At 43.6% G+C, this 57,671-nt stretch carries 49 protein-coding genes and 1 tRNA gene (2 of these 50 only partly in view); 30 read left to right on the forward strand and 20 right to left on the reverse strand.

Features of this window, described 5'->3' with window-relative positions:
* Positions 1–152, forward strand: the 3' portion of a protein-coding gene (gene polA, locus PO830_RS06350) for a DNA polymerase I (protein ID WP_272852698.1). Its footprint begins 2,686 nt before the window's first position; 152 of the gene's 2,838 nt are visible here — the last part of the coding sequence; the start codon falls outside the window, past its left edge; its stop codon occupies positions 150–152.
* A gap of 2 nt (positions 153–154) precedes the next feature.
* Here the strand turns inward: polA and PO830_RS06355 are convergent, their stop codons facing one another.
* Positions 155–2,782, reverse strand: a complete 2,628-nt coding sequence (locus tag PO830_RS06355; protein ID WP_272852699.1) for a DUF5916 domain-containing protein — start codon at positions 2,780–2,782, stop codon at positions 155–157.
* A 253-nt stretch (positions 2,783–3,035) separates the two neighbouring features.
* Here PO830_RS06355 and rplM point away from each other — a divergent pair, with 253 nt between their 5' ends.
* From rplM to tsf, 4 genes are all read left to right on the forward strand, one after another.
* On the forward strand, positions 3,036–3,491 hold the full coding sequence (gene rplM / locus PO830_RS06360) for a 50S ribosomal protein L13 (RefSeq protein ID WP_272852700.1): 456 nt from the start codon (positions 3,036–3,038) through the stop codon (positions 3,489–3,491).
* Positions 3,491–3,877, forward strand: coding sequence for a 30S ribosomal protein S9 (gene rpsI / locus PO830_RS06365; protein ID WP_272852701.1), 387 nt, complete (start codon positions 3,491–3,493; stop codon positions 3,875–3,877). Before rplM ends, rpsI begins: the two co-directional genes overlap by 1 nt.
* A 173-nt stretch (positions 3,878–4,050) precedes the next feature.
* Complete coding sequence (gene rpsB, locus PO830_RS06370) at positions 4,051–4,929, forward strand: 30S ribosomal protein S2 (RefSeq protein ID WP_272852702.1); 879 nt, start codon at positions 4,051–4,053, stop codon at positions 4,927–4,929.
* Between the two features lie 96 nt (positions 4,930–5,025).
* Entirely contained in the window at positions 5,026–5,850 is an 825-nt protein-coding gene (gene tsf, locus PO830_RS06375) for a translation elongation factor Ts (RefSeq protein WP_272852703.1), read from the forward strand.
* Positions 5,851–5,916: 66 nt separating this feature from the next.
* Here the strand turns inward: tsf and PO830_RS06380 are convergent, their stop codons facing one another.
* Entirely contained in the window at positions 5,917–6,621 is a 705-nt protein-coding gene (locus PO830_RS06380; protein ID WP_272852704.1) for a spondin domain-containing protein, read from the reverse strand.
* A gap of 97 nt (positions 6,622–6,718) precedes the next feature.
* On the opposite strand from PO830_RS06380, the gene pyrH reads away from it, so the two are divergent.
* The 7 genes from pyrH to PO830_RS06415 all read left to right on the forward strand — a co-directional run bounded on the left by pyrH (position 6,719) and on the right by PO830_RS06415 (position 15,548).
* On the forward strand, positions 6,719–7,426 hold the full coding sequence (gene pyrH, locus PO830_RS06385; RefSeq protein ID WP_272852705.1) for a UMP kinase: 708 nt from the start codon (positions 6,719–6,721) through the stop codon (positions 7,424–7,426).
* 103 nt (positions 7,427–7,529) lie between these two features.
* Entirely contained in the window at positions 7,530–8,084 is a 555-nt protein-coding gene (gene frr / locus PO830_RS06390; RefSeq protein WP_272852706.1) for a ribosome recycling factor, read from the forward strand.
* A 76-nt stretch (positions 8,085–8,160) separates the two neighbouring features.
* A complete protein-coding gene (locus tag PO830_RS06395) occupies positions 8,161–9,426 on the forward strand; it encodes a DUF5686 family protein (RefSeq protein ID WP_272852707.1) in 1,266 nt (421 codons plus the stop codon).
* Positions 9,427–9,489: 63 nt separating this feature from the next.
* Entirely contained in the window at positions 9,490–11,889 is a 2,400-nt protein-coding gene (locus PO830_RS06400; protein WP_272852708.1) for an efflux RND transporter permease subunit, read from the forward strand.
* A 62-nt stretch (positions 11,890–11,951) separates the two neighbouring features.
* Complete coding sequence (gene asnS, locus PO830_RS06405) at positions 11,952–13,394, forward strand: asparagine--tRNA ligase (RefSeq protein WP_272852709.1); 1,443 nt, start codon at positions 11,952–11,954, stop codon at positions 13,392–13,394.
* A 94-nt stretch (positions 13,395–13,488) separates the two neighbouring features.
* Positions 13,489–14,943 carry an RNA polymerase factor sigma-54 gene (gene rpoN / locus PO830_RS06410; protein ID WP_272852710.1) on the forward strand — a complete coding sequence of 485 codons (1,455 nt, stop codon included), beginning with the start codon at positions 13,489–13,491 and terminating at the stop codon, positions 14,941–14,943.
* Complete coding sequence (locus tag PO830_RS06415) at positions 14,943–15,548, forward strand: hypothetical protein (RefSeq protein WP_272852711.1); 606 nt, start codon at positions 14,943–14,945, stop codon at positions 15,546–15,548. The genes rpoN and PO830_RS06415 overlap by 1 nt, the downstream gene beginning before the upstream one ends.
* Here PO830_RS06415 and PO830_RS06420 read toward each other — a convergent pair.
* The 8 genes from PO830_RS06420 to PO830_RS06455 all read right to left on the reverse strand — a co-directional run bounded on the left by PO830_RS06420 (position 15,543) and on the right by PO830_RS06455 (position 21,407).
* Entirely contained in the window at positions 15,543–16,268 is a 726-nt protein-coding gene (locus tag PO830_RS06420; RefSeq protein WP_272852712.1) for a porin family protein, read from the reverse strand. The genes PO830_RS06415 and PO830_RS06420 overlap by 6 nt on opposite strands.
* 85 nt (positions 16,269–16,353) lie before the next feature.
* Positions 16,354–16,827, reverse strand: coding sequence for an ExbD/TolR family protein (locus PO830_RS06425; protein ID WP_272852713.1), 474 nt, complete (start codon positions 16,825–16,827; stop codon positions 16,354–16,356).
* 19 nt (positions 16,828–16,846) lie between these two features.
* Positions 16,847–17,473 (reverse strand): ExbD/TolR family protein, encoded by a 627-nt coding sequence (locus PO830_RS06430; RefSeq protein ID WP_272852714.1) that lies wholly within the window; start codon positions 17,471–17,473, stop codon positions 16,847–16,849.
* Positions 17,474–17,475: 2 nt separating this feature from the next.
* The gene (locus tag PO830_RS06435) at positions 17,476–17,904 is read right to left on the reverse strand and encodes a hypothetical protein (RefSeq protein ID WP_272852715.1); all 429 of its coding nucleotides are present in this window, start codon (positions 17,902–17,904) and stop codon (positions 17,476–17,478) included.
* A 27-nt stretch (positions 17,905–17,931) separates the two neighbouring features.
* Positions 17,932–18,735 carry a MotA/TolQ/ExbB proton channel family protein gene (locus PO830_RS06440; protein WP_272852716.1) on the reverse strand — a complete coding sequence of 268 codons (804 nt, stop codon included), beginning with the start codon at positions 18,733–18,735 and terminating at the stop codon, positions 17,932–17,934.
* A gap of 741 nt (positions 18,736–19,476) precedes the next feature.
* Positions 19,477–19,564: transfer RNA gene (locus tag PO830_RS06445), tRNA-Ser, on the reverse strand.
* A 49-nt stretch (positions 19,565–19,613) separates the two neighbouring features.
* Positions 19,614–20,642 carry an asparaginase gene (locus tag PO830_RS06450; RefSeq protein ID WP_272852717.1) on the reverse strand — a complete coding sequence of 343 codons (1,029 nt, stop codon included), beginning with the start codon at positions 20,640–20,642 and terminating at the stop codon, positions 19,614–19,616.
* Positions 20,643–21,407, reverse strand: a complete 765-nt coding sequence (locus tag PO830_RS06455) for a TatD family hydrolase (protein WP_272852718.1) — start codon at positions 21,405–21,407, stop codon at positions 20,643–20,645. It abuts the gene before it with no gap.
* A 43-nt stretch (positions 21,408–21,450) separates the two neighbouring features.
* Here PO830_RS06455 and PO830_RS06460 point away from each other — a divergent pair, with 43 nt between their 5' ends.
* The 3 genes from PO830_RS06460 to PO830_RS06470 are packed head-to-tail and all read left to right on the forward strand — an operon-like array spanning position 21,451 to position 24,595.
* Positions 21,451–21,891: a retropepsin-like aspartic protease family protein gene (locus PO830_RS06460; RefSeq protein WP_272852719.1), complete on the forward strand. Its 441-nt coding sequence runs from the start codon at positions 21,451–21,453 to the stop codon at positions 21,889–21,891.
* A 53-nt stretch (positions 21,892–21,944) separates the two neighbouring features.
* Positions 21,945–23,966: a tetratricopeptide repeat-containing sensor histidine kinase gene (locus tag PO830_RS06465; protein WP_272852720.1), complete on the forward strand. Its 2,022-nt coding sequence runs from the start codon at positions 21,945–21,947 to the stop codon at positions 23,964–23,966.
* Positions 23,963–24,595: a response regulator gene (locus PO830_RS06470; RefSeq protein ID WP_272852721.1), complete on the forward strand. Its 633-nt coding sequence runs from the start codon at positions 23,963–23,965 to the stop codon at positions 24,593–24,595. Before PO830_RS06465 ends, PO830_RS06470 begins: the two co-directional genes overlap by 4 nt.
* Before the next feature lie 286 nt (positions 24,596–24,881).
* On the opposite strand, the gene odhB is transcribed toward PO830_RS06470, so the two are convergent.
* The 3 genes from odhB to PO830_RS06485 form a co-directional block, all read right to left on the reverse strand.
* The gene (gene odhB, locus PO830_RS06475; protein WP_272852722.1) at positions 24,882–26,186 is read right to left on the reverse strand and encodes a 2-oxoglutarate dehydrogenase complex dihydrolipoyllysine-residue succinyltransferase; all 1,305 of its coding nucleotides are present in this window, start codon (positions 26,184–26,186) and stop codon (positions 24,882–24,884) included.
* A gap of 29 nt (positions 26,187–26,215) precedes the next feature.
* The gene (locus PO830_RS06480) at positions 26,216–28,966 is read right to left on the reverse strand and encodes a 2-oxoglutarate dehydrogenase E1 component (protein ID WP_272852723.1); all 2,751 of its coding nucleotides are present in this window, start codon (positions 28,964–28,966) and stop codon (positions 26,216–26,218) included.
* 128 nt (positions 28,967–29,094) lie between these two features.
* Positions 29,095–30,069 carry a polyprenyl synthetase family protein gene (locus tag PO830_RS06485; protein WP_272852724.1) on the reverse strand — a complete coding sequence of 325 codons (975 nt, stop codon included), beginning with the start codon at positions 30,067–30,069 and terminating at the stop codon, positions 29,095–29,097.
* A gap of 148 nt (positions 30,070–30,217) precedes the next feature.
* Here PO830_RS06485 and PO830_RS06490 point away from each other — a divergent pair, with 148 nt between their 5' ends.
* From PO830_RS06490 to PO830_RS06525, 8 genes are all read left to right on the forward strand, one after another.
* On the forward strand, positions 30,218–30,826 hold the full coding sequence (locus PO830_RS06490; protein ID WP_272852725.1) for a TetR/AcrR family transcriptional regulator: 609 nt from the start codon (positions 30,218–30,220) through the stop codon (positions 30,824–30,826).
* On the forward strand, positions 30,819–32,198 hold the full coding sequence (locus PO830_RS06495) for a TolC family protein (protein ID WP_272852726.1): 1,380 nt from the start codon (positions 30,819–30,821) through the stop codon (positions 32,196–32,198). The genes PO830_RS06490 and PO830_RS06495 overlap by 8 nt, the downstream gene beginning before the upstream one ends.
* 57 nt (positions 32,199–32,255) lie before the next feature.
* Entirely contained in the window at positions 32,256–33,422 is a 1,167-nt protein-coding gene (locus PO830_RS06500; protein WP_272852727.1) for an efflux RND transporter periplasmic adaptor subunit, read from the forward strand.
* 30 nt (positions 33,423–33,452) lie between these two features.
* On the forward strand, positions 33,453–36,968 hold the full coding sequence (locus PO830_RS06505) for an efflux RND transporter permease subunit (protein ID WP_272852728.1): 3,516 nt from the start codon (positions 33,453–33,455) through the stop codon (positions 36,966–36,968).
* 116 nt (positions 36,969–37,084) lie between these two features.
* Positions 37,085–38,839, forward strand: coding sequence for an aspartate--tRNA ligase (gene aspS / locus PO830_RS06510; protein ID WP_272852729.1), 1,755 nt, complete (start codon positions 37,085–37,087; stop codon positions 38,837–38,839).
* 40 nt (positions 38,840–38,879) lie between these two features.
* Complete coding sequence (locus PO830_RS06515; protein ID WP_272852730.1) at positions 38,880–40,673, forward strand: chloride channel protein; 1,794 nt, start codon at positions 38,880–38,882, stop codon at positions 40,671–40,673.
* Positions 40,670–40,915 carry a hypothetical protein gene (locus tag PO830_RS06520; RefSeq protein WP_272852731.1) on the forward strand — a complete coding sequence of 82 codons (246 nt, stop codon included), beginning with the start codon at positions 40,670–40,672 and terminating at the stop codon, positions 40,913–40,915. Before PO830_RS06515 ends, PO830_RS06520 begins: the two co-directional genes overlap by 4 nt.
* Positions 40,916–41,011: 96 nt before the next feature.
* On the forward strand, positions 41,012–41,209 hold the full coding sequence (locus PO830_RS06525) for a cold-shock protein (RefSeq protein WP_272852732.1): 198 nt from the start codon (positions 41,012–41,014) through the stop codon (positions 41,207–41,209).
* A 56-nt stretch (positions 41,210–41,265) separates the two neighbouring features.
* On the opposite strand, the gene PO830_RS06530 is transcribed toward PO830_RS06525, so the two are convergent.
* Complete coding sequence (locus PO830_RS06530; protein ID WP_272852733.1) at positions 41,266–41,715, reverse strand: nucleoside deaminase; 450 nt, start codon at positions 41,713–41,715, stop codon at positions 41,266–41,268.
* Positions 41,716–41,788: 73 nt separating this feature from the next.
* Between PO830_RS06530 and PO830_RS06535 the strand changes: the two genes are divergently transcribed.
* Entirely contained in the window at positions 41,789–43,570 is a 1,782-nt protein-coding gene (locus PO830_RS06535) for a 1-deoxy-D-xylulose-5-phosphate synthase (RefSeq protein ID WP_272852734.1), read from the forward strand.
* Here the strand turns inward: PO830_RS06535 and PO830_RS06540 are convergent.
* The gene (locus PO830_RS06540) at positions 43,554–44,891 is read right to left on the reverse strand and encodes a deoxyguanosinetriphosphate triphosphohydrolase (protein ID WP_272852885.1); all 1,338 of its coding nucleotides are present in this window, start codon (positions 44,889–44,891) and stop codon (positions 43,554–43,556) included. The two genes, PO830_RS06535 and PO830_RS06540, sit on opposite strands and share 17 nt — an antisense overlap.
* 178 nt (positions 44,892–45,069) lie before the next feature.
* Between PO830_RS06540 and PO830_RS06545 the strand changes: the two genes are divergently transcribed.
* Both PO830_RS06545 and PO830_RS06550 read left to right on the forward strand, forming a co-directional pair.
* Complete coding sequence (locus tag PO830_RS06545; protein ID WP_272852735.1) at positions 45,070–47,946, forward strand: TonB-dependent receptor; 2,877 nt, start codon at positions 45,070–45,072, stop codon at positions 47,944–47,946.
* A gap of 30 nt (positions 47,947–47,976) precedes the next feature.
* The gene (locus tag PO830_RS06550; protein ID WP_272852736.1) at positions 47,977–49,173 is read left to right on the forward strand and encodes a multidrug transporter; all 1,197 of its coding nucleotides are present in this window, start codon (positions 47,977–47,979) and stop codon (positions 49,171–49,173) included.
* A gap of 70 nt (positions 49,174–49,243) precedes the next feature.
* Here the strand turns inward: PO830_RS06550 and PO830_RS06555 are convergent, their stop codons facing one another.
* The gene (locus PO830_RS06555) at positions 49,244–49,606 is read right to left on the reverse strand and encodes a toxin-antitoxin system YwqK family antitoxin (protein WP_272852737.1); all 363 of its coding nucleotides are present in this window, start codon (positions 49,604–49,606) and stop codon (positions 49,244–49,246) included.
* Between the two features lie 383 nt (positions 49,607–49,989).
* Between PO830_RS06555 and PO830_RS06560 the strand changes: the two genes are divergently transcribed.
* Positions 49,990–51,192, forward strand: a complete 1,203-nt coding sequence (locus PO830_RS06560) for a porin (protein ID WP_272852738.1) — start codon at positions 49,990–49,992, stop codon at positions 51,190–51,192.
* An 80-nt stretch (positions 51,193–51,272) separates the two neighbouring features.
* Positions 51,273–53,516, forward strand: coding sequence for an inorganic phosphate transporter (locus tag PO830_RS06565; RefSeq protein ID WP_272852739.1), 2,244 nt, complete (start codon positions 51,273–51,275; stop codon positions 53,514–53,516).
* Positions 53,517–53,803: 287 nt separating this feature from the next.
* Here the strand turns inward: PO830_RS06565 and PO830_RS06570 are convergent, their stop codons facing one another.
* Positions 53,804–54,406 carry a hypothetical protein gene (locus PO830_RS06570; RefSeq protein ID WP_272852740.1) on the reverse strand — a complete coding sequence of 201 codons (603 nt, stop codon included), beginning with the start codon at positions 54,404–54,406 and terminating at the stop codon, positions 53,804–53,806.
* Between the two features lie 79 nt (positions 54,407–54,485).
* Positions 54,486–55,052, reverse strand: a complete 567-nt coding sequence (locus PO830_RS06575) for a DUF3109 family protein (protein WP_272852741.1) — start codon at positions 55,050–55,052, stop codon at positions 54,486–54,488.
* A gap of 120 nt (positions 55,053–55,172) precedes the next feature.
* Between PO830_RS06575 and PO830_RS06580 the strand changes: the two genes are divergently transcribed.
* Positions 55,173–55,754: a MarC family protein gene (locus PO830_RS06580; RefSeq protein WP_272852742.1), complete on the forward strand. Its 582-nt coding sequence runs from the start codon at positions 55,173–55,175 to the stop codon at positions 55,752–55,754.
* Positions 55,755–55,760: 6 nt separating this feature from the next.
* The gene (locus tag PO830_RS06585; protein ID WP_272852743.1) at positions 55,761–55,958 is read left to right on the forward strand and encodes a hypothetical protein; all 198 of its coding nucleotides are present in this window, start codon (positions 55,761–55,763) and stop codon (positions 55,956–55,958) included.
* Between the two features lie 10 nt (positions 55,959–55,968).
* On the opposite strand, the gene PO830_RS06590 is transcribed toward PO830_RS06585, so the two are convergent.
* Both PO830_RS06590 and PO830_RS06595 read right to left on the reverse strand, forming a co-directional pair.
* Entirely contained in the window at positions 55,969–57,561 is a 1,593-nt protein-coding gene (locus PO830_RS06590) for a S41 family peptidase (protein WP_272852744.1), read from the reverse strand.
* A gap of 6 nt (positions 57,562–57,567) precedes the next feature.
* A protein-coding gene (locus tag PO830_RS06595; protein WP_272852745.1) for a deoxycytidylate deaminase crosses the window boundary here: on the reverse strand, positions 57,568–57,671 show its end. It continues 328 nt past the right edge of the window; 104 of the gene's 432 nt are visible here — the last part of the coding sequence; the start codon falls outside the window, past its right edge; it ends in the stop codon at positions 57,568–57,570.

A 57,671-nucleotide genomic window follows, 5' to 3' on the forward strand; every position in this document is an offset into this window, starting at 1 on the left:
AGGTACACGATGAATTAGTTTTTGATGTTCACAAAGAGGAATTAGAAGCCATTAAAAAACTTGTAAAAAGTGAAATGGAACAAGCCTATAAGTTGTCAGTACCTTTAGATGTGGAAATTGGCGTGGGTCAAAACTGGCTCGAAGCCCATTAAATTTACAGTACAAAGCGATAAGTGGCTTTCAGTAAGAAGGTATTTCTTGGTTGTTGTCGCAACAGCTGATTGTCGATAATGGTTCCGAAATCATTCGTAGGGTCTCCAATTCCGTTAATTCCTTGAGACCAGACCAAGAAAATCTCAGATCCGGGAATATACTCCCACCGAAGTACCAAATTCGATCGAAACTGAACAAAAGCAAAATCGGGATCACCAAAACTATAATCTTTGGTGCCATCGCTATCTTCATCTACATTGTATTGCCCGTTTTCAAATGAAATTTGATTAGAGTCGTACCAAGTCACGCGTTCATTTAAATCTTTTGCCGTGGCATTGTTCACGTAATTAAAATTGGTGTACTTGGCGTTAAAGATGAAAGGCTGTCCATAATACTGAATCGTAAGATTAGGGTTAATATTAAAATTCACCCGTAGTGTCGTACTCAAGCTTTCATTATCAATTTCCCCCAGAATGTAACGGGGCGTTCCATTAAAGCTGCTTTCGGTGACGTACTGTGTTTTGTTGGGGTTTTGTTCGAACTCATTAATAAGGGATAAGCTTAAGGAATTAAGCGGTTGATAGAAAAAGCGTAAGACATATCTTCGGAAGGAGAAGTTGTTCTGTTTTGCATCAGAATGGACATAGCCAGCATGCATGCTGAATTTCTTCCGACTATCCGTTCCGGAGAATAGGAAAAAGAAATTCTCTTCATTCCAACGCCAGCGGGGCCCGCCTCGAAGCACGGTATTGGAATAAATTCTGGGTTTATGAGAAGCACCCGCTTCTGTCCACCAGTTATTCTTCCAGTTAATATACCCATTAATCTCATACTGCATGCGGTTGTAATTCCCTTGAAAATCATAGGATGAAAATTGATTGAACCCCACGTTGGCTTGCCGATACCAGGAGGTTGATTGATTCCAAAAGTGGCGAATGTTGGCATACTGCCGTATGTCGTCTGCCTGGCGTAGAAAGCCAATATCGTTCAATTCCAGTTCTGGTGAACGCCAGTTTCCTCCCAGGTTGTAGCGCCAGTTCCCAACCGCTCCTTTTCCAATTTCAAAGCGACCTCCGGTTCCGGTAAGTTGCGTTCGGTTAGGGTCTACTTCCACATGATCGGCATCCGTTCGTTGAAACAAATGAGTTATGGAAGTTTGCGTACGTGCAATGGCTTCGGCACTGCCGCGAACATTACTGAGAACAGCGCTTCCTTCGACATAATATTTACGCTCTTTCCAATTGTGTTTAAAGTCGATTCCGCCGGAATACGCATGAGAATGTAAAAACGATAAATTAGGATCCATTCTGCGAACTGTTCCGGTGAAAATTCCGCCTACATAACTATTTCTGTCGTTAAAATCCTTCTGAACTCTGGCAACGGCGTAATTGGTAAGTGGCTCTACCAGTTCCTGCCGTTCTGTGCCAACGGTATCAATAACATCAGCAAATTCGCGATCTGTGACACTTTCTAAGACACCTACCGTCCAGCCATCCTGAGTCTTTCCGCTAAACTTGGCTGCTCCAAGAATTGTAGTATTATTCGGTTGATCCACAAAGGCAATATTTGGTCCAATAGCCTGTCCTTGGGGACTGCGACCAATTCTTCGTGAAAAAAACAAATTGTCTTGATTTCCAGCAAAGGAAAAGTCGAATACACTTTTATTCTCTACAAAAAAAGGTCTCCGCTCCTGAAAGAAGATCTCAAAGCCATCTAGGGCGACCGCTCCCGGGTCGGCATCTACCTGTCCAAAATCAGGGTTAATAGTAAGATCCACCGTTAGATCATTGGTAATCCCAATTTTGGCGTCCAGTCCTCCTGTGAGTCGCGAATCGTTTCCATCTTCAAAAGGGTTGCCCGGTTGCTCCTTATAGGTGTCGAGTTGCCCTACAACATATGGTTGAATTTCCAATTGCTTTTGTGGTTTCAAGCCCTTCAACCCCCTTAATTCTCCGAATTCACTTACCCAACCCGGCGGATTGGCAGGAAGCGGTTGCCACGTAGAGCGTTCTTCATTGTTGAAATATCGGCGTGTCGATTGAATGCCCCACACTTGCTCTTCGTCGTTTCCAAACCGCAGCTGACTCAGTGGAATTCTAATTTCTGCTGTCCATCCTTCAGAATCTACCTGAGTATCGGTATACCATATTGGGTTCCAACTACTGTCGAAGTTGCCATTATTCGAAATAAACTCATCTCCTTTAACACCGGAAGCAGAGATGGTAAAAGAAAAACCGGTACGATCATCCCCATAACTATCTATATTGATTTCTACCCAATCGCCGGGAAAATCATCCCGTCTTCCCATGCGTTGTTCAATGGTTTCCGGATCCTTTTGATAACATTTGAACGCCACGTAAAGATTCTTATCATCGTACACGATTTTCATCTTGGTCTGTTCCGTAGGAGGTGTACCGTTATCGGGTTGAAATTCCACGTAATCGGAGGTCCATGCTACCGCATTCCAAGCTTCATCATCTAAATTCCCATCGATCTTAATGGGCGTTTGATTTTGTACGGAAGTTGTTGTGTAAGAACGTCTTGGTATCGTATTTTCTGTGGTTTGAGCGAAGTTGATGGTGGTGAGAAAGAAAAAACCTATCAACACGGTTTGTGATTGAGATAGCATAGGATTGGTTAGATTGACTGATGAATAGACCTTTAAAACGGTGCAATGTGACAGATTCGTCTAGGTTTTAAGATTTTTTTAACAGTTCTAGGGTTCAGTTCCCGCATCTCACAAAACAGAATTACGCCTTGCTCAAAAGGAATGTAAACTATTTATAGCCCTTAACTTGTAATTCAAATATTTAGTTGTAAATTTGCAGCCCTTTTTGAGGGAAAAATAACAATGAGTATTAACTATTAGGACAAAAAACTAAATGGACACATTAAGTTACAAAACAGTATCCGCTAACAAAGAGACCGTTACTAAAGAATGGTTGTTGGTAGATGCGGACGGGCAAACATTGGGTCGTCTTGCGAGCGAAGTCGCTAAGTTTCTTCGCGGAAAACACAAGCCATATTTCACGCCACACGTAGATTGTGGAGACAATGTGATTGTGATCAATGCAGAAAAAATTCAACTTACCGGTAAGAAATGGCAGGATAAGACCTATATCCGTCACACCGGGTATCCTGGCGGTCAGCGTAGTCTGAGCGCAGAAGAATTGAAGTCGAAACACCCAGAGCGGGTAATCGAGAAAGCCGTAAAGGGCATGCTTCCGAAGAATCGTCTGGGAGCTGATCTTTTTAGAAACTTGAAAGTGTATGCTGGTGCAGAACACGGTCAAGAAGCACAAAAACCTAAAAAAATTAACCTCAACGACATCAAGTAATGGATACCATACACAAAATCGGAAGAAGAAAAACAGCCGTAGCACGCGTGTATGTTTCTGAAGGAAAAGGAAACATCACTATCAACCGTCGTGAATTAGATAACTACTTCACCACGCCAACGCTACGTTATAAAGTACAACAACCTTTAATGCTTACCGAAAATGAAAAGTCGTTTGACATTTCAGTAAACGTATTTGGCGGAGGTATTACAGGACAAGCAGAGGCAATTCGCCTGGCACTTTCTCGTGCGATGTGCGAATTGAACGAGGAAAACCGAGGGATCTTAAAACCCGAAGGATTGCTAACGCGTGACCCACGAATGGTAGAGCGTAAGAAATTCGGACAGAAGAAAGCTCGTAAGAAATTCCAGTTCTCTAAACGTTAATTATTTTTTCGAATTCCTTGGAACTTTGGTTCCAGGGAATTCTATTTCGTTCATATTTTATTTTTAATCAAGCTGTTATTCTGTCGCAAGGCAGAAAGTTAGTTTAGCATCTAAACCTGAATCCAACATTGGAGAGGTTGCGACTACTTTACAGAACGTAAACTATTACAAAAATGGCAAACAAAGAAGTCAAAGAATTACTTGACGCAGGGGTGCATTTTGGACACCTCACTCGCAAATGGAATCCGAACATGGCCCCATATATCTACATGGAGCGCAACGGGATCCACATTATCAACTTGTACAAAACAGCGGCGAAGCTGGAAGAAGCGAACGAAGCGCTTAAAAAAATCGCTTCTAGTGGCCGTAAAGTACTTTTTGTGGCAACTAAAAAGCAAGCAAAAGACATCGTTTCAGAACATGCTAAGAACGCCAATATGCCCTACATCACAGAGCGTTGGCCAGGAGGTATGTTAACCAACTTCGTTACCATCCGTAAGGCGGTAAAGAAAATGGCTTCTATTGACCGCATGAAGCAAGATGGAACCTTCGACACGCTTTCTAAGAAAGAACGCCTTCAAGTAAGTCGTCTTCGCGCAAAATTAGAAAAGAACTTAGGGTCCATTAGCGACATGAGCCGTCTACCAGGCGCTTTGTTTATCGTGGATACTACACGTGAGCATATCGCTGTAAAAGAAGCGCAGAAATTGAACATTCCAATATTCGCTATGGTGGATACGAATAGTGATCCTCGTGAGATCGACTACGCTATTCCATCTAATGATGATGCGTCTAAATCTATCGAAAAGATCATCGGAAGTGTTTCCGGAGCGATCATAGAAGGATTGCAAGAACGCAAGGCTGGAAAATCTGAAGACAGTGGCGATGAGGAGAAAAAAGCACCGAAAAAATCAGCGCGTAAGAAAGTAACGGCTGCTGAAGTTCCTTCTAAAGATGCTGAAGACAAGAAGGCTATGAAAGAAGCTAAGAAGCCTGTGAAGTTGGAGTCTAAAAAAGAGACTTTAGAAAAAGCAACCAACGAAGAAGAGTAAACATAACAATCACTTAATATGACAAAGTCGTTCTATGTGTTTCTTTGCGAAATTCCTGGAACGACTTTTTCTACTAATATTTAAAAACAAAAAGCAATGGCAAAAATAACCGCTGCAGAAGTTAATAAACTAAGAAAATCTACCGGTGCCGGTATGATGGACTGTAAAAAAGCATTGGTCGAAGCGGATGGTGACTTCGATAAAGCAATTGAAATTCTACGTAAAAAAGGACAAAAAGTAGCTGCTAAGCGTGCCGATCGCGATTCTAGCGAAGGAGCCGCTATCGCAACCGTGAATGACGATGCCAACAAAGGTGTCATCATTTCTTTAAATTGTGAAACCGACTTCGTAGCGAAAAACGACGATTTCGTTTCGCTAGCACATGATTTAGCGGGAATTGCTCTTGAAGCAGGATCTAAAGATGCGTTTCTTGCCGCAAACTATAAAGGTATGACCGTTCAGGAAAAATTGACGGAACAAACCGGAGTTATCGGTGAGAAGATTGAAATTGGAGCTTTTGAAACCTTAGAAGCTCCCTTCGTAGGATCTTACATCCACGCCGGAAATAAGATCGCAGTACTTACCGGTCTTTCTAAAAGCGTAGACGGTGCTGCCGACGTTGCTAAAGATGTGGCCATGCAAGCGGCTGCTATGAATCCGATTGCCCTTAACGAAGAAGGTGTTGACGCCTCGGTGGTTGAAAAGGAAATCGAAATCGCTAAAGACCAATTGCGCCAAGAAGGAAAGCCTGAAGAAATGTTGGACAACATCGCTAAAGGAAAACTAAAGCGCTTCTTTAAGGATAACACCTTGGTAAATCAAGCTTTTATTAAAGACAACAAACAATCGGTATCCGAATATGTGGCTACCCTTGGAAAAGATGTAGAAGTAGTTGGATTCAAACGCGTAGCGATTGAGTAAATGACCTTCTAAAAACTAAAAAAGCCCGCTAATTAGCGGGCTTTTTTAGTTTCATTGGTCGCGTGACTACAGATCGTTTCGTTCAAATCGAAGCGTACCAATCACAGCACCTACTCCTCCACCAAGTGGAGCTGATTCAATAAGTCGTATAGGATCCTGTGGCGTTGTTGGCATATCACTAGAATCATATGTTGTACCACTATCGGTTCCGGCATCATAGGCCACAACATTAACCGTTAACTCATCATATAAAGAATTGGTACTTTCAATCATACTTACGGTGTTAATTCCTACGAACCAATCCGGACTGGGAAGTAAGGAGGAAACAAAGCTTATCGCCGTATGATCTGGATCAATAGTTACGGTAACACTTTGTGCGGTGGTAGGTCCCTCGCTCTGAGGATATGTTGACACCAAGAAATCTACGGAGTCTTCATCTCCAGACATTCGTAAATCAGACACCAAATCAGACGATTCTCCTTCTTCCGCAAAAACACGAAGTGCATCGCTCGCAAGTGTTCCCGGCTGAAATATCGCTTTATCCTCACCGTGAACCGCCAAAACCATTCCACTAAACATAGGATTGCTTGGGTAATCATCTGGGAATGCGGTATCAGTGAAATTCGGAGTAAATGTTACCAAATAGGTAGCTTGAATATTTTGCATTCCATCTCCATCGCCACCAGTATTCGGAGTGTCATCATCATTAGAACAGGAAACTGCGCATCCCATGAATGCCAATAGTAAAGTTGTCTTTAAAATCTTTTTCATAATACGTTTTTTGTAAGGAATAAAAATAAAAGTTCTCAAGGAAATAACGGAAGTATAGTCGAAAAATTACCTTTATATTTGCAGAAAATGGCACCTTATGCAATACAATAGAATCTTATTGAAGCTCTCCGGAGAAGCCCTAATGGGATCTCGAAGCTACGGAATAGACCCTGAAAGGCTTCACGACTATGCAAGTGAGATAAAACAGATTACAGATCGTGGAGTTGAAGTCGCTATCGTCATTGGAGGTGGAAATATTTTTCGAGGTGTCGCGGGGGCTAGTAAAGGGATGGATCGCGTTCAAGGGGACCATATGGGAATGCTCGCCACGGTGATCAACGGCTTGGCCTTGCAAAGTGCTTTAGAAGATTCTGGCATCCAGGTGCGGCTGCAAAGCGCCATCAAGATCAATGAAGTGGCAGAACCCTTCATCCGAAGAAAAGCCATTAGGCACTTGGAAAAAGGGCGTGTAGTGATCTTTGGAGGAGGAACCGGCAACCCCTATTTTACAACCGATTCTGCCGCTGTTCTTCGTGCCATCGAGATCGATGCCGATGTGATTCTGAAAGGCACACGCGTAGATGGTATTTATTCTAGCGATCCGGAAAAAGATAAGGGTGCTACTAAATTTGACTTTATCAGTTTCGACGACGTGCTGAGCAAGGGGTTAAAAGTAATGGATACCACTGCCTTTACGCTAAGTCAGGAAAATAGATTACCCATTATTGTCTTCGATATGAACACCAAAGGAAATCTTCTGAAGGTGGTTTCCGGAGAGAAAATTGGTACCAAAGTAAATTTGTAACTTAGCGTAAACGATTAGGCATTCTTTTTGTAATATTTTTGAATGGGTCGTCCCAGAAATACGGGAAGACAAAACGAAAGAACCTTTAGATTAACAACATACTATGGAAGAAGAAATAGCACTTATAATTGATGGTACGCGCGAAGCGATGGATAATGCCATCAAGCATTTGGAAAAGCAATTGGTGAACATCCGTGCCGGAAAGGCATCCCCTTCAATGGTGAGTAGTGTGAAAGTAGATTACTACGGAACGCCAACTCCGCTGAATCAGGTGGCTAACGTGAATACCCCCGACGGCATGACGATCTCGATTCAACCCTGGGAAAAATCTTTAATTCCCGATATTGAACGAGGCATTCAAATTGCCAATTTAGGGTTCAATCCACAGAATAATGGAGAAAGCGTTATTATTAATGTGCCTCCACTAACGGAAGAGCGAAGAAAAGAATTGGTGAAACAAGCCAAAGCAGAAGCCGAAGAAGCAAAAATAGGCGTACGTAATGATCGCAAAACGGCAAATCAAGATATTAAAGAATTGGAAGCTTCAGATGATATGAAGAAAAATCTGGAGATTGATATTCAAGAAATGACCGATAAACACATTGCTCGTATAGACGCCATTCTGGAAGCAAAAGAAAAAGAGATCATGAAGGTCTAAACATAATATATCCTTAAAGAGAGCGGCTTCTAGCCGCTTTCTTTATACCTTTACCCAAACTACCATAGCCATTCGAATGCGTCCCCTTTTACTTGTTCTTTGTTGTTTCGCATCAAGCATGCTCTGGGCGCAGGAACCAGCGATACAAATCGCTGAAGACAGCACAAACACACAGACACCAAAAAAAGAGAGTCCATTTAACACAGGCTTCTTTCCCATCAGTTTCTTCGATGTAGACCTGCGTTATCTTGTTAAATACAATAACTATGAAGGCTTACGATTAGGAGTAGGTGGTGTTACCAACGAAAAGCTTTCAGATCATTTCAAATTTGGAGGTCATTTTGCCTACGGCTTCAAAGACGATGACATCAAGTTTAGTCTTGGCGGAAGTGTTCGCGTTCGCAAAGAATCTAACACCTGGATCAACCTGTATTATATCGATGACATTCGGGAAATAGGATCTTTTGCGTATTTAACCGACGCCAGAGTGTACTCGGTGTTCGAGCCCCGTTTGGTGAATGTCACCCAATTTTATAAGCATCGTACCTGGCAAACCAATGTGCAACACGAATTTACACCACGAATTTTATCGGAATTGCGCTTCGGGCGGAGCCGCATTGAAAACATTGAAAATTACATTTTTCTGAATGACGGCGGTATCTTCAGAAATTACGAACTTTCAGAAGTAACCGCCTCGATCCGAATCAGTCCGAAACGCGATTTTTTTACAAGAGAAGACGGTCTAGTGGAATATTTTGATGGGTTTCCGAAGATTAGCGCGCAGGTGACTCAGGGTATTAAAGGTATTACCGGTAGCGATTTTAATTACACCAAGCTGGGTCTGAAGCTAGATTATTATGTGAAACGCACGAACCTCACCTCGACCAACTTCTTGTTAGAAGGGGATATTGCCTTTGGTGACACACCACTCACCCATTTATTTCACGCCTACCCCAATAGTCCCACTAAAGACGAGATCCTACAACGTTTCTCGGTCGCGGGCCGCCGAAGTTTCGAAACCATGTATTTTGGAGAGTTTTTTTCAGATCGACTCGCCACCTTACAAATTAAGCACAGCCTTCGCCGCTTCAACATTTCAGAGCGCTTTCGACCCGAACTGGTGTTCATTACCCGTCATGCCTGGGGCGACCTCAATAATCCCGAACAGCATCTGGGGATTCCATTTAATACGCTAGAAGAATTTTATTCAGAATCAGGTTTCGAACTCAATAAACTGCTATTTGGTTTCGGACTCAGTTTTGCGTATCGCTATGGGTATTATCACTTACCTGACCTTGAAGATAATATCTCTTTCAAATTTACCTTCTATCTAAAATTATAAGTTGCTTAGCATCCGTTTACCGAAACGGAATTAGTACCTTTGCCCCGCCTTAAGGAACTGGTTGTGGAGAAGCTTTTTAGTATTGGTTTTTGGAGTGTCGTGGCACGGTTTATTCTTCGGAATAGAACGTTGATATTGGTAGCTATCGCTGCCTGTACGGTTTTTATGGCCCTCCAGTGGAAACACATGCGGTTTACCTACACAGAGGCAAATCTTCTGCCCGATGATCACGAAATCAACCTTGAATACGAACGATTTTTGAATACGTTCGGAGAAGAAGGAAATTTAATTGTGTTGGGCGTTAAAGACAGTTTACTGTTCACACCAAAAAACTTTACGGCCTGGAACGAACTGAGCGCCTCCCTGAACACCTATGATGAAGTAGATCTAACGCTCTCGCTGGGGAATCTTCAGAAACTTCAGAAGCGCCAAGACACCGCCGCATTCGAACTGACACCTATTGCAAGCGACAGTATTTGGACCGACAAGGGTCTGGAAAAGTTTCAGCAGGAGCTCTTTTACAAAATGCCCTTTTATGAAGGCCTGGTCTATAGCCCCAGTAAAAAAGCCGTGCGTACCGCGGTCTATTTGAAAAAGGATATTGTTAATACGCCCGCACGAAAAGATTTTATTGTCTCGACACTGATCCCCGAAATTGAGGCGTTTGAAGCAGCAACTGGTATCGAAGTTCGTACCAGTGGTATGCCCTATATTCGAACCCTCAATTCTCAAAATATTATCGACGAAATTGGATGGTTTATCGGGGCCGCCTTGGCCGTTACTTCGTTGATTTTCTTCTTTTTCTTTCGTTCAGTAAGAGCGACCTTGATTTCGATGGTTACCGTTATCATTGGAGTGATGTGGTCCTTCGGAATTTTAGGACTGCTACACTACGAGATTACGGTTCTTACAGCGCTCATTCCGCCGCTCATTATTGTTATTGGAATTCCCAACTGTATTTTCCTGATCAACAAATACCAGCAAGAGATCAAGCAACACGGAAACCAAGCGAAATCACTGCAACGCGTGATCGCCAAAGTGGGAAATGCTACCTTGATGACCAACGTAACCACGGCTTCCGGGTTTGCCACCTTTATTCTTACTAACAGTAAGCTATTATCGGAATTTGGTATTGTAGCTTCCATCAATATTTTGGTTATTTTCTTGTTGAGCCTGTTCATCATTCCGATTGTCTATAGCTACATGGCAATTCCGAAGTACAAACACCTAAAACACCTCAATAAGCGTTGGATCGGCAGTTTTGTGGATTGGATGGAGAAAATGGTAAAAGAGCATCGCGTGGCCATTTATGCCGTTTCCGTGCTCTTGTTAAGCGCCGGTATTATTGGCATTTACAACATTAAAATATCGGGGAGTATCATTGAAGACATGCCCAAAAAGAAGCCGTTCTTTAAAGATATCACCTTCTTTGAACAGGAATTTGAAGGAATAATGCCGCTCGAGATTCTCGTGGACACAAAACGGAAGAAGGGCGTTATGAAACTTGCTACCTTGAAACGCATGGAATCGCTTCAGACGTATCTGGAGGAATTACCCGAGTTTTCAAAATCGATTTCCATTGTTAATCTGGTGAAGTTTTCAAAGCAAGCCTACTACAACAACAATCCTGAATACTATCAGTTGCCGAACAGTCAGGACCGCACCTTTATCCTTTCGTATGCCAAGGGGAGCGCACAAGACACCAACCTCCTTCAAAGTTATGTAGATACCACCGGACAGTACGCCCGCATGACTACCTTTATGAAGGATACCGGAACCGAGCGCTTCGACCGAATCGAAGAGGATCTTACCGCAGAAATTAACAAGATTTTTCCTCCCGATCGCTACGATGTTTCCGTGACGGGCAAAGCGCTGGTGTTCCAAAAAGGAACGAAATATTTGGTGAATAACCTGGTCCTTTCCTTATCACTTGCGGTGCTGCTTATCGCCCTATTCATGGCCTGGATGTTTCGAAGTTTTCGAATGATTTTGGTGTCGCTTATTCCAAACTTGCTACCCCTTATCATTACAGCAGGATTGATGGGCTTTTTGGGCGTTCCCATTAAGCCGTCCACGATTTTGGTGTTTAGCATCGCCTTTGGGATCTCGGTAGATGATACTATTCACTTCCTCGCAAAGTATCGGCAAGAGCTTATTAGCAATAAGTGGCGTATTAAAAAATCGGTTTATGCAGCCCTACGAGAAACTGGGGTTAGTATGTTCTATACTTCCATTGTGCTGTTTTTTGGTTTTTCCGTATTCACTATTTCCAGTTTTGGGGGTACCGTCGCCTTAGGAGCCTTGGTTTCGGCCACCCTGCTCTTTGCCATGTTGGCCAATCTATTACTTCTTCCTTCGTTGTTACTATCGTTGGAGCGAAGTATCGCTAACAAAGAGACGCTGCGTAAACCAGCGCTTCAAATCCTACCGGGAAAAGAAGAGGAAGAAGACGGAGATTCTTAGAATCCATACATTTTATTTGCAGCATAAAAAAAGTATCTTTACCCCTCTAAAATTGTATGGTAATGAACTATCAGGATATCGCCACCTTATTGCAGAGTGACCCTTCCTTAATCGAAGTTAATGTAAGAGGATGGGTACGCTCCTTCCGAAGCAACCGATTTATTGCGTTAAATGACGGCTCGACGTTACACAATCTTCAATGCGTTGTAGACTATGATAATTTTGAGGAAGCGCTTCTGAAAAAAATAACCACAGGCGCTGCTATCGCCGTCACTGGTGTGTTGGTAGAAAGCCAAGGAAGCGGACAAGCAGTAGAAATCCAGGTTTCATCGCTTGAGGTGCTGGGAGTAGCTGATCCTGAAGAAGTGAAGAAAACCATTTTATCGCCCAAGCGACATAGCCTGGAGAAATTACGGGAACAGGCACATTTGCGGGTGCGAACCAACACCTTCGGTGCCGTGATGCGCATGCGCTCAAAATTATCGTTTGCGGTACATGAATACTTTCAGAAGAACGGATTTTATTATATGCACACGCCCATTATTACCGGCAGTGATGCAGAAGGTGCAGGAGAAATGTTTCGGGTTTCTAATCTAAGCCTCGAAAACCCGCCAACGACCGAAGATGGAGACATCGATTTCAAAAAGGATTTCTTCGGAAAGGAAACCAATCTTACCGTAAGTGGACAACTGGAGGCCGAAACCTTTGCCATGGGACTGGGAAAAGTGTATACATTCGGACCTACATTTCGGGCAGAAAACTCGAATACTTCGCGTCACCTGGCGGAATTCTGGATGATCGAGCCAGAAGTAGCCTTCTACGATCTGGCGGACAATATGGATCTGGCCGAAGATTTTATAAAATACGTGTTGCGGTACGTTCTAGAACATTGTGCCGACGATTTAGAGTTTTTAGAAAACCGACTGCTTCAAGAAGAAAAATCGAAACCGCAAAACGAACGAAGTGAGATGACCTTGCGGGAAAAACTACACTTTGTGGTAGACAATAACTTTAAACGCGTGAGCTACACGGAAGCCATTGATATTTTAAAAAATAGCAAGCCCAACAAAAAGAAGAAATTCAAGTACCCCATTGATGCCTGGGGAGCCGATCTGCAAAGTGAACACGAACGTTTCTTGGTAGAAAAACATTTCAAATGTCCCGTGATTCTATTTGATTATCCCGCGACCATTAAGGCTTTTTATATGCGCTTGAATGAAGACGAAAAGACCGTTCGTGCCATGGATGTCTTATTCCCAGGAATCGGCGAAATTGTGGGAGGCTCGCAACGAGAAGAACGTTACGACGTGCTTAAATCGAAGATGGAGCAAATGGATATTCCAGAAGAAGAACTGTGGTGGTATTTAGAACTGCGCAAGTTTGGTACTGCCGTTCATAGTGGTTTTGGCCTTGGTTTTGAGCGTCTGGTACAGTTTGCTACGGGCATGGGTAATATCCGTGACGTGATCCCTTATCCACGTACACCAGGGAACGCAGAATTCTAGAATTAATAAATCATAAGCTTATATTAAATCGCCTTGCTTTCTGCGGAAACTAGGCGGTTTTTGTTACATTTATAGCTACGGAATACGCGTCATTATGCTCAAACAACAACTTAATTTTAAGCTCTCTCAGAAGCTCTCGCCGCAGCAAATTCAGTTGATGAAACTGATCCAATTGCCGACGCAAGCATTCGAACAGCGTATTTCCCAGGAATTAGAAGAAAACCCGGCTTTAGAAAAGGGAAAGGAAGAAAAAGATTCGTTAGACGATGATTTTGATAATACCGATGATTACGAGCAAGATTCGGAAGTGATCGAAACCGAAATCGACGTTGACGAATATTTGAGTGATGACGAGATTCCAAGTTATAAGTTAGCCGCCAATAACTATAGTTCCGACGACGAGGACAAGCAAATACCTTACGCTTCAGGGGTTTCCTTTAATCAACACTTATTAAAACAACTTAACACCTATCGCTTGAGTGAAGAGGAAGAAGAGATCGCTCGCTTTCTGGTAGGGAGTATTGATGAAAGTGGTTACATCCGGCGGGACCTTCAAGACATTGTGGACGATCTTGCTTTCACGCAAAATGTATATACTTCCGAAGAAAAAATTGAAGAAGTCTTACGCACGGTGCATGATCTGGATCCTGCCGGAGTGGGTGCCCGAAACTTGCAAGAATGCCTGCGCTTACAACTTGAACGAAAGCGCGAGACGCCTGCGGTTTCTCTTGCTATGGACATAATCAATGATGCTTTTGACCACTTTACCAAAAAACATTACAAAAAGCTCCTTTCAAAATTCGACATAACGGAAGATGAATTGCGAAACGCCATTCATGAAGTTGAAGGACTCAACCCAAAACCAGGAGGAACATATTCGGGAAATACGCGCATGGTAGAACACGTGGTGCCCGATTTTGCCATTAAAATAGAAGACGGGGAATTACAATTGACGCTCAACGGAAGAAACGCACCCGAGTTGCATGTTTCCAGAGAATACACCAATATGCTGAAAGGGTACAAAGCGGCGAAAGAGCGCTCAAAATCACAGAAAGATGCGGTGCTCTTTATCAAGCAGAAGTTGGATGCTGCGAAATGGTTTATAGATGCTATCAAACAACGACAACAAACTCTTTGGGTCACCATGAACGCCATCATGCAACATCAGTATGAATACTTCATGACGGGAGATGAGCGAAAATTGAAACCAATGATCTTAAAGGACATCGCAGATACCATTCATATGGATGTATCTACCGTGTCACGAGTTGCCAATAGTAAATATGTGGATACACCCTACGGAACGAAGCTTATCAAGGAGTTTTTCAGCGAATCAATGAAGAACGATCAGGGAGAAGATGTTTCTACACGCGAGATCAAAAAGATCCTAGAAATTACGGTTTCCGAAGAAAACAAAAAGAAACCGCTCACTGATGATAAATTGGCCAAGATACTGAAGGATAAAGGTTATCCCATCGCCCGCCGAACGGTTGCCAAGTACCGAGAACAGCTCGATATCCCTGTCGCCAGACTTCGCAAAGAAATTTAATGAACCTTTTGTTACGCGCATCCAGTTATGTTTTTCATCCCTTGCTGATGCCGTTGCTGGGAACCTTACTTTATTTCGGCATGACCCCTCGATATGTAGAGTGGGAAGTGGTACAAGCCAAGGCCTTCGCGGTGGCAATTATTACCATTTTTATTCCGATTGTTAGCTTTTTTTTACTGAAGAACATGGGGGTCGTAGACTCCATTCATCTACGAATGGCGAAAGAACGGAAGGTCCCGTTAATGATACAATGTCTTCTCTTGCTTCTCATCATCAAATTGGTCTTTGATCCTTATGAAACGCCGGAACTCAATTATTTCTTTGTGGGCATACTGTTCTCGGCGATGACAGCCCTGGTCATGGTCTTCTTTTCGATTAAAGTCAGTTTACATCAAATGGGGATCGCTGGAATTACCATGTTCCTCATCGCGTTGAGCATTCACTTTAAAATCAATATGCTGTTGTGGATTGCCTTGTTTTTTCTACTGAATGGTTTGGTCGCCACGGCCCGACTGCATGCCGGTGCCCACACGTATCAGGAGTTGAGTGTTGGATTTTGTATCGGACTCCTACCACAGCTCATATTGCTTAATTTCTGGTTATAGGATATAGAATATAATTCCCAAGCGAAGGGTTCGGAAGGCTACGGAAGCACCAGAAGCTACCTGTGCGTCTTCAAAAAACGGAGTGATTTGATAGTACGCTCGAATATTAAACGTGCTATAGCCAAAGCTCAGTGTAGCGCCAATGTGAAAGGGATTGAATTCGGGGATGTCGGTTTGAACAACATCGTTTCCGGGTTGCATAAAGCGTGCCTTGTACCAATAGGTATAGCCCAACTTAATACCCCCATAAATGCGCCAAAATTTAAAGGATTTTGACGTGGAAGTGCGCCAACGGAACTCTATAGGCATCTCTACAGTAGCCGTACTAAAACGGTTAAAGTCGTAGGGAATCTCATTTTCATCTACTACCTGAAAGATCGTATTCTCATTTTGATCTTCTCCGATAAATAAATTTTGGCCGTAGCGATTGAATGAGACTCCGGCGCCCACGGCAAGTGCTACATTGCGACGTTGGTTGAGTGGCATATCGCGTAAATACCCGAAATTGATCCCACCTGAGAGGCCTCGTAAGTTAACATTGGAAGGTACATTCAAAATTAGATTGTAGGTCGCAGAAAAGTAAAATTGATCTTCTCGGTATAAGGAATCCCTTTCTGCTATTGGAATGACATCCTCATCTTCCTCCTCTTGTGCCGAACAAAAAAAAGGCACTAATAGGAAAAGAGTACTCAACAACCATATGAGTTTGTACTTCTGCATAGGATAAAGATAACGGGAAAATATAAAATACGTGTATAAAAAAACGCCTTGAAAAATCAAGGCGTTTTTTTGTGCAATGAATGTATTAATTCTCTAACTGATTACCTGGTGAGGTAATGTAAATTATCTTCAACATGTTCAAATCTCGTAGTTCTTGTTTGATATCCGAAACCAAACCTGTGTTGGTTTCGTTATCTACTTTTAGTGCTACCATTACCTTATCTTGAAGTTCCGGGCGCAATTGCGCACGAAGTTCGTTCAAAGCAAATTTGATATTGTCGATATCGGTGTACTTATCACCTATTTGGATTTTTCCTTCGGTACCGTATTTATCTTGATACTGAGAGCTAGGCTTCCCGGCATAAATAAAGATAGAACGGTCTTTTTTCAGCTTTTCTACCTGATCTCCTTTCGGTAATTCCTGCTGAACTAGTAAATTGTTCTCACGCAGTACCGTTACCACCATGAAGAAGAACAAAAGCATGAATACGATATCGGGCAACGATGCCGTTGAAATCGCTGGAAGTTCTCCGCTTTTTTTCTTTTTAAATTTTGACATAGTCTAATTTATATAAAGGTTATTCGCCCCGTTTTTTGGGTTCTGCTTCAGAGAGCTTCAACGGAATCATCTGCTGAACACTTTCCAGTTTTTCCTGAATGTCTTCGGCTTTCGATCCTGAGATTTCTCCTTCATCGATCGCGCGTTTCATCTCAGTAAATTTCCATCCGTACATCCGTTGGGCTTCACGGTCTCGTAAGAAATTATAAGCCGCCACCAGTTCGTTCTGAACCGCAATGTACATTTCATAAGAGGTAAGTCGGTCGTTTTGAACCGAAATCACCGCTTTATTAGGATTATCTGAAGACTCTGGAGAACGAGCTCCTTTACAGAAAGCACAATACTCTGCCGTACCGGAAGGCGCGCCACCGTTGTCGATAAAATCGATGGCTGCTTGACGCAAGTCTTTCAACTCCATCAATTCTTCTTCCACAAGGAGTTGATCATCCTTGTTCACGTTTACGATGAACAAGTTTTTCTCTTTTATGATAACATCCTCATCATTGGGAGGTTCAGGGGGAGGCAATTGTCTCGCGATTCCTTTGTCCTTCTCTATCGTGGTGGTTACCAAGAAAAAGATAAGGAGCAGAAACGCGATGTCTGCCATAGATCCTGCATTTACTTCAGGTGTTGATCGTCTAGCCATTCTTATCGAGTTGTCATTTTCTTAATTCCGCTAAATACCATCGCTCCAATAGCCAAAATGGCTAGGATGTAGAAAGTATACAAGCCGGTTCCTACCCATTTCGAACCACTCGCAGAAAGCATTCCGCCTTCACGAAGTTCGGTTTCCACTCCGTCTGCAAGGACGTAAGCGATTACCACAATGAGTGCAAAGGCGCCCACAGACATCAAGGTTTTCTTGAGATCGCCTGCGAATATTCCTTTGAGTACAAATACAACCACAAAGAGTAACACGAGAGCAAAAATAACGTACGCCACGTACATAATCCCGTCAACCCCTTCACCGGTTGCTTTTATTGCCTCATCTCCTTTGGCGATGATCATTCCGAGGAAAATAACCCCAGCAACGCCAAGCAGAAGTGCAACTATTTTTAAAATTTTATGCAAAGCCATAGTAATGGTGTGTTTTAGGGGTTACTGTTACTTTTTGTTTTTGTAATCTACCAACATATCAATTAATGTTATAGAAGCATCTTCCATACTGTTTACAATACTATCGATTTTCGCGATAATGTAGTTGTAGAAGATCTGAAGGATGATCGCAACAATAAGACCAAATACTGTAGTTAACAGTGCTACTTTAATACCCCCTGCTACTAACGAAGGGTTCATATCACCGGCAGCTTCAATCTTATCGAACGCCAAAATCATACCAATTACCGTACCCATGAAACCAAGCATCGGTGCTAATGCGATAAACAATGAAATCCAAGAAACGTTCTTTTCGAGTTGTCCCATTTGAACCCCTCCGTAAGCTACTACCGCTTTCTCTGCAGCTTCAATGCTTTCATCGGCGCGATCCAGCCCTTGATAGTAGATAGAGGCAACAGGACCTTTGGTGTTTCTACACACTTCTTTCGCAGCTTCAATACCACCGCTATTCAAAGCATCTTCCACATTTTCCGCTAGTTTACGGGTATTTGTGGTAGAAAGGTTAAGGTAAATAATTCGTTCGATAGCAATTGCTAGTCCAAGAATTAAACACAGTAATACGATACCCATAAATCCTGGACCCCCTTCGATGAAACGTTGTTTCAGCGCTTGGTGAAAGCCTGGATTATCATCGCCGCTGGCAGCCTCTTCATCCTGAATAATTGAAACGGTTGCCGCTGTAGACAACGATTGAACGTTGGTTGGCATTGTTTGGGTAGTAGTTGCGTTTGCGTTTAAAGTGCCTGCAAATACCATTGCGGCCATTGCCATAATAGAAAATAATTTTTTCATTGCTATCGACTTAAAAGTTTGTTTTAGTTAAAGGTTTAAAGATATAAAATTATTTGGTTAATCTGCAACATTAAATTATTACAGACTTAGTAAATACTTAGGTTTCAGCGATGTTTTCGATCCGCTTTATTCGCATTAATTTTGAGATTCTGAAGACTCATTTCACTAAGAAAACCCAAAACAAGGGCTGCTAAGATATAAATTATATAAAAGTGTCCTAGGGAATTTACAGTAAATTAAAATTGGATGCTTGCATTTATCAGTTAAGAAGGTATTCCCGATAAACATTTTCCACAAATCATGGTTTTAATGCTTAAATCCAAAGCATCTTTCTTCGTTTTTTCTTGACAATGACTCAAAATCAATGCGTTTCATTTTTTCCGAAGATCATATCCCAAGATCCCCCGGCAAATGTCCCGGTATTACCTCTAGGGGGAGCTGTCAACACTAATTGCTTCGCAATTATCAAAAACTCGAAACCCAAAATGGGCAAGAAACCTTTACAGGATTACCTCGCTTCGCTCGGTGATCCCAGGGTGAGGGACTGTCAACCAAATCACTACGCGATTTAAAAAAGCCCCGAGAAAAACACTCAAGTAAACCTTCACGGGATTACCTCGCTTCGCTCGATGATCCCAGGGTGGGAGCTGTCAACACTAATTGCTTCGCAATTATCAAAAACTCGAAACCCAAAATACTCAAGCAAGCTTGGACATTTTGGGTTTCTCCTTTTTGGTGTTGCAGAGAGGAAGGGATTCGAACCCTCGATACGCTTTTGGCGTATACACACTTTCCAGGCGTGCGCCTTCGACCACTCGGCCACCTCTCTAAAAATTAAGACGACAAATTTCGCAAAAAATTTGAGTTCCTGAAAGGAATTAACTGATTTCTCCTCGTAAGGAAGTTTCAAATAACATTTTGAAACTGCTCACCGAAATTTCATGCCCCAATAAATACATCAATTTGGCCAATGCGGCTTCAGTGGTCATGTCCTTTCCCGAAATAACCCCCAGTTTTTTGAGTCCGACGCTAGTTTCATACAATCCCATTGCCACACTTCCACCACTACACTGCGTCACATTAATAACCGGAATATCTTTTGAAATAAGACTTTTAATGGCTGCCAAAAACCACGGTTCGTTGGTCACGTTTCCGCTTCCGTACGTCTCTAAAATAACGCCTTCTAATTCAGGATAGTCACATAAGTACGCCATCGTTTCAGGGCGCATCCCAGGAAACATTTTGATGAGAAGCACATTCGATTCTAAAGCCGTATGCACTTTTAGCTTCTTTCGGCGATTGGGCCGATACAAGGCATCATCGTTAAACAGAAGATGTACTCCGCTCTCGGCCAACGGAGGATAATTTGGAGAATTGAAGGCCTCAAAATGTTCGGCATTCATCTTTGTCGTTCGATTCGCACGGTACAACTTGTATTCAAAATACAGACAGACCTCAGCAACCTTGGGATGATTCTTTTCTCGCCAGGCGGCAATTTGAATGGAGGTAATCAGATTCTCCTTGGCATCGGTACGCAAATCTCCAATGGGCAATTGCGAACCTGTAAACACCACAGGCTTGGCCAGATTCTCTAACATAAAACTGAGTGCCGAACTGGTATAGGACATCGTATCGCTGCCGTGTAACACCACAAAGCCGTCGAAGACCTCATAATTTGTTTCGATCATTTGGGCAAGCACGACCCAGTAACTCGGACTCATATTAGAGCTATCAATAGGGGTATCGAAACTGGTGGTTTCAATTTCACAATCCAATAACTTTAACTCAGGGATGTGTTCAAGAAGCTCGTCGAAATTGAAGTTCCGTAGTGCACCTGTTTCAAAATCCTTTATCATCCCGATGGTTCCACCGGTATAGATTAACAATATGCGAGGCGTCTTACTCATTTATATACCAAATAGTTCTTTTGAGTTTTCTGTAGTTTGCTTTGCCACTGCTGCTTCGGAAAGTTGATAGATCTCCGCCACTTTCTTACAAACATAGTCTAAATACGCACTTTCATTACGTTTGCCACGGTACGGAGCCGGAGCCAGATACGGCGCATCGGTTTCCAATACAATATGCTTCAGCGGAATTTGATCGAGAAAGGTATCGATCTTTCCATTTTTAAAGGTAACTACCCCTCCAATCCCAAGTTTCATCTGATACCCTAGGGCTTGTTGTGCTTGTTCGTAGGTACCGGTAAAGCAGTGAAATATTCCGAAGAGCTTCTCATCCTTACATTCCTCCAATACCTCAAACACCTCATCGAAAGCATCTCGACAATGAATAACGATAGGTAATTGATGCGATTTTGCAAGTTCGATCTGCCGTTTGAAGGCTTCCTGCTGTATCCCCAGAGTACTTTTATCCCAATAGAGATCAATGCCAATTTCCCCAACCGCAATAAACTTTCTCGCTTCAAACTGCGCTTCCACATGACGCAGTTCTTCCTCATAATTTTCTTTCACCGAGGTGGGATGCAATCCCATCATCAAGTGAACACGTTCTGGAAAATCGCGTTCTAAGGCATACATACGATTGGTGTATGAGCTGTCAATGGCCGGAATAAAAAACCGCTTCACACCGTTGTCCAGAGCGCGTTGCATCATGTCGTTTCGGTCCTCATCAAACGCCTCGCTGTATAAGTGGGTATGGGTATCTGTTAACATGCTGCAAAGCTAATTATTTTGTTAGCTATCTTTGCATAATTCTATGAAAACAGATCTTCGCCACTTTTTAGAAGCTCAGGGCTTTTATCGCATTCCTTTACAAAAACTCGCTACCGGACATTATAAATGTGAGGTGTTCGTCAACAAGGTACCGGGTGTATTCATTATCGATACCGGCGCCTCCTCCAGTTGCATAGGCGCCGCGCAGGCCAAAAAATTCAACCTACAACAGGAGGAGAGCGAGATAAAAGCAGCGGGAGCCGGGGCAATCAATATGCATACCCAATTGGCCCGTAGCAACCAACTGCGCATCGGTGATAAGTCGATTCGCAATGTGGAAGTCGTTATATTTGACCTTACTCACGTCAATCAAGCTCTGGCACAAGCTGAGGAAGGAAACGTGGATGGAATCCTTGGAGCCGACCTCCTTAAAAAGCATCGTGCGGTAATTGACTACGGAAGAAACGTATTGTACTTAAAATGAGTAGTTCTCGTAAAAAAAGTTACTTTTACGATATATTTCTAGAATCCATCTTCGTGAAAACGACCTTCACATATGTGCTGATTGCTTGTGCTATGATTACTTCGGCATGGGCTCAAGATCGAGCCGAATCATTAAAATTGTTGGTGAAGAACTCTCAGGACCCTGTAGAACGACTTCAAGCATTAGATTCCTTAGGAATGATTTATAAGGACCAGGACGTAGATGCGTATACCTACTACACCTTAGAATATATTGAACTGGCCAAGCAACTGGATAGTATTGAGGCTGCCGCGCGCAGGGTAATTCGGATCTCCAACATATTTACCAAACAAAAGAATCAGCCCGAAACCACCTTAAAACTCACCAATAGCTTTATCGCCCGGAAGTATCAGATCAAAGATTCCTTCCTGTTAGGAAGCTTGTATTTAAAACGCGGGGGCGCACAGTTTGACTTCGATCTTAACGAAGCGGTATCCGATTATAAGTTAGCAATCGAAAATTATGGTGTACAAGATTCGTTATATGTGGCAGACGCTTACCTCTTTTTAGGACAGGCCTATTCTAACCTCGGGAAATTTGTTCCCGCTGCGGAAAGTTTTCATCGCGCCTATGCCTACTTCGAAAATTTGAAAGATTACGAATACATGCTCCATGCCCAGCAAGGAATTGTAGTGATGTTCAGCATGAATGGCTTTTATGAGAAAGCTATTTCTGAAAGAAACCTGAGCATTGAAAAATACAAGAATCTAGATCTCACAAAACACCTTACCACCTCCTATTACAATCAGGCATTGGACTACAAGAAACTGGGGGACCACCGAAAAAACTTAGAGTATTTGCTTAAGTCGTATGAAACGATGCAAAACCTCCCCGAACGCGATGTGACACCCAACATCAAGATCATGTTGTACAGTGCCTTACTGGAATATTATAGCGACATCGGAGACCTGGAGGAAGCTCAAAAATTCTTGATAACTATCGAAGAGATTTACAGTGCCTCTGGTAAAAGTCCGCAAAATAAATCCTATTACTACGGTGCCAAAGCCCATCATGCTATGGCGACTGGCAGAATACGGTCGGCTGTCGCCTACGCCGAAAAAAAACTTGAAAACGTCCTGCAGGTTGAGTATGAGGACGACATCTTACAGTCCTACAAACTCCTACATGAAACCCACGAAGCCAATAAAAATTACCAAGAGAGTCTGCGCTATTTAACCAAATACGATTCGCTACGGGTTTCTATGTACAACAAAACTACCGCCAATGCGCTCGCCTATTACCAAACACTCTATGAGACAGAGCGAACTACGCGAGAGCTTATGGCGAAGAACACGCGCATTCAGTTGCTCGCGAAGGACAATTCTAATTTTAAAAAGTTGGTGACCTTTGTGAGCATCGTAATGATCCTGGCCTTTGGCGTACTATTGCTTTTCAGAAACCAACGCCATTTAAAGAATACGAAATCGCTACAAGAACGATTCAGTCAGGCCTTACTTATCTCACAAGAGAACGAACGCAAACGAATTTCTAAGGATCTTCACGACGGACTGGGACAGCAGCTGTTACTCATTAAAAACAAACTCTTCACTCAAGGGGATAAGGAAACCAAAGCGATGGTTGATGCAACTATCGAAGAAGTTCGGGCGATCTCCAGAGACCTCCATCCCTTTCAATTGCAAGAAATGGGGATCACTAAAGCCCTGGAATTTACCTTGAAGCAAGTGGATGAGAATACGTCTTTATTTGTCTCTTCGGAAATTGACAATATCGACAACCTCTTCAACCCCGAACAAGAAGTGAATATCTATCGCATCGTACAAGAAAGTTTGAGCAACATCATCAAACACGCCAAAGCCGAAGCCGGCAAGGTTTCCGTAGAACGCTTTAAAAATAATGTACGTATCGTAATTAAAGACAATGGAGTTGGATTTGACTTCAACGAGAAATATAAAAACATTCGTTCTCTCGGACTTAAAACCTTGTTAGAACGAACCAAATTTCTCAACGGGCAAATGAAAATCTATTCCAAACACGGGACGGGAACAGAAATAGAATTTAAAATTCCAACGGTGTGAATCAGCCATCCATCATAACAGCAGACGACCATCCTTTACTTTTAAAAGGATTGAATGATTTTTTACTTGAGAAGAAATACAACCTCATTGGCAGCGCCTGCAATGGTCGGGAAGCCTTCCAATTGATTCTGGACAAGCAGCCTCAAATTGCGGTGTTGGATATACAAATGCCGGGAATGTCGGGTATTGACGTCGCCCGGAAAGTGCGAGACCAAGAACTAAAAACGAAGATTGTCTTTATTACATTCCACAAAGAGAAAGAACTGTATCACGCCGCTCAGGAGCTCAATGTATTTGGTTATATTCTGAAAGAATTTGCTATTGAAGAGATCGAAACCTGCATTGACAACGTATCTAAAAATCAGCCGTTCTTCAGTCCGAAGATCAAAGAATTACTAGGAGAAGACCTGCTCGACAATGATTCGCTTACGGCGCTGACACCTTCTGAGAAAAAAATTCTGAAACTGATTGCCAGCGATAAGACCAATAAAGAAATTGCTTCTATTTTATTTATCTCCCACCGAACGGTTGAAAAGCACCGAAGCAACATCATCAATAAATTGCAGTTGGAACCCAAAACAAATAGCTTATTGATCTGGGCCAAAGAGAATCACGGGAAGCTGATTTAACAAAAATTTTAGAATTTACGTGTTTCCACGTATTTACTCGTATTGAAAAATTTAGGAATTTTATCCTATGAAAAATACGTTACAGATCGACCCTGTCCCAGCAAGAGATAAGAAAGCTAGAAAAGCTGTTTTTTTCTTTGTTTTCGCATTCGTCATTTTTGTGGTCGCGCTGAACATTTTCCAATACTTTGTTTCATATACATAAGTTTTAAATACAGCTAACTAACCGAAAACCCCCAACCATATGGTCGGGGGTTTTTTCATATTCCTTATGATAAAGTTCTGGTTACAATTCCAGTGCTTTCTTCACATCATTGTCCATTAGCAACTCAATCGGACTTTCCAGGGCTTCCTTAATTGCGACTAGGAACCCAACAGATTCCTTACCGTCAATAATACGGTGGTCATAACTTAAAGCGACGTACATAATAGGCGCGATGGCAATAGCACCATCTTTGGCTATAGGACGCTCCACGATGTTGTGCATGCCGAGAATAGCAGACTGCGGCGGATTGATAATAGGGGTCGACAACATGCTTCCAAATACCCCTCCATTAGAAATGGTAAAAGTACCACCGGTCATTTCATCTACTGTGATCTGACCGTCTCGCGCACGAATGGCCAATCGTTTCACTTCGCTCTCTACGCCTCTAAACGTTAAATTCTCTGCGTTTCGAATCACTGGAACCATTAAACCTTTGGGACCCGAAACAGCAATTGAAATATCTTTGTAATCGTAGGTGATTTTATAATCGCCATCAATCATAGAATTGACATCAGGATATAGCTCTAACGCACGAACCACCGCCAAGGTAAAAAACGACATAAAGCCTAAACTCACTCCGTGTTTTTCTTTAAAGGTTTCTTTGTACTCTTTTCGCAATTCGAAGATAGGAGACATGTCTACCTCGTTGAAGGTCGTAAGCATGGCCGTTTCATTCTTAGCTGAAACCAATCGCTCCGCCACCTTACGGCGTAGCATGGATAGTTTCTTGCGCTCCGATCCGCGGCTGCCGCTTCCTGGTGTACCCATGGAGGGTTTCGCATTCTCCGCATCGTGCTTGGTAATGCGACCGTCTCTGCCACTTCCTTTGACATCCTTGGCATCCATCCCCTTCTCGTCTAAAATTTTCTTGGCGGCAGGAGAAGGCGTTCCAGTGGCATAGGTGCTGTCTTGCGCCTGACTGGGTGTACTTGACTTCGAAGGCGATTGTGTCTTCGCTTCCGCCTTATCGCCATTGTCCTTATTTTCCGCTTGTTGTTTGTCTAAATCCGGACCGGCATTTCCGCCTCCTTTTTCATCGCCTGGGTTTTTATAGGTTTCAGACGTCTCTTGCTCTCCGCCGGGCTTTTCAGCTTCCGTATCGATCAAACATACCACCTCTCCCACAGCTACGGCATCGCCTTCTTCGGCTTTGAGTGTAATGATTCCACTGGCCTCCGCCGGTAGTTCGAGGGTGGCTTTATCACTATCTACTTCGGCAATAGCCTGATCTTTTTCAACCCAGTCGCCATCTTCAACTAACCACTGAGCAATTTCTACTTCGGTAATGGACTCTCCCGGTGAAGGGACTTTCATTTCTAATGCCATACGATTGTTATTTTCCGAATTGGTTTCGGTTATTCTTTATCAGTTTTATTAAATACGTCCTCGATCACGCGTTGGTGCCGCGCTTTACTTCGAACGGCGCTTCCGGATGCAGGAGCTGCATATATTTTTCGACTACAGACACGCCAGTTACGTGCTTCCTCCAAATGCATCAACAAATGCGAATAGGCACCCATATTTCTTGGCTCTTCTTGTGCCCAGACAATATCTTTCGCCTGCTTATACTTTTTTAGGGTGTCTTCAATTTCATTCTTCGGAAGGGGGAACAACTGTTCTAATCGCACCAGCGCCACGTCCTCTCGATTGTCTTCTTCTTTTACTTCCAGCAGATCATAATAGAATTTACCGGTGACAAAAACCAAGGTCTTTACCTTCGATGCAGCGGCTTGAGGATCATCTATAAGTGGCTGGAAGGTTCCTTCCGCAAGCTCTTCCTTCGTAGACACTACCTTAGGGTGACGCAACAAGCTTTTCGGGGTAAAAACGATCAGTGGTTTTCTAAAATCAACTTTCATTTGTCGACGCAACAAGTGGTAAAAGTTAGCCGGCGTGGTACAATCGGCGATATACATATTGTCTTTTGCACACAATTGCAAGTAGCGCTCCATACGCGCCGAGGAGTGTTCTGCTCCTTGTCCCTCGTATCCATGAGGCAGCAACATTACAAGGCCATTCTGCAGTTTCCATTTGTCTTCCGCAGCAGAAATATATTGATCGATCATGATTTGGGCTCCATTGCTGAAATCACCAAACTGGGCTTCCCAGATGGTGAGGGTCTTGGGACTCGCCATGGCGTATCCGTAATCGAACCCTACGACTCCATATTCAGAAAGCAAAGAATTATAAATATAAAAATCGCCTTGTTGCTTGGAAAGTTCATTAAACAGCACAATTTCTTCTTCACTGTCTTCTACCTTGACTACGGCATGTCTGTGTGAAAAAGTTCCACGTTCTATATCCTGCCCGGTCATTCGCACATCGAACCCTTCTTTCAACAAGGTGGCATAGGCCAATAATTCACCCATGGCCCAGTCTAGTTTATTGTCCTCGAAATACATCTTGTGACGCGCTTCGATGAGCTTCGATATTTTGCGTAAGAATTTTTTATCCTTCGGAAGCTGGGTAATGGTTTCCGCAATCGCTGTCAGTTCTTTTAGAGGGAAGGAAGTATCCACGGGAGCCATCATCTTATCTTCTTCGGCATAGTGGAAACCATCCCACTCATCTTTCATGATAGCGGTAATTTCTGTTTTATCTTCCTTGCGAGAATCTTCTAGCTTTTCTTCCAGTTTGTCTTTGTATTCCTGTTCTAGCTGCTTCGTAAAGCCGTCCTCGATAATTCCTTGTTTAAACAATTTCTCGGCATAGATATCACGCGGATTGCTATGTTTGGAAATAGCTTTATAAAGTTTTGGCTGGGTAAAGCGTGGTTCGTCCCCTTCGTTATGTCCATATTTCCGGTAACCGAGTAAATCGATAAACACGTCTCGGCCAAATTCCATTCTGAAATCAAGCGCGAACAATACGGCATGCACTACGGCTTCGGCATCATCGGCATTTACGTGTAGCACCGGCGATAATGTCACTTTTCCAACATCGGTACAGTAGGTTGAAGAACGCCCATCTAAATAGTTGGTAGTAAACCCAACCTGGTTATTGACCACCATATGGATGGTTCCACCCGTTTTATATCCGTCCAATTGCGCCATTTGAACGATCTCATAAACAATCCCCTGACCCGCAATGGCCGCATCCCCGTGAACGATGATCGGCAATACCTTTTTGAGTTCCTGCTTGTGGTGGCGGTCTTGTTTCGCTCGCGCGATTCCTTGCACCACAGCGCCTACTGTCTCTAGGTGGGACGGATTGGGCGCGATATTCAGATTGATTTCCTTTCCACTATCGGTGGTCCGTTTGGACGTCCACCCCAAGTGGTATTTCACATCGCCATCAAAAATGTCCTGGGCGTAATCTTTTCCATCAAATTCACTGAAAATATCCTTAGCGCTCTTTCCGAAGATATTAGTCAGAGTACTCAGACGACCGCGGTGGGCCATCCCCATGACAAACTCTTCTACCCCTTTTTCAGCGGCATTTTCGATCAAAGCATCTAAGGCAGGAATCAAGCTTTCTCCTCCTTCAAGACTAAATCGTTTTTGCCCTACATATTTAGTGTGTAGGAAGTTTTCAAAGGAAACAGCCTCGTTCAGTTTTTTGAGAATATGAATTTTCTGCGCTTTCGAAAATTGCGGCTGATTGTCGTTGACATTTAATTTTTTCTGAATCCATTCGATCTCTTCAGGCTTTCGAATGTACATATACTCGATCCCGATACTATCGCAATAAATACTGTTGAGATGCTGAAGGATATTTTCGAGTGTGGTTTCTCCGATCCCGAGTATCTCTCCGGCCTTAAAAACCGTAGAAAGATCTTCTTCGGAAAGTCCGAAATTCTCAATCGCCAAGGTAGGCACATATTTCCTGCGTTCTCGAACCGGGTTGGTTTTGGTAAAAAGGTGACCTCTACTGCGATACCCATCAATCAATTGAATCACCTGAAATTCTTTGAGCACCGATTCGGGCAGCGCCTCTCCCGGAGCTACTCCAATAGCTTCTTGGGAATCACTTTCCAAACCAAAATCAAATCCCTGAAAAAATGCGCGCCAACTTGGCTCCACGCTATCGGGATACTGTAAATATTTATCGTAAAGTGCTGCGATTTGTGCGGGATGCACCGCGTTTAGAAAAGAATATCGGTCCATAGTAGGAGTGCCCTGGTTCTGTTTTTTGAAACGGTACAAAAATACAATAATTCCAAGAACTACCGAGGGTTAACCTTTAGTTTTCTTGGTGAATTTCCTTAAAGTTTTGTGAAGGCCAACAGGTTGTATCAAACGGTGCGACGCATTAACCAGTGACTAAATTCTCGAAGTTTGGTCTTTTTATCTTCGCTCATTTTTACTGCGCTGAGTACCGTGTTGGCTTTTTCGGTATAGAATTCAATTTCACGCTGTAAGGCCTCATCAGCTCCCGTGCTTATAAAAATACGTTTGACGGCTTCTATCTTTTCTTGTGGATCTTTGGGTGTAATGCTCGACAGACCTTCAAGTTCTTTTGCCTGTAATCTGGACGCATTGTTCATCGCCGTAATGTATAAAAAGGTCTTTTTATTAGCGATAATATCTCCTCCTACTAATTTTCCGAAGGAATTAGGGTCTCCGAAGGCATCCAGATAGTCGTCTTGCAATTGAAAAGCGATGCCGAGATTTCTCCCAAACTGGTACAAACTGTCTTTACAGGTTTCACTGGCTCCCGCCACGATCGCTCCCATTTTCATAGCCGCGCCTAGCAACACTGCCGTCTTGTAATCGATCATGGTAATATACTCTTCCAGGGTCACATCGTCTCGAGTTTCAAAATCTACATCGTATTGTTGCCCTTCACATACTTCTATAGCCGTTTTGCTAAAGAGTTGTGCCAATTCGCGGAAACGTTCTGCCGGATAGGCCTCGAATAATTGATAGGCTAAGATAAGCATGGCATCTCCGGATAAAATACCGGTATTCAAATCCCATTTCTCATGTACCGTGGTATTCCCGCGACGCAAAGGGGCGTCGTCCATGATGTCGTCGTGAATCAACGAAAAATTATGAAACAATTCTACCGCCAGGGCAGCAGACATCGCCTCTTCGCAATCGGTTTCAAAAAAATCGCAGGTCATTAAGGTTAGCACTGGCCGCAAGCGTTTTCCGCCTAACTTCAAAATATAGTGAATGGGTTCATATAAGTGCCTGGGTTCCTTGTTTGGGATCGTTGCCTCAATATGAGCTTGTAATTTCTCTCCGTAGGAAGTGAGTAATTCCATATCGCAAATTTGCCGCTAAAATACGGGATGTCGATAACATTGCCATTCAAAAAGCAAAGTGAGTTCATACGTCGTATGTTAAATAATTGTAAAACCTAGGAAACTTTTTTTGTTTTTATAGTTTCCGAACAATATCTTTGTGCTCACAATGAAAGAGAAAATCATAGAAAAATCAGCGGAAATGTTCCTCAATTTGGGGTTTAAGAGTGTGACCATGGATGACCTCGCCCAGGAAATGGGGATTTCAAAAAAGACCATATACTCGCATTTTAAGAACAAAACCGAATTGGTGCACGAAACGGTCATGAGCGTGTTTCACGAAATTACGTGCGGTATTGATCACATTAGAGAGCAATCGAAAGACCCTATTGAAGAACTATTCGAGATCAAGAAATTTGCGATGGTCCATCTCAAATACGAAAAAAGCTCTCCGCAGTATCAGCTTCAGAAGTATTATCCTGAAATATATGCTGCGGTCACTGAAAAAAAGTTTGAAAATATGAACGAATGCACCGTAGCCAATTTAGAACGCGGCGTTGCCACCGGGGTCTATCGAAGTAATATCGATGTGCCGTTCATCTCTCGAATTTACTTTTTGTGCCTAAGCGGCCTTTCAGACGAATCGTATTTTCCAACCGATCGTTTTCCGAAGATAAAAACCATGGCCGATTTTCTCGAGTACCATTTGCGCGGAATCGTGACGGCGAAAGGCGCTAAAAAATTAGACACCGTACTTAACCAACAAGAAGATGCATAAAACCTTATACATAGTCCTTTTTATTACGTTCGGTCTTGCAGCCACCGCGCAACAAGAAAAATCGTATTCCTTTTCACTCGAAGAGGCAATTACCTTTGCGCTAGACAGCAATTACACCGCGCTCAATTCTAGACGAGACATTGCCAAAGCCCTAAAACAAAAGTGGGAAACCACCGCCACCGGACTGCCACAAATTAGTGCGAACATTGCGTATCAAAACAACCTTAAGCAACCGGTGACGCTAATTCCGGCAGAAATCACAGGTGGGCCTCCGGGCACTTTCGTTCCTGTGACCTTTGGAACCAAACAAAATGCAAACGCCGTCGCCACGCTAAATCAGTTGATTTTTGACGGAAGTTATTTAGTGGGACTCCAAGCCGCAAAGGCGTTTTTAGATTTTTCTGAAAACGCTACGGAAAAGACCAATCTGGAAGTGCGAAAAGGTGTCATTAACGCCTATGGAAGCGTGTTATTGGCGGAAGAATTGGTGGCAATTTTTGAAAAGAACAAAGCTGCCTTAGAGGAAAACCTCTTTGAAACTCGCAAGATCTACGAGAACGGACTTACCGAAGAAGAGAGTGTAGAACAGTTAGAAGTGACTTTGCTGGATGTGGATACGCAGCTCAGCAATGCTCGACGTAGTGCTATTATCGCTCGACAAATGTTTAACGTCGCCTTGGGTATTCCCACCGAAAGCTTAGTGATATTTGAAGACGAACTAGACGACCTGGCGCTGAACACGAATTCGCTTCAGCTGTTACAAGAAGAGCTGTCTATGGAAAATAATGTAGACTATAAGATCGCTTATAACCTTACCGAACAGCGCACCTTGGAAATGAAACTGGAAAAAAGCAAAGCCTTGCCCAGCATTTCCGCTTTTGTGAATTATGGCACTCAGGCAAACAGTGATGATTTTACGTTTTTGGATAGCGACCAGCGATGGTTTCAATCGTCGGTACTGGGAGTAAGTATGAACATTCCTATTTTCAGCAGCGGACAACGAAGTGCAAGGACGCAACAAGCCAAAATCGCGTTAGCGCAGGCTGAAACCGAATTGGAGGAAACCGTACAGAACGTGCGCCTTGCCATCAATACGGCTCGCAGTAACTTTCAGTTTGCCATCGAAAAGTATGAAAATGCGAAGAAAAACAAGGCTCTGGCCGAACGTATCGAAGGTAAGAATCAGGTGAAGTTTACCGAAGGGCTCAGTACCAGTTTCGACCTTAGACAGGCGCAGACACAGTTGTACACGGCACAGCAGCAATATTTTCAGTCGATGTTAGACCTCATCAACGCCAAAGCAGAGATAGAAACCGTATTGAACACGCCCGATGTTCGTATTGATTCCGAAGACATAAAAAAGAACTATTAAAATAGCCACACCGGTTAACTAATCAAGACAACAATGAAATCTAGAACGATAAATCTCATGAAAAACTTCTTCCTAATTCTGGGTACGGGCATGCTCCTTATCGCATGTGGTGGAGAAGATAAGAATTCGATGGAGACCGTATTAGCCTCCAACGATGTGGCCACTCTTCAGGCGAAAAAAGACGCGTTGGTTACCCAACAGCAAGAAATTCAGCAACAGGTAAAACAATTGGACGCTAAGTTGATGGAGCTCAACCCAGAGCGAAACATTCCATTGATCACGACCTTTGTAGCATCCGATACGCTTTTTAAGCATTATATCGAGCTGCAAGGTAGCGTAGAAACCAAGCAGAACCTGGTCATCACCCCAGAAATGGGTGGCATCTTAGAGCGTGTTTACGTGAAGGAAGGCGATAAGGTTTCCAAGGGGCAATTGCTCGCAAAGATCGACGACGGCGGATTGAGTCAGCAACTCGCCCAATTACAAGTCCAAGCCGATCTGGCCAAAACCACTTTTGAACGACAGGAACGCCTTTGGAACCAAAAGATTGGTAGCGAAATACAATACTTACAAGCAAAATCGAATTATGAAGGGCAGCAAGAGGCCGTAGCCCAATTAAAGCGTCAATTGGCGAAAGCCAATGTGCGCGCACCCTTTTCGGGAACGATAGACAACGTGATAACCGAACAGGGAAGCGTGGTATCACCGGGGCAAACAGCCTTGATGCGCCTTGTGAATTTGGAGGATATGTACATTGAAACGGATGTCCCCGAAACCTATCTAACCGATGTCACTGCGGGAAAAGAAGTGGAGGTCACCTTTCCGGTCTTGGGTAAAACTGTGGTTACAGAAATTCGACAAACAGGAGATTTTATCAATCCCGACAACCGTACCTATATGGCCGAAATCGCGGTGCCTAACGAAGATAAAACCATCAAGCCGAATTTAACCGCTCGCTTAAAGATCAACGATTACACCAAGGAAGAGGCCATATTGATTCCGCAGAGTATTATTTCTGAAAATGCCGAGGGTGAGCAATATGTATACGTACTCACCGAAAAGGAAGGCGACAAGGCGGTTGCCCAACGCGTCATAATTGAAACCGGAAAAACTCAGGGAGACATTATTGAAGTGCTAAGCGGGTTGACTCCAGGGGCCGAGATCATTGACGAAGGAGCTAGAAGCGTCAAAGAAGGACAATCGGTGAAGATTATCGCGCAATAAGAAGCGCGTTCCACATCAAAACGAATAAGAATGGCAAAAAAGAAAAAAAATACCGAGAAAGAATTCAAACTGTCTTCTTGGGCAATCAACAACAAAACCACCATCTATGTGATGATGATTTTGATACTGTTCTTAGGAATTTCAGCCTATTTCAGTATGCCGCGCGAAAGCTTCCCGGAAATTAAAGAAACCAAGATCTACATCAGTTCGTTATTTCCCGGTAATACGGCGGAAGATATTGAGAAATTGATCACCAATCCGCTAGAAGACAAACTAAAAACGGTAAGTAATGTGATCGAGATCACCTCGACTTCCCAAGAGGATTATTCGATGATTACTGTCGAGTTCGACGAAGATATTTCAGTTGAATTGGCAAAACAAAAGGTGAAAGATGAAGTAGATTCTGAAACCTCTGGGGAAGACTGGCCCACTTTTAATGGCGCAAAAGTAGAACCCAATATTTTCGAATTAAGCCTTTCCGAAGAGATGCCCATCCTCAATATTAACATCTCCGGTAATTATCCTGTCTTAAAACTGAAAGAATACGCAGAATACCTACAGGACGAGATCGAAGACTTGCCGCAGATCAAAAAAGCAGACATTCGCGGGGTGCAGGAAAAGGAAGTGGAAGTTGCCGTAGATATCTACAAAATGATGGCGAGCAATGTGAGTTTTCAAGATATTAGCGGTGCCATTGCTAACGGAAACATGACCATGTCTGCCGGTAATTTTATCGCCAGCGGCCAACGTCGAACAATACGCATTTTGGGAGAGATCGATGAACCCCAAGAACTCAATAATTTTGTCGTTAAAAGTGAAAACGGCAATATCGTGTATCTCAAAGATATTGCTGATGTAAGTTTTACAGAAAAGGACCGAACCACCTACGCGCGCGAATCAGGGGAACGCGTGGTGATGCTTGATGTCAAAAAGCGCTCCGGAAAGAACATGGTGGCCGCGGCAGAAGAGATCCAAGTGATTGTGGAAGATGCCAAAAATAACGTATTTCCTCCCGATCTATCGGTTTCTATCACCAACGATCAATCTTCGAAGACCATCGGGCAGGTAGACGACCTGGTGAACAACATCATTTTCGGAATCATTCTGGTGGTGACGGTCTTAATGTTCTTCCTGGGCTTTAAGAACGCCTTGTTCGTTGGGTTCGCAATCCCCATGTCCATGTTCATGTCGCTCATGATTCTCAATCAGTTGGGCTATACGATGAATACTATGATCTTATTCGGACTCATCATGGGGCTCGGAATGCTGGTCGATAACGGAATCGTAGTGGTAGAAAATGTATACCGACTTATGGACGAAGAAGGCATGTCGCGCGTAGAAGCCGCCAAACGCGGTATTGGAGAAATTGCTTTCCCCATCATCATTTCAACAGCCACCACGGTAGCTGCCTTTATTCCACTAGGCTTGTGGCCCGGACTCATGGGACAGTTTATGATCTATTTCCCCATCACCCTATCGGTCGTACTGGGGTCATCGCTTTTTGTAGCAATCTTCTTTAACTCAGTTTTGGTCTCGCAATTCATGAAAGTCGAGGACAAAAACATGCCTAAGAAACAGCTGATTAAGATCTCGGCTATTGTGGGAGGCATCGGACTCCTAATTTTGATTTTTGGCGGCGCCTATCGCGCCATAGGAACCTTAATGATTTTCACCGCTATCATGTTATGGGTGTATCGCTTGGTGCTTCGTGGGATGGCCAATCGTTTTCAGAATAGATCGCTTGTCAAATTGGAAAATTGGTATGAAAACCGCTTAACGGGATCTTTTAAAAAGAAGCGTCCCTACTGGATCGTAGGCGCTACCTTTTTACTTTTGATTGGAGCGTTTATAGCCTTTGGAGCCTCTGTTGCGAGTCAGCGTACAAAGATCGAATTCTTTCCTGACAACAAACCCAACCAGATCATCGTATATATCGAATATCCACAAGGAACCGATATCGAAAAGACCAACCGTATCACCAAAGAAATCGAGGAGAAGGTGTACGATGTCATCAACAGTGAAATGTACATGGAAGACGGACGTAATTTCATGGTAGAAAGCGCCGTGAGTCAGGTGGGAGAAGGCGCCGGAAACCCACAAACCGATGGCGGTTCGGCGGCCGAAATGCCACATAAAGGAAAGATCACCGCTTCCATGCGTGAGTATAAATTCCGAAATGGAAAAGACAGCGAACTGCTACGGCAGAAAATACAGGAAGCCCTGGTAGGTATTTATCCGGGGGTCCTTATTTCCGTAGAAAAAGATGCCAACGGCCCCCCGGCGGGATCGCCCATCAACATTGAGTTAGAAGGGGAAGATTACAACGAACTAATCAACACAGCCGAGCGGATGCGTGAGTACATTAATAGCAAAAATATCGCTGCCATTGATGAATTGAAGATAGATGTCAACAAAGACAAACCCGCCATGCAAGTGGTCGTAGATCGTGAAAAGGCCGGTGAGCTGGGTGTGAGTGCCGGACAGGTGGGACAACAACTTCGGAATGCTATCTTCGGAACCAAAGCAGGTGTTTACAAAGAAGACGGCGAAGATTACGATATCTACGTTCGTTTTGATGAAGAAAGCCGGTATAATACCAGTGCGCTTTTTAATCAAACCATGACCTTCCGAACCAATACGGGGCAATTGCGAAATATTCCCGTTTCGGCCGTAGCCACCAAGCGAAATAATTCGGGTTTTAGCGCCATCAAACACCGTGATACACGACGCGTGGTGACGGTGTATTCTGCCTTGGCACCCGGATATACCGACGCCGGAGCCGTGGTGAGTAGAATTCAGGACGAAATGCGGTATTTCAATGATTTACCTGAGGATATCAAAATTGATTATACCGGGCAGATCGAAGAGCAGAACAAGCAAATGCAATTTTTAATGGGGGCGTTTTTTAGTGGACTCGGACTCATCTTCTTGATTCTTATCTTTCAGTTCAATTCAATTTCTAAACCTACCATCATTATGCTGGCTATCTTCTTGAGCTTGATTGGTGTATTCGGTGGAATTGTGATCTCTGGAGCGCCTTTTGTGATCATGATGACCATGATGGGAATTATTTCGCTGGCGGGAATCGTAGTGAATAATGGTGTGGTACTATTAGACTATGCGCAATTATTGATCGATCGGAAAAAGAATCAATTAGATTTAGAAGAGGACGAATTCTTGTCGAAAGAAGACCTGCTTGCCAGTATTATTCGTGCTGGAAAAGCGCGTTTGCGTCCGGTATTGCTCACCGCGATCACCACCATTTTAGGATTGATTCCGCTCGCCATTGGGTTAAACATTAACTTTTATACCCTATTCAGTGAATTTAATCCGAATATTTACTTTGGAGGAGACAACGTGATTTTCTGGGGGCCGTTGGCATGGACCGTGATCTACGGCTTACTAATCGCAACCTTCTTAACCTTGATCGTTGTTCCGGTACTCTTTTACATCGCCATTCGAATAAAAATGTGGTGGCGCGCCAAGCGTAATCCTTCGGAAGAACTTACTGAGTACGAAGAAGCGCATTTAGAAGCGGCAGAATAACTACTTCTGAAGCGATACTATCCCGAAAACCCTTTCTCAACCGAAAGGGTTTTTTGTTTCAGAAAATACGGCGGGTACGTTGCTAATTGTTAAATTTGCATCCTAATTTTTTCGCAATGTATAGAACGCACAACAACGGGCAGCTTCGCTCTGGTGATATAGGAACCACAGTAACCCTCTCGGGTTGGGTTCAAAAAATTCGGGACAAAGGATTTATGGTGTGGGTCGATCTTCGGGATCGCTACGGAATCACCCAATTGATCTTTGACGAAGAACGCACGCCAAAAGAAATGATGGAAACGGCATCCGGGCTAGGGCGTGAATTTGTGATCCAAGTGCGCGGAGAAGTGATTGAGCGGGAAAGTAAAAACCCAAATCTGCCCACAGGTGACGTTGAAATTTTAGTGCGAGAGATTACTGTGCTCAACAGCTCGTTGACACCTCCTTTTACCATTGAAGACGACACCGATGGCGGGGAAGATTTGCGCATGAAATATCGTTATTTAGACATTCGTAGAAGCCCCGTGCGCTCCAATTTGGTGTTCCGTCATAAGGTAACCATGGCCGTTCGCAACTACCTTTCCGGAAAAGATTTTGTGGAAGTGGAAACTCCCTACCTGATCAAATCAACTCCAGAAGGTGCCAGAGACTTTGTGGTGCCTTCACGCATGAATGAAGGGCAGTTTTATGCGCTGCCACAGTCGCCACAAACCTTTAAACAGTTGTTAATGGTTGGTGGAATGGACAAATATTTTCAGATCGTGAAATGCTTCCGCGACGAAGACCTGCGTGCGGACCGTCAGCCGGAATTTACCCAGATCGACTGTGAAATGGCGTTTGTAGAACAGGAAGATGTATTGAATACCTTCGAAGGGCTTACCAAACATCTACTGAAAGAAATCAACGGGGTAACCATCGATAGCTTCCCCAGAATGACCTATGACGAGGCCATGCGCCGCTACGGAAATGATAAGCCTGATATTCGCTTCGGAATGGAATTCGGAGAATTGAATGAAGTGGCACAGCACAAAGATTTTAAGGTCTTCAATTCAGCAGAACTCGTTGTAGGAATTGCTGTTCCCAACGGAAACAACTACAGCAGAAAAGAAATAGACAAACTCATCGATTGGGTGAAGCGTCCGCAAGTGGGTGCGCTCGGCATGGTGTACGTTCGTTGTAATGACGATGGTACCTACAAATCATCGGTAGATAAATTCTACGACCAAGAAGATCTAGCTGCCTGGGCCGAAGCTACCGGAGCCAACGCTGGAGACTTGATTTGTGTCCTTTCCGGAGACGCCGCTAAAACTCGTGCCCAACTCAGTGCCTTGCGAATGGAGCTCGCCGAACAAATGGGCTTGCGAAAACCCGATGAGTTTGCCCCGCTTTGGGTAGTCGATTTCCCCTTACTAGAATGGGATGAGGAAACGGAGCGGTATCATGCCATGCACCACCCCTTTACCTCACCGAAACCGGGACAAATGGAATTACTTAAAAGCGATCCCGGTGCCGTGAAGGCCAACGCATACGATTTGGTGCTCAACGGGAACGAAATTGGTGGAGGTTCCATTCGAATTCATGACAAAGAAATCCAATCGAAAATGTTCGATTATCTTGGCTTCACTCCGGAAGAAGCGAAAGCCCAATTTGGATTTTTGATGGATGCCTTTCAGTACGGGGCACCACCGCACGGAGGGATTGCTTTTGGTCTCGACCGACTCGTAGCTATTTTAGGCGGTCAAGAAACCATAAGAGATTTTATCGCCTTCCCGAAAAACAACGCCGGTAGGGATGTAATGATCGATGCGCCGGCGCCCATCGACCACGAACAACTCGATGAGCTGCATTTGCAACTCAACTTAAAATCGTAACTTTAAAATCCTGCATCTCGCAGGATTTTTTCTTGTAACAATGAAACGACGTTCGGTGCTCAAACGATTTCTAATTTGGCGATTGCGTCATATCCCGCAGCGCCAGTTCGTATTTGTATTAAGCATTTTTATTGGCTTCCTATCGGGTGTAGGGGCGGTACTGATTAAAAATGGCACGCACTTTATTCAGTTGCTGTTAGAAGGCGAATTGATTGAGACCTACCAAACGGCTTTCTACTTTATTTTTCCGCTCATCGGGTTGTTGTTGACCTATCTTACAGTGACATATGTGATCCGTTCACCATTAACACAAGGAATTCCTGCTACGCTGTTTGCGATCTCCAAGCGCAAAGGGCTTATGAAACGATTCCAAATGTTTGGAAGTTTGCTTACGGCTCCATTAACCGTAGGTTTTGGAGGGTCTGTAGGACTGGAAGGTCCAACGGTAGCCACGGGAGCGGCAGTAAGCTCTAATGTGTCTCGGCTCTTTCACATGGATCAACCCACTCGAACGTTATTGATTGGATGTGCGGCAGCAGGTGCCATGTCGTCTATTTTTAAAGCGCCCGTAGCAGCCATTATTTTTGCGGTTGAAGTATTTGCGTTAGACCTTACCCTTACCTCTCTCGTTCCCTTATTGCTGGCTTCCGTTTCTGCCATCATCACTTCCTATTTTTTCTTCGGAAATGATGTGCTATTGCCCTTTCGCATCGAAGAGACTTTTCAGTTTCGAGACCTCCCCTATTATATCGCATTGAGTATCGTAGCGGCTTTCGTCTCGATCTATTTTACTGAAACCTATGCCCGTATTCAACACTTTTTTGAACGGATTGGTTCTCCCATAAAACGCCTCTTGATTGGCGGATTGGGCATTGGGGTGCTTGTCTATTTTATACCGCCACTTTACGGAGAAGGGTTTGATGTTATTAACAACTTGGTGCAAGGCAACCCCGAGCGTGCGCTGGAGAACAATTTCTTTCACCTAGACCTCAACAGCGTTTGGGTAGTGGTGGGCCTTTTGGCCGGACTGGTACTTTTTAAAGTCATTGCAGCAGGGTTTACCTTTGGTGCGGGCGGCGTTGGAGGTATCTTCTCGCCCACGCTATTCATGGGAAGTATTATGGGGTATTGTTTCGCGAGAATCGTCAACGCGCTACCTTTTTTATCACATCGTATTTCTGAAAGTAATTTTACCTTAGTGGGAATGACAGGTCTTATGGCAGGCGTACTTCACGCCCCGCTTACTGCCATCTTCCTAATTGCGGAAGTCACCGGTGGCTACGATCTGTTCATTCCGTTGATGCTTACCGCCGCCATTTCCTTCAGTATCACCAAGCATTTTGTGTCGCATTCGGTGTATTCGATGGAACTCGGAAAAAAGGGGGAGCTCATTACCCATAATAAAGACCACGCTGTGCTAACGTTTATGGATTTAAGCAGGGTGATTGAAACCAACTTCGTGGTGGTTCATTCAGACATGTTGCTGAAGGATATTGTTTCCGAAGCGATCGTTAAATCGAATCGAAACATCTTTCCGGTTGTAGACCGCGAAACCAAAGCCTTAGAAGGAATCATCCTAATGGACGATCTTCGCCCCATTATGTTTGAACAGAAATTATATGAAGAAATTAGTGCTTCTGAACTGATGCAACATCCTCCCGAAATCATTATCTTGGGAGAAGACCGCATGACCGATGTGATGCGGAAATTTCAAAATACCGGAGCCTGGAACCTTCCGGTGATCTCTAATAACAGCTATTACGGCTTCGTTTCGAAATCAAAACTACTCACGGCCTACCGCCGCAAATTAATCGCCTTTTCAGGAAAAACATGAGAATCATTTTAATCGTCTTAATTCTATTAATCGCAGCCGGAACGTGTTTCGGCTTCTACATAAGACCGGAGGACTACAGGGCCGGAGAACTTTGCATTGGCATCTCTATCGCAGCGCTTTTCTTCCTTTGGATGCCGCTCTTTATTTTTCATCGTTGGCGAAAACGCAGCTTTAAAGACTATATGTTAACGAAGGAGAACATCGACAAAATGCGCGAAGAAGGGCGAAAGAAAAATCTGTAAATCAGGGGGTTTTTTCAAAATAGTTACATTTTGATAACCTACCGCTCGATATTTACCGTACCTTTACGCCCTATTATTAATTATTATTTTTTTACAATGGAAGGAACAGTAAAGTTTTTTAACGAATCTAAAGGCTATGGCTTCATCACCAACGACGAAACCGGAAAAGACATCTTTGTACACGTTACAGGATTGAACGGCGAAGCGCTTAACGAAGGTGACCGAGTTGAGTATGTAGAAGAGGAAGGACGAAAAGGGATGGTAGCCGGACAAGTGCGCGTAATCCACGATTAAGACATATATATCTTACCAATCGATTACAAACCCTCCATTTTTGGAGGGTTTTTTTATTAATTGAGGTTGCGCTTCTCAATAAAGAACTGCGTAAGAAACCTACGAGCCTCTTCCTCCATCACCCCACCTATCAGGGTGGTTTTAGGATGCAACTTGGTTTGCATCGCGATACAGCCCCGCTGCTCGTCTCTAGCCCCGTATACGATTTTTGAAATCTGACTCCAATACAGCGCCCCTGCACACATCTGGCATGGCTCAATCGTAACGTATAGCGTGCAGCCTTGCAGGTATTTTCCGCCTAAGAAGTTCGCTGCCGCGGTAATCGCTTGCATTTCAGCATGGGCCGTTACGTCGTTTAAGGTCTCTGTTAGATTATGCGCCTTGGCGATGATCTGATTGTCTATGGTAATGACCGCCCCAATAGGGATTTCGCCCTGATCGTAGGCAGCACTCGCTTCCTGCAGGGCTTTTTTCATAAAATACGAATCGTCGAACGGTTGAATCATGCCTCAAAGATACAGGCTTTTTTGTTCCAAAACATAAGGCGAGAATCCTTATTGAATACGCTATCTTTGTGATGTGTCGAATTCATTATTACATAATATAACCGACCCGAAAGATTTGCGAAAATTATCGGCGTCTCAATTGCCACAGCTCGCGGAAGAACTGCGTCGGTTTATCATTGAAATCGTTGCTACAAAAGAAGGACATTTGGGGGCCAGTCTTGGCGTGGTAGAACTTACCATCGCGTTACATTACCTCTTTGACACCCCCCGTGACTTACTGGTTTGGGATGTGGGCCATCAGGCGTACGGACACAAGATCATCACCGGACGTCGGGAGGTGTTCCATACCAATCGACAGTTGGGTGGCATTAGTGGATTTCCAAAACGAAGCGAGAGCGAATACGATACTTTTGGCACCGGTCATAGTAGCACCGCTATTTCGGCAGCCCTAGGTATGGCCACCGCTGCACAACTAAAGGGCGATTACACCCGGCATCATATTGCGGTGGTGGGCGATGCCTCCATCGCCAGCGGCATGGCTTTCGAAGCGTTGAACCACGCCGGTGTGAGCAACGCAAACCTTTTGGTGATTTTGAATGACAACGCGATTGGCATCGACCCCAGTGTGGGTGCCCTCAAAGAATATTTCTTACAAGCAACGCTCGAAAAACACCCAAAAAACTCGGTTTTTGAAGCCTTTAATTTTGATTATTCAGGTCCGATAGACGGTCATAACCTTCCTACATTGCTTTCCGAATTAAACCGACTGAAAAACGTTGAGGGGCCCAAATTGCTTCATATTAACACCAAGAAAGGGAAAGGCTTAAAACAAGCCGAAGAACAGCAGATTACCTATCACGCTCCCGGAAAGTTTGATGCCAAAACCGGCGACCTTCTTCCGAAGCAACAAGAAAACCTACCTCCAAAATTTCAAGATGTCTTCGGAAAAACCCTGGTAACCCTTGCAGCAACTAATGAAAACATTGTGGGCATTACTCCGGCGATGCCTACCGGAAGCTCGCTTAAGTTGATGATGGACGCCTTCCCCGATCGCGCCTTCGATGTAGGGATAGCAGAACAGCACGCAGTGACTTTCGCTGCAGGTTTGGCAACGCAAGGGATGGTTGTGTTCTGTACTATTTACTCGACCTTTTTACAGCGGGCCTACGATCAGGTAATTCACGATGTTTGTCTACAAGACCTTCCCGTTATTTTTTGTTTAGATAGGGCCGGACTCGTAGGGCAAGACGGCGCCACCCATCACGGAATTTTTGACATTGCCGCCTTACGGTGCCTCCCAAACCTTGTTATTTGCGCTCCGCGGAATGAACAGGAATTGCGAAACATCATGTATACGGCGCAACTAGGGCTGAACCATCCTATTGCCATTCGATATCCTCGTGGAAGGGGCACTACCCTCAATTGGGAACAGGCTTTTCAGGAGATAGTCATCGGAAAAGGCGAATGTTTGCAGGCGGGAAATAAGATCGCTGTGTTGTCGCTAGGTACCATGTCGGTACATGTTTCCGAAGCGATCAAAAAAACAAATGCTTCCGAGGAAATTGGTCATTACGATCTTCGGTTTGTAAAACCTTTGGACGCGGAGTTGCTTCATAGCGTATTCCAAAAATATGCCGCGGTGGTTACAGTAGAGGATGGGGTCGTAAAAGGAGGCGTGGGAAGTGCTGTTACCGAATTTGCTACGGAACATCACTATACCGCTAAGCTTCATCGTCTAGGCATTCCCGATGTCTTTCCAGAGCACGGCAGCGTGGAAGCTTTGCAGGAACAATGTGGAATTTCTTCAGAAGCGCTTACCCAAACTCTCAAGGAATTGCTTACAAGGCTCCGTTAAGACGACGGTACAACTGCAATGCATTTCCGTCGGTCAGTCTCGCGACAAAATCACAACATTTCATAAGGTATTCATAAACTGTATCATCCTGATTGAGATCCTCCTGAAAGTTTTGCAACAGCAAGCGATCGTAGTGTCGGTCTGTACCGAGATGATACTGTTCAAAGGCCGTGGTATAGGCATCTAAAATCTCTGTAAGCATTTTATACCCTGCAATTTCCTTGTCGATCACTTCTTTACTTTGATAGACTTTTTCTACGCTAATTTTAATGATATCATCAATCTGTGCCTTATAGGAAGATCGATCTAAAAGCGCTTCGGAAAAAGTTCCGGACAAGATCGATTCTTCGTTTTCAATAAAAACGCGTACGGCCTCCTGAATCAGGGTGTGTACCGCAAGCGATCGCAAGTAGGCCAAACGATCGGAAGCTTTGGTTAAGGCATGGTATTTATCGGTTTGAATTCGGTCTTGCACCAATTTAATCAAATACTCTAAGGCGAATTCTTCTTCGATCAAGCCAAGGTTGATACCGTCTTCAAAGTCGATGATCGTATAACAAATATCATCAGCTGCTTCCACCAAATAGGTTAAGGGATGCCGCGCGTAGCCATGAGGAGATTCAGCATGTCTCGAAAGAAGACCCAGTTCTTGGACCACTTCTTCAAAGAAGGAGCGATCGCATTGGAATACCCCAAACTTCTTATCGGCGATATGGTTGGTGGGTTTCACCGGCAAGGAAGGTTTTGGATATTTCATAAACGCTCCAAGGGTCGCATACGACAAGCGGAGACCTCCCTGTACTCCATGCTTGGTTTCCGTAAGCATCTTAAAGCCATTCGCATTGCCTTCAAAAGCGACCAAATCTTGATATTCAGCATCGCTAAGTTGCTCTTTGAACCGTCGTCCGTTTCCGTTTCGGAAAAAATCACCAATGGCCTTTTCGCCACTATGCCCAAAGGGTGGATTTCCAATATCGTGCGCCAAAGAGGCTGCTGCCACGATGGCGCCAAAATCATTAAATCGATATCCAAGTGTAGAGACCAGATGTGGGTGCCTTTCTAAAATTGCGGTTCCGGTCGCCCGCCCTAGCGACCTGCCCACCACCGAAACTTCTAAGCTATGTGTTAAGCGCGTATGAACAAAGGAGGTTTTCGACAAGGGGATGACCTGTGTTTTATCCTGCAAACTACGAAAGGAGGAAGAAAAAATGATGCGGTCGTAATCTACCTCAAAACCGAGGCGGGTTTCATCTTGTTCAATGCGAAGGCGCTTGTTGGCATCGCCCTGTCTTTTCAAGGATAAAAGTTGCTCCCATTGCATCATAAGAAAGGTGAATTTTAGAGCCGAAAGATACTGATTTCAGAAGGACTCGCGGCGAAATCGATTTCGAAATTTCGATTAACAATTCGATAACCTTAATGTTATGTAAGGTTAATCTGGGGTTAACGGCACCTTTACATTGTGTGTTCATCTTTGCCCCAAGAAATTAAACAACGAAATGAAACACTTTTTTACTGCTATACTTTTAGGAATCGCGTCCCTCTCTTTTGCCCAAGGAACCGGTTCTATAGTAGGTCAGTTGACCGATAAAGATTACAACGATGAGCCCTTGCCGTTTGCAAATGTACTCATAAAAGATACAGCAAAAGGTACGACTTCAGATATTGATGGGTTGTACGCTCTAGAAAACCTGAGTCCCGGGACCTACACCGTGGTCTATAGTTTTGTTGGGTACGAAACGGTAGAAATAGCTGACATTAACGTGGAAGCCAATCGTGTTACCACAGTAAACGTACCTATGGGAGCCAGTGCAGCGGCTCTGGACGAAGTAGTGATTACCACTACGCGAAGAAGAGACAGTGAAGTAGCCCTATTGTTAGAACAAAAGAAAGCCACCACCATCGTACAAAGTATTGGTGCCGAAGAACTCGCTCGTAAGGGAGTAGATAATGCCGCGGCAGCGGTCGCTCAAATTTCCGGAATTAGCCAGCAACAGGGAAGTAGCGAAGTATTTGTTAGAGGGTTGGGAGATCGTTATCAGAACACCACGATGAACGGTCTGTCCCTTCCGTCTAATGATGTCAACAAGAAAAACATCAACCTTGAATTATTTCCTTCTGAAATTATTGAGAGCGTTTCGGTTAGTAAAGCCTATTCCAGCTATTTCTATGGTGACTTTAGTGCGGGTAACGTAGACATTACCTCCAAAGAATATACAGGATCGGGCTATCTGGCCATTGCTACCGGAGGGGGTGCGAACACCAATGCTATCGGGGAAGACTTTCTTCGAAGTGAAGGTCCCAGCTACTTCGGATACTACAATCGCTACGACAACGATCCGTTCGCGATTGTATTGTCACACGGAGTGGATCCACAAGAGGCTTCCTCTCCTATCCCGTTTAATGGATCGATCGAAGGAGGGTATTCTTACAATATTGACGATAACCAACGTTTGAGTTTCTTCGGAACGGCTTCTTTTACCAACGGATATGGCTATTCTGAATTCGAGGCCGTAGACTTTACCAACGACGTTAAATTGCGATTCCCAAACGGTGAACAATTTGAATACACCACCAATACTTCGGCCCTGGCCTCAATCATTTACAACAATATTGAAGGACACAAAATCAAGTTTACCTCCCTATACTCAAATACGTCTAAAGACGAAGCTTCCTTCTTCGGAATTGGTGGACAAGGTTTTAACCGGGATGGTTTTAGTGGAAACAGTGACGGCGGATTTTACCAATCGAACGTTCAGTTCGATCAGGATATGATCTTTGTAAACCAGTTGAACGGAACCCACACACTTTCCGAAAAATGGTTAGCCGACTGGGGCATTGGATTCAACAAAGTATTCTCAGACCAACCCGATAGAAAGCGGCTATCGCTAGAGGATTATCAGTTCTTTTTGGATGACGATCCTACCACCAATGCGATCTTTTACGACAACATTGCGTTCGACAATCAGCGGTACTTCCAAAGCATTGAAGACGATGAGTTGAACAGCTATTTGAATATGAATTATAAGGCTTCCGAAGCCGTAAACATTACCTTCGGCTATAACGGAAGAACCAAAGAGCGTCGTTTCAACAACTGGCGTTATGGATACGAGATCCTAGACAAAAACGCGAATCCGGTACTAGATCCGCTTAACCTTAATGATTTCTTCTTCGTGTCGAATTTTAACATTCCGGAAGGATCGGGTCTTTGGAACTTACGGGTGGCGCGACAGCCCTTAGGCTTGGATGAGATCCTCGGACTCACCAACGTTCCACAACCCTATGAAAACACCTACAAAGGAGAGCTCGACATTCACGCCGGATTGGCCACTGCCGATATTCAGCTTGGAAAGTTTTTATTTGTTCCCGGCCTTCGCTTAGAGAACTGGTCGCAATCGGTTACCTATGATGTGATCAACCCGGTTCCCGGAGATCCTGGGTTCCGCACGGTAACAGAAAATCTATTCTTTCCTAGTTTGAACGTAAAATACGCTTTGAACGAAGACATGAACCTTCGTGTGTCGGGAAGTCGTACGGCATCCTATCCTGAATTCAAGGAGGCTGCCAACTTCGTTTATGAAGAAGTAACGCAGCGTATCGGGGGGAACCCAGACGTGTTAGGAAAAGCAGATGGTACCGGCGCTAGCTATTCAGATATTTTTAACGCCGATTTGAAGTACGAGTGGTTCCCAACACGAGGGGAGTTACTAGCGGTAAGTGTCTTTACCAAAACCATTCAAGACCCAATCAACCGGGTAGTGGCTACCGATGCTACAGGTACCCAGCGCTATTTCCGTACCGGAGATCAGGCGGAGGTATACGGAGTAGAATTGGAGTTTAGAAAGCACCTAATTTCAGACGCCGATGAAAACCCCTTGATCACTATTGGAGGTAATTTTGCGTATACCGATACGAAACAAGACCTGAAAGATATTTCTACCGCAGACGGTTTTACCTTCGGAACCTCTTTCGCACGTACCGAAGATGAATTGGAAGGCGCCTCTAAGTTTATCGCAAACGCCGATTTGAACTACTCGCCTACGTTTGGAACCTACAAACCAAAGGCGACGGTAGCGTTCTCCTATTTCTCAGACCGCATCTTTGCGTTGGGAAGTGGAGACTTAGGAAACATCGTAGAAAAGTCGGTGCCTAGCTTAAACTTTATTTGGAGGAACTCCTTTGGTGAGCATTTTGAAGCCAACCTTAGCGTAAAGAATATTTTGAACCCTGACATTAAAAGGGTTCGTGAAAACACCGGTGCCGAAGGCAGCGTTTTGTTAGCTCCTTTTGATCTGGTAGATAGCAATGGGGATGTAACCCTTTTAAATTACACTCGTGGCGTAAGCTTCGGATTAACACTTAAATACAAAATATAACAATTAATTACTATTTAAATTCACGCAATGATGAAAACTAATTTTCTTTTATTTATAGGCGTATTCGCCTTATTGCTCACTTCTTGTGAGAGCGATGATACCGCTGATATCATCATCGAAGACAACAGCGTTACAACCATCAACAACGGTAGCGATGGTGGCGACGGCGGTGTTGGAGACGAAGCGATCAACCTTAGCGGGGTGTATACTTCAGATCTAAACTTAACGGCAGATAACGAATACTTAGTAACTGGAGCAGTGCTCATGACCGAAGGTACTACCTTGAACATTGCCCCTGGAACCACTATTAATGTGGCTCCTGTTGGTGTAAATGCTTATATCGCAATCCTTCAGGGAGCGCGTATCGTTGCCGACGGAAATGCTGAGAACCCAATCGTATTTACGTCGAATGCAGATTCTCCTGGTTCTGGTGACTGGGGTGGCATCGTAATGTGTGGGCGTGCGCCTATCAACTCTACTGCTGATGGATCTAGCGATACTTCTACCACTGAAGTGGGTGGTCTTTCGTATGGTGGAAACGTTCCTGGAGACGATTCTGGTGTATTGCGTTATGTTCGTGTAGAATATGCGGGTGGAGCTGTAGACGGTAACTCTGAGCTAAATGGAGTTTCTCTATACGCTATCGGAAACAATACTACGATCGATTACGTACAGGTGTATGTTGGATCTGATGACGGTTTTGAATTCTTCGGTGGAACCGTAAATGCGAGCCACTTGGCAGTTTTTGGTTCTGAAGATGATTCTATTGACTGGACGGAAGGATACACCGGAAACCTTACCGATGTATACGTAGAGCACACCGCTAGCCACGATAAGGCATTTGAGTGTGACGGATACAATACCGATTTCTCTAACGAAGGTGGGTACTTCTCTGCTCCTAACGTTACCAACGTTACGATTGTAGGAACCAATGACGCCGACAACGAAGCGATTCGTCTACGTGCTGGTACACAAGGTATCTTCACCAACGTAGTGATCTCTGATTTTGATGAAGGTTTTGATCTTGACGGTGATATGGGAGATAACCCAACCGGACAAGGAGTATTGGACGGATTACTTCAAGCGATTGACGTAACCTTCAACAACGTTACCACGCAAGTAAAAAATGACACCGGATTCACCTTTGACGACAGTGACTTCTTAACGGGAGTAGGAAATGGAACCGGAACCGACTTCGCCACCTGGGGCGCTGGTTGGGCACGGTAACTAGTAAAATAGAGTAATTAAAAAAGGGGCTGTTAATCAACAGCCCCTTTTTTAATTATTTTCAGGATTTTTATTTGTTGGAAACTACACGTGTCTCCGTGCGTTCCCATGTAGTAACAGAGGCTATCTTACTATTGTCATAGGTAACCTCTTTCTTGGTAGCTCCTTGATAGAACGTCCAAGTTCCATCTTTCATACCATTAACATAATTTGCTTTTGCAGTTATATTTCCTTCGGCATCATAACTCATCCAGGTACCTGTAAGTTTTCCTTCTTTTGTATAATGCCCCTTCTGTGCGACCATACCATTATCATGATAGATGGTTGCGTGGGTTAAGTCCCCTTTCTTCACATATTCGGTTCTTGGGGTGTTTTGAGCAAAACTAGCTGTAGCAAGCGCTACAATCATCATAAGGGCGAGTAAATTCTTCATATCAATGCATTTTCTTATCTCAAATATAATATAAAATTTACTTTTTAGACACATTTAGTTAACGTTAAGTTTACATTGAAATCACAACAACTTGTTTTTCAGTTGTTTATATTAGCCTTCGGCGTAAAGATTTAACATTGGAGTGGTTTAAAGATTATTTAATGATTTCATTACATACCTCCACGGAAATCTCTATTTATTTACAAAGTCTTTAGACATCTACACTTTTTAATAATCGTAAAGTTTTTGTCAACTTCGTTTATAAGTGTAATTGGGCTGCCGATAACGGCAGCCTTTTTTTTTGAAATGGTAACAATAAGGAAACATTTGATTTTAGGATTGTTAATTTATTTGCAGCGACAAAAACTTTAACGATTATCACAATGAGGATACGTATATGGGCGATTTCCATTGTTGCACTTTTTGCCTCTGTAATGCACGCCCAAGACACCACGAACACAAAATTTGGTAAAGGTCTAATCAATTTTGTCGCTGCCGATAGCTCCTGGAGCGTTAAATTTGCGCCTCGTATTCAATTTCGAGCGAATAGTTCCTGGGACTACGAAGGAGAACAATATGGGAGTCCTGAATACACCTTTTCGATTCGGCGGGCACGTTTGAAATTTGATGGATTTGCCTTTAGTCCGAACCTCAAATATAAGATAGAGCTGGGGTTGTCGAATCGCGACGTGGCAGGGGCCAATCAGTTCAACCGGAATACTCCCAGAATCATCTTAGATGCGGTGGTCAAATGGAATTTCTACGAAAACTTTGAGCTGTGGGTAGGTCAAACCAAGCTTCCGGGGAACGTGGAGCGAGTGGTTTCTTCAGCAAACATGCAATTAATAGATCGATCCCTCTTGAATAGCAATTTCAATATTGATCGCGACATAGGCTTCCAATTACAACACCATATTGCCTTATCAAATTCCTTTTTAATAAGAGAAAAAATTGCGTTATCTCAAGGAGAGGGTCGTAATATAACCGAGGGGAACTTGGGCGGACTTCAGTATACCGGCCGGCTTGAAATATTGCCTTTTGGTAGTTTTCAAGGGAAAGGAGATTACATTCAAGCAGATCTCGCCAGAGAGGAAACCCCCAAGCTCATGCTTGGATTCACCTACGATCATAATGATGACGCTGTTAAGACCCGTAGTAATCTGGGAACCTATATGTTCTTAGAAGATGGCAGTCTGTATGAAACAGATATAACCACCCTCTTTGCCGACGCGATGTTTAAATGGCAAGGTGTTTCTATCATGGCGGAATATGCGCAGCGACAGGCCGAAAATCCGGTGGCAGTCGAACTAGATGGAACACCTACTGGAGATATTGTACTCGTTGGGGATGCCATTAACGCACAAATAGGTTATCTTTTCCGAAGCAATTATGAAAGTGTCTTCCGATATACGCAAAACACATTTGACGCCATTACCATGCGATCGGATATAAAAGAATATACGTTGGGAGGGAGTAAATATTTTGTAGGTCACAAATTAAAAATTCAGGCCGACCTGAGCTATCGAACAGTAGCCAGCATAGAGGACAACATACGTTTCCGAATGGGTTTCGAACTGCACTTTTAGTGCGAATTTCATAACCTTTTGGTAACAGTAAATCAGCTTTATATTGAGAAATTTGCACCACTTTAATACTAAAATATAACATGGAAAACTTCTATCTATTTATGCTCATAGCCCTTGCCATATTGGCGATTGCCGACTTAGTCGTGGGCGTAAGTAACGATGCTGTGAACTTTCTAAACTCAGCCATTGGCTCAAAAGCCATTTCCTTTAAAACCATCATGATTATTGCCAGTCTTGGGATTTTTATAGGAGCCATTTTCTCTAGCGGAATGATGGAAGTGGCAAGAAAAGGGATTTTCGTTCCGGGACAGTTCTATTTCGGTGAGATCATGATCATTTTTATGGCGGTTATGATCACCGACATACTATTGTTGGATTTTTTCAATACTCTCGGACTTCCTACTTCTACCACGGTTTCTATTGTGTTTGAACTACTGGGTGCTGCAGTGGTCATGTCACTCATCAAAATTGGTAATAGCAACACTGAGACATGGGCAAATCTCAGTGAATATATCAACACCGCCAAAGCAACTGAAATTATACTGGGAATCCTTCTTTCGGTCGGAATTGCTTTTACTATTGGAGCATTAGTACAATGGCTTTCAAGACTTATCCTAACCTTTCATTACGAAGAAAAGATCAAGAATTTTGGTGCGATTTTCGGGGGTATCGCTCTTTCTGCCATCGGGTATTTTATTTTCATGAAAGGTCTAAAAGGCACCCCGTACTACGGAGACTTTAAAGAGTTCTTAGAAGGTAACGAGCTTATTTTCATAGCTGGTAGTTTTGTTTTTTGGACGTTGTTTTCCTATGCGTTTATGAAAATATTCAAAAAGAGTATTCTCATTTTTGTAATCGCCATAGGAACATTTGGATTGGCCTTGGCATTCTCTGGAAACGATCTTGTAAACTTTATTGGGGTCCCTATGGCAGCTTATCATTCTTATGAAGCCTGGATCGCGTCTGGACAAGAAGCAACCACATTCTCTATGAATGTCTTAGCGCAAAAAGTTCCTGCAGAACCTATCTTATTATTCATAGCCGGAGGAGTCATGGTGCTTACCTTATGGTTTTCTAAAAAAGCACGTACCGTAGCAGATACAGAAATCGGATTGTCTCGACAAGGCGATGGACATGAAAAATTTGAACCAAATCTACTATCGCGCCTTTTGGTGAAAGGAAGCACCAAAGTGGGAGGCTTTTTGGCTACTATTTTGCCAAACCGAACCGTAGCGTCAATCGATTCCCGATTTGAAAAAACTGTAGTAGCATTACCGCAACATCGGCGATACGAACTCCCTGCTTTTGATATGGTGCGCGCTTCCATAAATTTAGTGGTAGCCGGAATACTTATCTCTATTGCCACTTCGATGAAATTGCCCTTATCTACCACCTATGTAACCTTTATGGTGGCCATGGGAACCTCCTTAGCCGATCGTGCTTGGGGCAGAGAAAGCGCTGTCTATCGGGTGGCCGGAGTTCTCAATGTGATTGGTGGCTGGTTCTTCACGGCATTCAGTGCCTTTGTAGCCGCTGGAACCCTTACATTTCTCATCAACTGGAATCAAGAAGTAATGATTCCTATATTGTTGCTAATTGCCGTCTTTCTATTAGTACGAAATTATATTGTACATAAAAACAAGAGCAAGGCCATTACTTCACCCGATAAGCTAAAGAAAGCAGAAAGCAATACGGTTCAAGGCATTATTGAAGAAAGTGCCGACACCATTGCAAATGTTGTGAAGCGCACCAACAAGATATATACTGATACACTTCGAGGCTTGGCAAAGCAAGACACATCTCGCTTGAAAAAGACCAAGAAAGGAGTTAATAAATTGGATGATGAAGTTGAAGAACTGCGTAACAATATCTTCTACTTTATCAAGAATTTGGATGAGACCAGCGTTCGCGGAAGCAACTTTTATATTATTGTACTTGGATACCTTACAGATATCGTTCAATCGTTGGAATACATTTCTAAAGTAAGTTACAAGCACGTCAACAATAATCACAAACCGCTCAAGTTTACTCAGATCAAAGATTTACAAGAAATCGATGATTCTCTTGAAAAATTACTGGGAGAAATTCAAGAGTTGTTCGAGAAACGAGAAATTGAACGAATGGGACATGTTCTGGATCAGAAGTTTGAATTATTTGAATTCGTTTCTAAGAAAATTGAGAAACAAATCGCTCGTACTCGTACGGAAGAATCCAGTCCAAAGAACACCACCCTGTACTTTAGTTTATTGCTAGAAACCAAAGACCTTTTAACGGCGTTAACTAATTTGATGGACGAATATTACACCAGTTTTAAAAAGGTGTAAACTCAAGAGATCTAATCGTAAAAAAGGGAGGCTACAGCAGCCTCCCTTTTTAATAACACTTAAACACAAGGTTCTTTTGCAAGAACACTAGTTGAGTACCTATTACAACAACGCAACATCTTCCTTTTGTTGTTGTACCGCTGAAAAAAGTCAGCCAAACGTACCCACGAATAAAGAAATCCAATAGATTTCCTTATTTCAACTCCTAAGGTACCACTTTCTTAGGTCGGTTCTGGCCTATTGTTTATAAAAACAGGGGTTATCAACATTTATCTGGATGCTGAAAGCTAGGAAGCTAAATCATCCATCTCTAACGCTTCCATCGCACTCCAGGTTTCGTCCAGATCCATGTTGGTTCCGTTCACTTTTACGTAGAAACGATCGTTATGGAACAATTGAATTTCACTAGAATTATTATTCTTGCGGTACTCTTCAATGGCTTTCATTCCGTCCTTCTTTACGGTACGGCGCATCCGCGTTTCGGTTTCTTCTTCAAAATCTTGCGAAAACATCAGACGCATTCCGGCAGTAGCCGCAGCGCCGGTTTGTCCAGCCCCATCAATAATCTGCACCGTGAACTTTTTTGTTTTGGCCTCATCTGTATACGTTCCTTCGATAGTGGCAATTTGCATATACGAGCCCTGCCCAGCCTTATAGCCAGTGCGTTGCATGCCATTTAATTCTTCCGGAAGCCATTCCTTAAATGCTTCGTTGGTAAGTGGTTCTTTTTCCTGCAAGGCCTTGATGTCGTCTTGCATGGTATTGAGCTCTTTTACCGCTTTGGTCGTATTCGAAACATTCTCCTTCGTTTCCTTAATTTTTTTTGAAACCGGGTTATCGCAGCCTACGGTAATCCCCATGGCAAGTGCGATGATCCAAGCATATTTCATAACTGAAAAGTTTTTGGTTAATAGGAGTAAGATACAGCTAATCAGTTAACTAAACAATCCCCCAAATGGGTAATCTACATTATTGGTAGGTTTCCGCCACTTTTTCCAATTCATCGTACCAATGTTCTCCGAATTTACGGGTTAAGGCGTCTTTGACGAACTTATAGACCGGAACCTGTAGTTCCTTTCCCAGAACACAAGCATCATCACAGATGGGCCAACGATGATAATTCACGGCAGAAAATTCGCTGTACTCCTGAATTCGCACAGGATATAAATGACAAGAGATGGGTTTTTTAAAGTTGGTAACACCAGCGTTATAGGCTTGTTCAATACCACAAGCGGCAATCCCATTCTCCGAAAAAGTAACATAGGCGCATTCGGCGCCATCCACCAGGGGAGTTTCCAATTCATCAAGAGGGGATACAATGTGCGTTCCCTGCGCCTCGATAGCAGCGATCCCTTCCGGACGTAGAAAGTCTTTGATTTTTGGGTAGGTTTCAGCCAATAAGGTGGTTTCTTCCTCCGTAACCGGCGCCCCGGCTTCCCCCTCTACGCAACAGGCACCTCGACAGGCATTCAGGTTGCACACAAAATCCTTTTCAAAAAGATCTTCAGATACGATGGCTTTTCCCAATTGAAACATGCCGCAAAGATATTATTTTCGGCGTATACACTTCCTGTCTAAACTGCTTTTAATTTATGCCGGGGTACTAAAAATCCTCTTCGGAATTTATACCTTTGCACTCTGAAGCAACCCTGTTGTATGGAACTGGATTTTAAACAAATACTCACTGCGACCATGGTGCTATTTGCGGTGATCGATATCGTTGGAAATATCCCGATCGTTATTTCGCTACGGGAGAAATCCGGACATATTCACAGCGAAAAAGCCTCGATAGTTGCTGCCGTTGTCATGGTCATTTTTCTTTTCCTGGGAGAAAGCATCTTGCGCCTTATTGGTATCAACGTGAATGAATTTGCCGTTGCCGGCGCTTTTATTCTCTTTTTTATTGCGTTGGAAATGATTCTGGGCGTTACCCTATTCAAGGAAAGCGACGCCAGCCCCGATCTAGCGTCTATTTTTCCGCTTGCGTTTCCGATGCTGGCAGGACCGGGAAGTTTAACCACCCTCTTATCGCTTCGGGCAGAATACGATATTTGGAATATCATTATTGCGATCATCTTAAATATCATAATCATTTATGCGGTCTTAAAGACCTCCGGAAAGCTCCAACGTGTCCTGGGAAAAAACGGCATCATGATCATTCAGAAAGTGTTTGGAGTAATCCTTCTGGCCATTGCGGTAAAGCTGTTCACCTCAAACATTCAGGAATTGTTTAATTAAGCCCTTATGAAAATCTTCAGATATATTCTTATTGCATTAGCCCTCGGACTCATCATCTTTAACGCGACCAAACTCGATAGCGAACACCTTTTGGAAGGGGATAGTGCCGTGGCTCTCATCGGGATGCTAGCGGCGGCCTGTGTTATTGTGTTGATTGTGATCCTGCAGATTTCGCTCCGCATTCAGAAGAAAACCAAAAAGTAAGTCGGTTGCCCTACTGTGCGCGTCTTCTCTCGCGCTGAAGGATCACTTGAATCATGGGGTCGCCTTGATTTAGGATCGCCTCATAAGCATTAGAGCCAAAGAGTTGTTCTGCAATGTTTGCCTTGATCGAATTTTTCAATTCTTCGGTGTAATCACTCATATCGATCTGGGCACGATCCAGTCGGGCATACGAAATAAAGTCTTCTAACAATCCTGTGCCCACCGTATAATTCTCCTGAAAGTCGCGTAACGTCATCCCATCAAAATCGTTTCGGTTGGCCTCGAGATATTCAAAAATGAAATAGGACATATAGCCGTTTCTGGAGACGTATTCTAGGGTTTTATTTTCAATACTGGTATCCTTTGGAACAAAAAGATCGGGGATAATTCCGCCACCTCCGTACACTACTTTCCCTTTTGGGGTCACAAATTTCAAGGAATCGGCCACGGTAATACTGTCGGCACTAATCAATTCGCCATTGCGATAGCGTCGTTCATAATCGCGGTAGTAATCTTCAATACCATTATCATAAGGCTTTTGAATAGATCGCCCTGTAGGCGTGTAATACCGTGCAATGGTAAGTCGGACCGCACTTCCATCGCCTAAAGCCATTTCGCGTTGGACCAAGCCTTTTCCGAAGGAACGCCTCCCAACGATGAGTCCGCGGTCATTATCCTGCAACGCTCCTGCAACAATTTCACTAGCGGAAGCAGAATTCTCATTGATAAGGACATACACCATTCCTTCTTCAAAATCGCCTCTGCGCGTGGCATACGAATAACTTTCTTCCCCTTTTTTATTGCGGGTGATCAGCACCAGCTTATCGTCTTCTAAAAATTCGTCCACGAGTCTTTCGGCGGCGTAGATATACCCTCCGGGGTTATCACGCAGGTCTAACACCAAACGCTTCATTCCGTCATCTAACAACGCTTCCATAGCATTGTCGAACTCTTCCGGAGTGGATTCCGAAAAGCGATTGACCTTAATATAGCCAAGTTCCTCGTTGATTTTATAGGCGGCATCCACACTCACGATGGGCACTCTTTTTCGTTTGACGCGTTTTTCAAGAATGCGGTCTTCACTTTTGCGATAGACCTTTAGGTTCACTTTAGAATTAATCTCTCCTTTGAGATATTCGGAAATGCTATCGCGGTCTATATTTTCTCCAAATAGTTTTTTATCATTCGCGTACAGAATGCGGTCGCCACCACGAATTCCGACGCGTGCTGCCGATCCTCCTTCAATCGCTCGAATCACCGCGATAGTATCATTATACACATAAAAACTGATGCCGATGCCTACAAAATTTCCGCGCATGTCGTCTGCGGTTTCTTCATATTGATCCACAGGAATGTATACCGAATGCGGATCGAGATTCTCAAGGATACCGTTAACAGTCACATCTACGATACTGTCTGTATTCACTTTATCAACATATTCGTAATCGATATAGTCTATGAGTCGGTTGAGCTTATCTTTCTTAGAATTGGTCGCGAAGATCTTTTCGTTGCTGTCTTCAAAGTTCAGTTTTGAGCCCATAAAAACCCCTGCGGCCAGGGCCACGCCAAGCAATAAGGGTAAGTATTTCTTTAAAGGACTCATACTGTGTTACGATTCGAGATTGGGTAGGTGTGTAATGCTAACGCCCGCCCGCTCTAAAAATTTTACGCCGCTATCATCTTTATACAGCTCTTGATACACGAGGCGTTTGA

It is taken from the genome of Altibacter sp. HG106, assembly GCF_028561755.1.
Taxonomy (GTDB): domain Bacteria; phylum Bacteroidota; class Bacteroidia; order Flavobacteriales; family Flavobacteriaceae; genus DFVG01.

Excerpts from the sequence above, each read along its gene's own strand:
- tsf (WP_272852703.1), top strand. The coding sequence starts at position 5,026 with ATGGCAAAAATAACCGCTGCAGAAGTTAATAAACTAAGAAAATCTACC.
- PO830_RS06380 (WP_272852704.1), bottom strand. The coding sequence starts at position 6,621 with ATGAAAAAGATTTTAAAGACAACTTTACTATTGGCATTCATGGGATGC.
- PO830_RS06425 (WP_272852713.1), bottom strand. The coding sequence starts at position 16,827 with ATGTCAAAATTTAAAAAGAAAAAAAGCGGAGAACTTCCAGCGATTTCA.
- PO830_RS06460 (WP_272852719.1), top strand. The coding sequence starts at position 21,451 with ATGAAAACAGATCTTCGCCACTTTTTAGAAGCTCAGGGCTTTTATCGC.
- PO830_RS06455 (WP_272852718.1), bottom strand. The coding sequence starts at position 21,407 with ATGTTAACAGATACCCATACCCACTTATACAGCGAGGCGTTTGATGAG.
- rpsI (WP_272852701.1), top strand. The coding sequence starts at position 3,491 with ATGGATACCATACACAAAATCGGAAGAAGAAAAACAGCCGTAGCACGC.
- PO830_RS06505 (WP_272852728.1), top strand. The coding sequence starts at position 33,453 with ATGGCAAAAAAGAAAAAAAATACCGAGAAAGAATTCAAACTGTCTTCT.
- PO830_RS06565 (WP_272852739.1), top strand. The coding sequence starts at position 51,273 with ATGGAAAACTTCTATCTATTTATGCTCATAGCCCTTGCCATATTGGCG.
- PO830_RS06570 (WP_272852740.1), bottom strand. The coding sequence starts at position 54,406 with ATGAAATATGCTTGGATCATCGCACTTGCCATGGGGATTACCGTAGGC.
- PO830_RS06530 (WP_272852733.1), bottom strand. The coding sequence starts at position 41,715 with ATGATTCAACCGTTCGACGATTCGTATTTTATGAAAAAAGCCCTGCAG.
- PO830_RS06500 (WP_272852727.1), top strand. The coding sequence starts at position 32,256 with ATGAAAAACTTCTTCCTAATTCTGGGTACGGGCATGCTCCTTATCGCA.
- frr (WP_272852706.1), top strand. The coding sequence starts at position 7,530 with ATGGAAGAAGAAATAGCACTTATAATTGATGGTACGCGCGAAGCGATG.
- PO830_RS06435 (WP_272852715.1), bottom strand. The coding sequence starts at position 17,904 with ATGGCTTTGCATAAAATTTTAAAAATAGTTGCACTTCTGCTTGGCGTT.
- asnS (WP_272852709.1), top strand. The coding sequence starts at position 11,952 with ATGAACTATCAGGATATCGCCACCTTATTGCAGAGTGACCCTTCCTTA.
- aspS (WP_272852729.1), top strand. The coding sequence starts at position 37,085 with ATGTATAGAACGCACAACAACGGGCAGCTTCGCTCTGGTGATATAGGA.
- PO830_RS06550 (WP_272852736.1), top strand. The coding sequence starts at position 47,977 with ATGAAAACTAATTTTCTTTTATTTATAGGCGTATTCGCCTTATTGCTC.
- PO830_RS06555 (WP_272852737.1), bottom strand. The coding sequence starts at position 49,606 with ATGAAGAATTTACTCGCCCTTATGATGATTGTAGCGCTTGCTACAGCT.
- PO830_RS06585 (WP_272852743.1), top strand. The coding sequence starts at position 55,761 with ATGAAAATCTTCAGATATATTCTTATTGCATTAGCCCTCGGACTCATC.
- PO830_RS06540 (WP_272852885.1), bottom strand. The coding sequence starts at position 44,891 with ATGCAATGGGAGCAACTTTTATCCTTGAAAAGACAGGGCGATGCCAAC.
- PO830_RS06590 (WP_272852744.1), bottom strand. The coding sequence starts at position 57,561 with ATGAGTCCTTTAAAGAAATACTTACCCTTATTGCTTGGCGTGGCCCTG.
- PO830_RS06395 (WP_272852707.1), top strand. The coding sequence starts at position 8,161 with ATGCGTCCCCTTTTACTTGTTCTTTGTTGTTTCGCATCAAGCATGCTC.
- PO830_RS06495 (WP_272852726.1), top strand. The coding sequence starts at position 30,819 with ATGCATAAAACCTTATACATAGTCCTTTTTATTACGTTCGGTCTTGCA.
- rpoN (WP_272852710.1), top strand. The coding sequence starts at position 13,489 with ATGCTCAAACAACAACTTAATTTTAAGCTCTCTCAGAAGCTCTCGCCG.
- PO830_RS06430 (WP_272852714.1), bottom strand. The coding sequence starts at position 17,473 with ATGGCTAGACGATCAACACCTGAAGTAAATGCAGGATCTATGGCAGAC.
- PO830_RS06420 (WP_272852712.1), bottom strand. The coding sequence starts at position 16,268 with ATGCAGAAGTACAAACTCATATGGTTGTTGAGTACTCTTTTCCTATTA.
- PO830_RS06575 (WP_272852741.1), bottom strand. The coding sequence starts at position 55,052 with ATGTTTCAATTGGGAAAAGCCATCGTATCTGAAGATCTTTTTGAAAAG.
- PO830_RS06490 (WP_272852725.1), top strand. The coding sequence starts at position 30,218 with ATGAAAGAGAAAATCATAGAAAAATCAGCGGAAATGTTCCTCAATTTG.
- PO830_RS06520 (WP_272852731.1), top strand. The coding sequence starts at position 40,670 with ATGAGAATCATTTTAATCGTCTTAATTCTATTAATCGCAGCCGGAACG.
- PO830_RS06545 (WP_272852735.1), top strand. The coding sequence starts at position 45,070 with ATGAAACACTTTTTTACTGCTATACTTTTAGGAATCGCGTCCCTCTCT.
- odhB (WP_272852722.1), bottom strand. The coding sequence starts at position 26,186 with ATGGCATTAGAAATGAAAGTCCCTTCACCGGGAGAGTCCATTACCGAA.
- PO830_RS06525 (WP_272852732.1), top strand. The coding sequence starts at position 41,012 with ATGGAAGGAACAGTAAAGTTTTTTAACGAATCTAAAGGCTATGGCTTC.
- PO830_RS06480 (WP_272852723.1), bottom strand. The coding sequence starts at position 28,966 with ATGGACCGATATTCTTTTCTAAACGCGGTGCATCCCGCACAAATCGCA.
- PO830_RS06560 (WP_272852738.1), top strand. The coding sequence starts at position 49,990 with ATGAGGATACGTATATGGGCGATTTCCATTGTTGCACTTTTTGCCTCT.
- PO830_RS06440 (WP_272852716.1), bottom strand. The coding sequence starts at position 18,735 with ATGAAAAAATTATTTTCTATTATGGCAATGGCCGCAATGGTATTTGCA.
- rplM (WP_272852700.1), top strand. The coding sequence starts at position 3,036 with ATGGACACATTAAGTTACAAAACAGTATCCGCTAACAAAGAGACCGTT.
- PO830_RS06450 (WP_272852717.1), bottom strand. The coding sequence starts at position 20,642 with ATGAGTAAGACGCCTCGCATATTGTTAATCTATACCGGTGGAACCATC.
- PO830_RS06580 (WP_272852742.1), top strand. The coding sequence starts at position 55,173 with ATGGAACTGGATTTTAAACAAATACTCACTGCGACCATGGTGCTATTT.
- PO830_RS06415 (WP_272852711.1), top strand. The coding sequence starts at position 14,943 with ATGAACCTTTTGTTACGCGCATCCAGTTATGTTTTTCATCCCTTGCTG.
- PO830_RS06355 (WP_272852699.1), bottom strand. The coding sequence starts at position 2,782 with ATGCTATCTCAATCACAAACCGTGTTGATAGGTTTTTTCTTTCTCACC.
- rpsB (WP_272852702.1), top strand. The coding sequence starts at position 4,051 with ATGGCAAACAAAGAAGTCAAAGAATTACTTGACGCAGGGGTGCATTTT.
- PO830_RS06515 (WP_272852730.1), top strand. The coding sequence starts at position 38,880 with ATGAAACGACGTTCGGTGCTCAAACGATTTCTAATTTGGCGATTGCGT.
- pyrH (WP_272852705.1), top strand. The coding sequence starts at position 6,719 with ATGCAATACAATAGAATCTTATTGAAGCTCTCCGGAGAAGCCCTAATG.
- PO830_RS06485 (WP_272852724.1), bottom strand. The coding sequence starts at position 30,069 with ATGGAATTACTCACTTCCTACGGAGAGAAATTACAAGCTCATATTGAG.